Below are 57671 nucleotides of genomic sequence, written 5' to 3' on the forward strand. Positions count from 1 at the left end.
TTCGTCGCCCAGGCCAACACCGGCACCTATGGCCAGTTCTCCATCGGCACTGACGGTGCCTGGAGCTATGTCGCCGATAGTGCGCACAACGAGTTCGTCGCCGGCACCACCTACACCGACACCTTCGCCGTGAGCAGTGCCGACGGCACCGTCACCTCGGTCACCGTGCATATCCTCGGCAGCAACGATGCCGCCGTGTTGTCCGCCGATGTTGCCAACCTGACCGAAACCAATGCGCCGCTGAACACCAATGGCAGCCTGACCATCAGCGACGTCGACAGCCCGGAAACCTTCCAGGCCCAATCCGGCACCGACGGCACCAACGGGACCTTCGCCATCAATACCGCGGGTAACTGGAGCTATACCGCCAACTCAGCCTTCGACACACTGAATGTCGGCGACAGCCTGACCGACACCTTCACGGTACTCAGTGCCGACGGCACCGCGACCGCGGTGACGGTCACTATCAACGGCAGCAACGACGCCGCCGTGCTGTCCTCGGCCAGCGTCACGCTGACCGAAACCAATGCCCCGCTGACCACGGCTGGCACCCTCACCATCAGCGACGTCGACAGCGCCGCAACCTTCCAGGCCCAATCCGGTACCGCCGGCGCCAACGGAACCTTCGCCATCGATGCCGCGGGCAACTGGAGCTATACCGCCAACTCGGCCTTCGACGCGCTTAATGTCGGCGACAGCCTGACCGACACCTTCACGGTACTCAGTGCCGACGGCACCGCGACTGCGGTAACGACGACCATCAACGGCAGCAACGACTCGCCGACAATCACCTCCAACGGCGGTGGTGCGACGGCTTCGGTCAGCGTGGCGGAGAACACCACGGTGGTCACGACAGTGGCGGCGACCGATGCCGATCTGCCAGCGCAAACCCTGAGCTACAGCATCGTTGGCGGAGCGGATGCCGCGAAGTTCTCGATCGTTTCAGGCACAGGCGCGCTGAGCTTTGTTTCTGCGCCCAACTTTGAGGCGCCAACTGATTCAGGAACGAACAACGTCTATGACGTCATCGTGCGGGCATCGGACGGCACGCTGTTTGACGACCAGACGATTGCAGTGACCGTGACGGGAGTCAACGACAACACCCCGACAATCACCTCCAACGGCGGTGGTGCGACCGCTTCGGTCAGCGTGGCGGAGAACACCACGACAGTCACGACCGTGGCGGCGACCGATGCCGATCTTCCGGCGCAAACCCTGAGCTACAGCATCGTCGGCGGAGCGGATGCCGCGAAGTTCTCGATCGTTTCAGGCACGGGCGCATTGAGCTTTATCTCTGCACCCAATTTCGAGGCCCCGACCGATTCGGGAACGAACAACGTCTATGACGTGATTGTGCGGGCATCGGACGGCACGCTGTTTGACGACCAGGCGCTCGCGGTGAGCGTGACGGGCGTCAATGACAACAGCCCGGTGATCACCTCCAACGGTGGTGGTGCGACGGCTTCGGTCAACGTGGCGGAGAACACCACGGCGGTCACGACAGTGACGGCGACCGACGCTGATCTTCCGGCGCAAACCCTGAGCTACTCGATCCTGAATACGGCGGGGACGGACTTCAGCAAGTTCTCGATCAGTTCAAGCGGGGTGCTGACGTTCAATTCGGCGCCGGATTACGAGAATGCCCAGGATGTCGGTGGTGCTGACGGTGACAACGCCTATGTTGTGGACGTTCTGGTGGCGGACGGCAATGGCGGAACCGACACCCAGACAATTACGGTGAATGTGCAGAACGTAGTTGAAACTCCGGTTGATACCGTGGCACCGACGGTGACAGTGACGGGGACTGCCTTAGGGGGTTCGAACGGTTCAACGTCTACGGTCACATTCCAGTTCAGTGAGGTTGTGAGCGGTTTCAACCTTTCGGACGTCACGGTAACTACAACGAGCGGAACGCCCCGCGGAACCTGGAGTAACTTCACGCAGGTAGACGGCGATACCTACACGGCGACGCTGACTAGAACACAATCCGGTGGCGTGAAAATCGATGTTACCGCAAACAGCTACACCGACCTGGCAGGTAATCCTGGTGCTGCCGGGAGCAGCGCAATCCTTCCAGCAGGCGTTGCCGGCGAACCCATCCATCTAGCCCTCAATACTCCATCGGCCGATATTAGCGGCCCGATAACCGTGTCAATCAGCGGTGTTCCCTCGGGATGGATATTCAATGCGGGAACCGACAACGGCGACGGCACCTGGACCGTGCAGACCAGCGATCCTGGCGCATTGACTGTGACAACCCCAAGCGACTTCGCGGGAGCGTTGGTGCTTGATGTCAACATGTACTGGAGCAACAGCGACGGCAGCGACGGTAGCGCCTATGTGTTCAACAACATCGAAGTCTATGCACCCGGCGCGCCGATCTTCGCCTTGTCCGCTGACGACAACCTGACTGGCTCGTCCGGTGCCGATACTTTCGTCTTCGCCCAGCCGATCGGCAACAACCAGATCCACAGTTTCGATATCACGGCAGACAAGATCGACTTGATCGGCTTCACGGGCATCAACGGTTTTGCTGATTTGAGTATCACTAACGACGCCAACGGCAATGCGCTGGTCAGCATCGGCTCCGGCCAGTCGGTCACCCTTAAAGGTGTCGATGCGGCGGACTTGAGTGAAGCGAACTTCCAGTTCGATGCGGACCCGGTCATGACCAATACCGGTACCCTCACCATTGCCGACGGCGCGATCATGCCGTTCGGTGGCAGCATTCATAACAGCGGCACCATCGAACTCGGCTCCACCGGGAGCGAGACCAATCTCGAGATTCTGTTCCGTGGCGCGACCTTGACCGGTGGCGGCCAGGTACTGCTATCCGACAGCGCGCAAAATGTGATTTTCGGCGGCAGCGCCGACACCGTGCTGACCAACGTCGACAACCGCATTTCCGGCGCCGGCCAGTTGGGCGCCGGGCAGCTGGTACTGGTCAATGCGGGGCTGATCCTGGCCAGCGGGCTGAACAGCCTGGTGCTCGACACCGGCAGCCACACCATCACCAACAGCGGGGTGCTGGAGTCCACGGGTGAAGGTGGCATGACGGTCGCCAGTGCGGTCGACAACTCCGGCCACTTATGGGCCAACGGTGGCGACCTGCGCCTGCTGGCCGACGTGATGGGCGACGGCAGCGCCACCATCGACGGCGACGCGACACTGACCTTTTCCGGCGCAGCACACGGGTCTGTCGCCTTCCACGGCGAAGGCGCGGGCACGCTGGTGATCGCACAAGCAGAAGCGGCGGGCTCTCTGGTCGGCATTCTCGGTCTGGAAAGCGATGACATGCTGACCTTCGGCGATCTCGCCTTCGGGGCCAACACCCAGCTCAGCTACAGCGCCAACGCCTCTGGCGCCGGCGGCCTGCTGACGGTGGACGACGGCGTACACCGGGCCGAGGTGAACCTGCTGGGGCACTACACTGTGGATGACTTCCAGGCCACCGACGGCGGCGAGGCCGGTACTACTGTCAGTTACAACGGCGAATCCAGCGGCACACTGGTGGGTAGCATGGAGGCGGACGTACTCAGTGGTAGTGATGGCAACGACATCATCGTGGGTCGTGGCGGGGAGGACACGCTCAGCGGTGGCGCGGGAGCCGATGTGTTCGCCTACCTCAACGTGAATGAAGGCGGCGACCATATTCTCGACTACAGCTTCGCCGAAGGTGACACCGTCGACCTCTCCGCACTGCTCAACGCCAACTTCGTTAGCGGCAGTAGCCAAGTGTCCGACTTTGTCCAACTGGCGCAGTCCGGCAGCGACATCACCGTGAAGGTGGATGCCGATGGCGCAGCCAATGGTACGAACTTCGCCGATGTGGCGGTCCTTGCCAACACGGGCACGAGCGGTACCGATCTGGTGCGTACCTGGTTCGGGGAGGCGGACCATACGCTGACGGCGTGATGTTGGGCTGGAGTTGAATCCACCGCTGCAGACAGCCACAAAAAAGCCCCACCAGATCACTCTGCGTGGGGCTTTCAACTATATGGTGTCCCAGGGCAGGTTCGAACTGCCAACCTTCCCCTTAGGAGGGGGATGCTCTATCCAATTGAGCTACTGAGACACAAGTCACCCGCAAAGGAATGCGGTGCGATAGACGGCGTGCATGTTAACGGGCAGGCCCGCTTTTGTCATGTCGTCCGTAGGGCTTTTTAAGTGTAGGCAGACGCCTCACGGTAGCGTGGCTTTGTTTACCGTGCAAATTGCATCACTGCAAAATGCCATCATTGCAAAATGCAATGCGGGCATTTTGCAAAAATATCTTAATTCATTGTTTTTAAAGAATTTAATAGCCGTTAAACTTTTGGCATGCGGGCTGCTTGGGCTGTTCTCACTGAACACAGGAGGTCAGCCCCATGAACAGCGCTCTGTTAGTCGCAAATGCGGTCGCTTTGGCGGTTCTGATGGGTTTTCATTTCTTCCCCGAAAACGACGTGGCGACGATTGCTCAACGCATCCCCCATTACCTGCAACTGCAAAAAACGCCGCAGTTGGCAGTCGTGAGCGATCAACGCGGTTTTGTCAGCCAAGAGGTGAGCCAGGAGACTATTCAGCTGCGCACACAGTCTTTCGAACGCTTGGTATTTTGAATCACCCCATCAGGAGCACAGCATGTCCAAATCAGCCGCAGGATTTTTCATCCTCGCTTTACTGAGTGGCATCCTTCATCTGTCATTGGTCCAGGACACGGTCGTCACCCTGCCCCTGATTGCTTGCGGCGTGTTCGGTGCGCTGTTCATGCTGGCGCTGATCGCCGGGCGCAAAATCAAGTTCGATCCGGTATTGCGCTGAGGCTCAGCAGCTTCAGAAGATTGGCAACGGTGCCGGCAAGGTCGCCGGAGTTATCGAGTCGGCGGATCTGCATATCACCGATTGAATCATCAGCCGTAAACAGCGCATTACGGTGCAGTCTTGCTTCAATTTCTGCCGGGCTCTCACGCCCCCGCCGTAGCAGACGCTCGCGCAGGGCTTCATCCTTCACCGTCAACAGCACCGGCAATAGCGTGGGATAACGCTGTTGCGCTTCTGCCAGGTGCCCGCGAGAACCGTTGATCAAAACATCGCGACCCTCCGCGAGCCATTGGTCTATGCGCACTGGAATACCGTAATTCAGCCCATTGGCTTGCCACGACAGCGCAAAATCTCCTTTGGCTCTGCGTCGCTCGAACTCTTCGCGGGAAACCTCAATGGCGTCTTCACCCACGGACTCTGCCGAGCGCGTGATAACGCGGCGCACGACTTCACAATTGCCTGCGCGCAACGGCTCGCGAGCGGCTTCGATGAGGCTGTCCTTGCCGGCCCCCGAAGGCCCCATTAAATAAATCAGCCTGCCATCCATCCTTAAATCATCCCGCGCCACGTGCACACACTAGTAAATCGGCCATTTGCCACTATCCTGTATAAGGTAAGGAACAAGGATCGAATCCGCATAGCATGCACCTTCAGGCGTCTTCGGGCATCACCTGTCGGGCAAGAGGACGCGGTCAGCGATACGGACTCATGGATTATTTTCAAACCAGTCCGCATTTCTGGTAAGAGGTGCTGGCATTAAGCCTTTACCCAGATCAATATTTGTCACAGAATTGGCGCCAATGATCTGGCTAATTTGAGGCATGATGCGCGCCTCTATCAATTCAGGTTGAACATTTGGTCGGAGTGCTTGTCCTATCTGACATCCTGCGGCCTATCCCGAGAACCGCTCCCCTGAACTAACCGGTTAAATATATGCGCCCATTGAAACAGGCAATTTATTCCAGCCGTACGGCTGACAAGTTCGTCGTACGTCTGCCAGACGGAATGCGTGAACGCATTGCCGAAGTGGCTCGCAATCATCATCGCAGCATGAACTCCGAAATCATCGCGCGCCTTGAGCAGAGCCTTATTCAGGAAGGCGCGTTGGGTGAAGAATTGAGCATGCGCCTGGACAGCCCCGAGCTGTCATTGCATGAACGCGAACTGCTGCAACGCTTCCGCCAACTCTCCCACCGTCAGCAAAACGCTCTGGTTTCGCTGATTGCCCATGACGCCGAAATGGCCGCAGACGCTTCCTGATTCATCCCGAAAGCTCAAGCCAGCGTAATTGCTGGCTTTTTTTTGCCTGAAATTTGGCTAAAAAAAACCCGCCGATCAGGCGGGTTGTTTTTTGAAGCAGGATGTTAAAGCAGGAAAATCGTCGCCAGCCCGAGGAAGATGAAAAAGCCACCGCTGTCGGTCATGGCAGTGATCATCACACTGGCACCCATTGCCGGGTCGCGTCCAAGCCGCGCCAGGGTCATCGGAATCAAGACCCCCATCAATGCCGCAAGCAACAGGTTAAGCGTCATGGCGGCGGTCATCACCACGCCCAGTGACCAACTGCCATAAAGCAGATAGGCCACCACACCAATTACGCCGCCCCAGACCAGACCATTGATCAAGCCGACCGCCAACTCCTTGCGCATCAGCCGCGACGTATTGCCGGTACTGACCTGGTCCAGCGCCATGGCCCGAACGATCATGGTGATCGTCTGGTTACCCGAGTTGCCACCGATACCGGCAACAATCGGCATCAATGCCGCAAGTGCTACCAGTTTCTCGATAGAGCCTTCGAACAGGCCGATCACCCGCGATGCAATGAACGCAGTGATCAGGTTCACCGCCAGCCAGGCCCAACGGTTGCGCAGGGATTTCCAGACTGACGCGAAAATATCTTCTTCTTCACGCAGACCCGCCATGTTGAGAACTTCGTTTTCGCTCTCTTCACGAATCAGGTCGACCATTTCATCGATGGTCAGACGGCCGATCAGCTTGCCGTTCTTGTCGACCACTGGGGCCGAGATCAAGTCGTAACGTTCGAATGCTTGAGCGGCCTCGTAAGCGTCTTCGTCCGGATGAAAACTCACCGGGTCGCTGGCCATGACTTCCGACACTTGCTTTTCCGGGTCGTTGACCAGCAGACGCTTGATCGGCAACACGCCCTTGAGCACGCCATCGTAATCGACCACGAACAGTTTGTCAGTGTGGCCCGGCAGCTCCTTGAGACGGCGCAGGTAACGCAAAACCACTTCGAGACTGACATCCTCACGGATGGTCACCATCTCGAAGTCCATCAGCGCACCGACCTGATCCTCGTCATAGGACAACGCGGAGCGGACGCGCTCACGCTGTTGTCCATCGAGGGTTTCCATCAGCTCGTGGACGACATCTCGCGGCAGCTCGGAGGCCAGGTCAGCGAGTTCGTCGGCATCCATATCCTTGGCCGCCGCCAGGAGCTCGTGATCATCCATGTCGGCGATCAGGGTTTCACGAACCGAATCAGATACTTCGAGCAGAATGTCGCCGTCGCGATCGGCCTTGACCAATTGCCAGACCGTCAGGCGATCGTCCAGCGGCAAGGCTTCAAGGATGTAGGCAACGTCGGCGGAGTGCAGATCATCGAGCTTGCGTTGCAACTCGACGAGATTTTGCCGGTGAACCAGGTTCTCGACCCGGTCGTGATGCGGACCTTCCTGGCGATGAGTCAGGTCTTCGACCACCCGCTGGCGCTGCAGCAGCTCAACGACTTGAGCGAGGCGGTCCTGCAAGCTTTCCTGCGTTTTCTTTACTTCAACTTCAGACATAGGCGAACTCCACTCCCAGCAGCGGGGCACGCCGGAAGGATCAATCAGTCAATTCATGATTGTAGAAACGGGGTACTGAGTAACTACTGGGTAAGTCCATGGAGGTATTCCACAAGCCCCGGCGGGGCTGACGGGCGCAATGATAACACCGCCTGACGGTTTTAAACGTTAAAAAATCGCGGCTGAAACAAGTGCTTGCGAGACAAAGTTGAGCACCATCCTGATCCATGAAACTGCGACGACTTATCCTGAAAAGAAAACACACTGCCGCCTGAAAATGTAATGACTACCCTTGATGGAGACCATCATGGAGGACGTCGAATGCCATCGATTGCTCGTTATTTACTTGCCGCCCTGCTCTGCCTGCCGTCTCAGGTGCTCGCCACGACCGTTCACCGGTGCGAAGCCACCAATGGGCACATCACCTTCACGACCTTGAGCTGCACGGCCGGAGAAAGCCTCTCACTTCAGGACGTACGCACGTTTTTGCCGGGCAGCGCGACACCCCTGATACCAGAAGCCGAGCTGCGCGAAACACCTGGTACGAAATACCAAAGGAGAGAGCCGACGATCGTTGGTCAGTCCGAGGGCAAATGTGGAAATCTGCTCAGCGCGAAGGAACGCCGCATAGCAATCATCAACCAGCGGGTCGTTGCCGGCATGAGTCAGCAGGACGTCGAAAGCGCTCTGGGCAAACCCGACAAGATCAGCACCCGCAATTCAGCCACAAGCTACCGCTACGACAACAAGCGAGGGCGCAGTGCTCATATCGAGTTCGACGAGAAAGGTTGTACCAAAGGAAAAGCCAAATCGCAGACGGCAAAAAGCCCGCGTTAAACGCGGGCTTTTTGGTGTTTGGTGCACTCGACAGGATTCGAACCTGTGACCGCTCGGTTCGTAGCCGAGTACTCTATCCAGCTGAGCTACGAGTGCATTTGTGTTTTTATACCAGATCACAACTGGTTGAAGCCAAGTTATTCACATTACTGCAAACAACTCTTAAATGGTGCACTCGACAGGATTCGAACCTGTGACCGCTCGGTTCGTAGCCGAGTACTCTATCCAGCTGAGCTACGAGTGCATTTGTTGCCGCGCATTATAGGCCGTTGAATCTTTTTGTAAAGCACTTTTTCTAGTAATTTCAACAACTTACCGAAGAAGCCAGATTACAACGTACTACGCAAATAATGGCGGAGAACGGGGGATTCGAACCCCCGACACCCTTTTGAGGTGTACTCCCTTAGCAGGGGAGCGCCTTCGGCCACTCGGCCAGCTCTCCGCAACACGGGGCGTATCTTAACCAACCTTTTCCCCGTTTGCAAACATAAAAAACGATAAAAATTAATGGCTTGGTTCTTCGTCCTTCTCTTTCTTTATACGCAGGTAAATTTCTTCACGATGCACAGCAACCTCTTTCGGGGCGTTGACACCGATACGCACTTGATTTCCTTTAACGCCGAGCACGGTCACAGTGATTTCGCCATCACCAATAATCAGGCTTTCTGCGCACCGACGAGTCAGAATCAGCATACCTTTCTCCTCACGCATTTCATTTCAGGGACAACAGTCTGCAAAAAAAAGGCATTCGACCTACAACCAGAACGATCGCAGCCCTACATGCCTGAGTATTGACTAGCGCGGGCAAAAGAACAGCTTTGGGCCGCGCCATTCAAAAAAACAAAGGGCGCGGTCAGACCGCGCCCTTCGGGAAACGCATTACTCGCCCTGGCGGGCCGGCGCATCCAGTTCGAAAGCCGTGTGCAGAGCGCGCACAGCCAGTTCCAGGTACTTCTCTTCGATCACCACGGACACCTTGATTTCCGACGTCGAGATCATCTGGATGTTGATGCTCTCTTTCGCCAGGGATTCGAACATACGGCTGGCCACACCTGCATGGGAGCGCATGCCGACGCCGACGATCGAGACCTTGGCAATCTTGGTGTCGCCAACGACTTCACGGGCACCGATCTCGCGAGCGGTGTTTTCCAGCACGGTTTGCGCCGCCTGGTAGTCATTGCGATGCACGGTGAAGGTGAAGTCGGTGGTGTTATCGTGCGCAACGTTCTGCACGATCATGTCGACTTCGATGTTCGCGGCACTGATCGGGCCGAGAATCTTGAACGCCACGCCCGGGGTGTCTGGCACGCCACGGATGGTCAGCTTGGCTTCATCGCGATTGAAAGCGATGCCGGAAATGATCGGCTGTTCCATGGTTTCCTCTTCATCAATAGTAATGAGGGTGCCCGGACCCTCCTTGAAGCTGTGCAGTACGCGCAGCGGAACGTTGTACTTGCCGGCGAATTCCACCGCACGGATCTGCAACACCTTGGAACCGAGGCTGGCCATTTCCAGCATCTCTTCAAAGGTGATCTTGTCCAGGCGCTGAGCCACGGACACCACACGCGGGTCGGTGGTGTAGACGCCGTCGACGTCGGTGTAGATCTGGCATTCGTCAGCCTTCAGGGCTGCCGCCAGCGCCACGCCGGTGGTATCGGAACCGCCACGACCGAGCGTGGTGATATTGCCGTGCTCGTCGACGCCCTGGAAACCGGCGACAACCACCACGCGACCGGCCTTCAGGTCACCGCGAATCTTCTGGTCATCAATCTGCAAGATACGCGCTTTATTGTGTGCGCTATCCGTCAGAATCCGTACCTGATTGCCGGTGTACGACACCGCAGGCACGCCGCGCTTGATCAGCGCCATGGCCAACAGTGCAATCGTCACCTGCTCACCGGTGGAAACGATCACATCCAGTTCGCGGGGAACCGGCTGACCGTCGCCACTGATTTGCTTGGCCAGATCGATCAGACGGTTGGTTTCGCCGCTCATTGCAGACAGCACAACCACCAGGTCATCGCCCGCATCGCGGAATTTCTTAACCTTGTCGGCGACCTGCTCGATTCTCTCGACAGTGCCGACTGAGGTGCCTCCAAATTTCTGTACGATCAAAGCCATTTCAAAGCCGCCTCTGCCCATGAAGGGCGCCCAATAATCACTCAAACAGCGTTCTGGCCCGCCACTAGACCGCGGGCCAGACACACTGCCTTATAAACCCTGCTCTACAAATGGCACAGTCAGGGCCAATGCGGCATCCAGTGCGCCAGCGTCAGTACCACCGCCCTGCGCCATGTCTGGACGACCACCGCCCTTCCCGCCCACTGCCGCAGCAGCCTGCTTCATCAAATCACCGGCTTTGAGTTGGCCAGTCAGGTCTTTGGTCACGCCTGCAACCAGAACGACCTTTTCCTCATGGACACTGCCGAGCAGGATCACTGCGCGGCCGAGTTTGTTTTTCAGCTGATCGACCAGCGCCAGCAGCGCCTTGCCATCCTGCCCGTCCAGACGCACGGCCAGCACTTTCACGCCTTTGACGTCCAGGGCAGAAGCCGACAGATCGTCGCCCGCCGCGCTGGCCGCCTTGGCCTGCAACTGCTCGAGTTGCTTCTCCAGCAGACGGTTGCGCTCCAGCACAGCCGACAGCTTGTCGATCAGGTTATCGCGGCTGCCCTTGACCAGGTTGGCCGCTTCCTTGAGTTGTTCTTCAGCCGCATTCAAGTAGGCCAGCGCTGCTGCGCCGGTCACGGCTTCGATACGACGCACACCGGAAGCGACACCGCCTTCGCTGATGATTTTCAGCAGGCCAATGTCGCCGGTACGGTTGGCGTGAATACCGCCGCACAGCTCGACGGAGAAATCGCCGCCCATGCTCAGCACGCGAACACTGTCGCCGTACTTCTCGCCGAACAGCGCCATGGCGCCTTTCTGCTTGGCGGTTTCGATGTCGGTTTCTTCGGTTTCAACCAGGGAATTCTTGCGAATCTCAGCGTTGACGATGTCTTCCAGTGCCTTCAACTGCTCAGGCTTGATCGCTTCGAAGTGGCTGAAGTCAAAGCGTAGACGCTGACTGTCGACCAACGAGCCTTTCTGCTGAACGTGCTCGCCCAGTACCTGGCGCAATGCGGCGTGCAGCAAGTGAGTGGCGGAGTGGTTCAGCGAAGTCGCGTGACGCACTTCGGCATCGACATGAGCCTCCACCGGAGCACCCACGATCAGGCTGCCCGATGCCAACACACCGTGATGCAGGAACGCGCCGCCGGTCTTGGTGGTGTCGCGCACGTCAAAGCGCGAAGCACCGGCTTGCAGGAAGCCGCAGTCGCCAATCTGACCGCCCGATTCAGCATAGAACGGGGTCTGATTGAGAACGACCACGCCCTCTTCGCCTTCACTTAATACGTCGACCGATTGCCCTTCTTTATAGAGGGCCACAACTTTGGCCGAACCTTTAGTCGCTTCATAGCCGGTGAATTCGGTGGCCACATCAACCTTGACCAGGCTGTTGTAGTCCATGCCGAAGGAACTGGCGGAGCGGGCACGGACGCGCTGGGCTTCCATTTCGCGCTCGAAGCCTTCTTCGTCGATGGTCAGGCTGCGCTCGCGAGCGATGTCGCCGGTCAGGTCCATCGGGAAACCGTAAGTGTCGTAAAGCTTGAACACCACGTCGCCCGGCACCACGTCGCCTTTGAGTTCGGCCAGATCCTGCTCGAGGATCTTCAGGCCCTGCTCCAGGGTCTTGGCGAATTGCTCTTCTTCAGCTTTCAGGACGCGCTCGATGTGCGCCTGTTGGGATTTCAGCTCAGGGAACGCTTCGCCCATCTCGGCGACCAGGGCCGCAACGATCTGGTAGAAGAAGCTGCCCTTGGCGCCCAGTTTGTTGCCGTGACGGCAAGCGCGACGAATGATCCGGCGCAGCACATAACCGCGACCTTCGTTGGACGGCAGCACGCCATCGGCAACCAGGAAGCCGCACGAACGAATGTGGTCAGCCACGACTTTCAGCGACGCCTGAGCGTCGTTGGTGCAACCGATGGCTTTGGCCGATGCGGTCAGCAGGCTCTGGAACAGGTCGATTTCATAGTTCGAGTGAACGTGCTGCAGCACGGCACTGATCCGCTCCAGCCCCATGCCGGTGTCCACCGACGGCGCTGGCAACGGGTGCAACACGCCATCGGCGGTGCGGTTGAACTGCATGAACACGTTGTTCCAGATCTCGATGTAACGGTCGCCGTCTTCTTCCGGCGAGCCCGGTGGGCCACCCCAGATGTCGGCGCCGTGATCATAGAAAATCTCGGTGCAAGGACCGCACGGGCCGGTATCGCCCATGGTCCAGAAGTTATCGGACGCGTACGGCGCGCCTTTGTTGTCGCCGATGCGAACCATGCGCTCGGCTGGCACGCCGATGTCTTTGGTCCAGATGTCGTACGCCTCGTCATCGCTGGCGTAGACGGTGACCCAGAGCTTTTCTTTTGGCAGGTTCAGCCACTTCTCGGAGGTCAGGAAGTTCCAGGCGTAGGTGATGGCGTCACGCTTGAAATAATCACCGAAGCTGAAGTTACCCAGCATTTCGAAGAAGGTATGGTGACGGGCGGTATAACCGACGTTTTCCAGGTCGTTGTGCTTGCCGCCGGCGCGCACGCATTTCTGGCTGCTTACAGCGCGGGTGTACGCGCGCTTTTCCTGGCCCAGAAAGCAGTCCTTGAACTGGTTCATCCCCGCGTTAGTGAACAGCAGGGTTGGGTCGTTGCCCGGAATCAAAGAGCTGGAGGCTACACGGGTGTGGCCTTGCTCTTCGAAGAAGCGAAGGAAGGCTTCACGGATTTCTGCGCTTTTCATTAGGTTCTTCCACGGAGGCTGCGGCCAAAGGCCTGTGCGAAACGTCAACAGACGAAGCGACGGCAAAGGGCCGCATTATATCGGCGTTAGTGACTAGGTACAGTGTGTTTGTACGTTACAAGCCGTCAATTGGACGGCTAACACGGTCAGTTGTGAGAAAAGTCGGCAAATGTGGCGACGACTTGCTCGATTTGCGCACGACTGACGTCCATGTGCGTAACCATTCGCAGACGACCGGCAGCGCTGAGTTTGATCCCGCGTGTCGCGGCAAAGGCCTTGATCGCTTCAGCCTTGTCGCCCATCTGCACATAAACCATGTTGGTCTGCACCGGCTCGACCTCATAGCCCGCCGCCCGCAGGCCTTCGGCCAGCTTTTCCGCGTTGGCATGGTCATCGCCCAAGCGCTGAATATTGTTATCCAGCGCATAGAGCCCCGCCGCGGCAAGAATCCCGGCCTGGCGCATGCCGCCGCCGACCATCTTGCGCAGACGTTGCGCCTTGGCAATCAACTCGACCGAGCCGCATAGCACCGAACCAATCGGTGCGCCCAGGCCTTTGGACAGACAGACCGAAACCGAATCGAAATGCTGAGTGATCTCCCGGGCGTCGACACCCAACTTGACCGCCGCGTTGTAAAGCCGCGCACCATCCAGATGCAGCGCCAGGCCGTTTTCACGAGTGAAGCGGCGTGCCCGGGCCAGATACTCCAGCGGCAAAACCTTGCCCTGCATGGTGTTTTCCAGCGCCAGCAAACGGGTGCGGGCGAAGTGGAAGTCATCCGGTTTGATTGCAGCGGCGACCTGCGTCAGGTCCAGCGAACCATCGGCCTGCACTTCCAGCGGCTGCGGCTGGATCGAGCCGAGCACTGCCGCGCCACCACCTTCGTACTTATAGGTGTGAGCCTGTTGTCCGACAATGTATTCATCACCGCGATCGCAGTGGGCCATCAGGCCCAGCAAGTTGCTCATGGTGCCCGTCGGGACAAACAGGGCCTCGGCAAAACCCAACTGATTTGCAAGCTCGGCTTCCAGTCGGTTGACCGTCGGATCTTCGCCATAAACGTCGTCACCGGTGGCCGCATTGGCCATCGCGTCGAGCATCCCTGCGGTCGGTTGGGTGACGGTGTCGCTGCGAAGATCGATAACACTCATGAATCTGGCCTCGGTAAGCAGGGAAAATCCCTTTCAGGATGGAATTACTGCGGTCATGTCGGCGAATAATCAAGCCTTGAACGAGGAAAAGGCGCTTTATGCCTTCGAAAATACTCAATCCCTGTGGGAGCGAGCCTGCTCGCGATGACGGCGGATCAGCCAGCATCAATGCTGAATGTACCGCCGTCATCGCGAGCAGGCTCGCTCCCACAAGTTGCGTACCTTGACTGATCGGTATTGGCCATGCACGCCCCGGAAATATGTGTTAAAAACGCTTCGCCGCCAAACAACCTGGCGGCAAAACGTTCTCAGGGCGGGGTGTAACTCCCCACCGGCGGTAATTGCGCGCAATGCGCATAGCCCGCGAGCGCTTGGCGGCAGGCACGGCAATGGCTGTGATGGCGGCAAGGTCAGCAGACCCGGTGTGATCCCGGGGCCGACGGTCATAGTCCGGATGAAGAGAGAACGGGATTGGCGCCGCCTAGGCTCTGTACCAGAGCGCCGTCCGTAGGCACTTGTGCCTGCGTACCCTTAAATCCCATTCGATCCATAACGCCCTGTTTTTCACACAAACAGGAGTCAGAACATGCAACCCACCGCAATCGATAGCAAAAGCAAAAACCATCAGGGCGAGCGCGTCGCGTTCATCCAGGCCTGCTGGCACAAGGAAATCGTTGATCAGAGCCGTAAAGGCTTCGTCGCCGAAATGATTGCTCAGGGTTATCAAGAGTCGGACATCGATTTCTTCGAAGTCGGCGGCGCCTTTGAAATTCCGCTGCACGCCAAGTTGCTGGCCAAGTCCGGTCGTTATGCCGGCATCGTCGCGGCGGGCCTGGTGGTCGACGGCGGCATCTATCGCCACGAATTCGTTGCCCAGTCTGTGATCAGCGGCCTGATGCAGGTTCAGCTGGAAACTGAAGTGCCGGTGTTCTCGGTGGTTTTGACCCCGCACCACTTCCATGCCGGCGAAGAGCATCAGAAGTTCTTCTTCGAACATTTCGTACATAAAGGTCAGGAAGCGGCGAAGACTTGTGCGGATACATTGCACAAGATGCGGGCGTTGCGTCGTAGTGAGCCACGCGCGGTAGCGGTTTAAATACAAAACCTGTGGCATGGGTGAGGTCTTTGGCTTCACCCAAATCAACTGTGGGAGCGAGCCTGCTCGCGATGGCGGACTGTTAGTCGACGACTAGGTTGACGGACACACCGCTATCGCGAGCAGGCTCGCTCTCACATGGGTTTTATGTCTGACCTGAGATCGCGGTCAGGCGAGGTTTTCGGCGGTGGTCGGCACGATCAGGATGCCGGCGCGCAGGCCGTTCTTGACCCTGGGGTTCGGGAAGATGATCCGGGCGCCCTTCTCTTCGATGATCCAGCGGGTATTGGCGATATCCTCGGCCAGCACATAACCCACTTTCAACTCCGAAAAGTTTTCGATATCCGCCGGCAGGTTCAGGCGGAAGCTATCGCTGTGCTTGATAATTTCCCGTGCGACGCTGAACAGCTGCAAGCCATCCAGCCCTTCGTCGGTCATTGGCGGCTCGGTGCCTTCGATGATCTGCTTCAGGCGGGTTTCAAGAAGGCTGACGTTGACCCCGTCGTTCTGCCCGAAAGGCCGGGCCTTGCCCAATTCCAGGGTGAAGGACTCGGCATCGAGCTTGTCGTAGGTGTAGGAGCTGAAGACGATGGAAGGCTTGTTCTGCAACAGCACCGCCTCCATGCCGGCGGCGCGCAGGCGAGCCAGTTCCAGGCGTGAATGCTGACGACCTTCTTTCCAGGGGTACAGGGCGAACTGCTCGATTTTCGAGCCACGGATCGCCGTGTGCAGGTCGTAATGCAGGCGATTGCGGTCCGGTAGGCTGAAGAAAGTCGCCGCCAGCCGTTCCAGCTCACAAGCGCGCAAGGCCTCGGAACCGCTGGTTTGTTCGTGACGGCCGTTGAACAGCCGATTGACGTCCTGCTCGATAAAACGCTCGCCGCGGCGGATAGCCTCGGGGTTGCCGAACAGGAACAGAATACGTGCGCGCGGCTTCAAGTCACCGCGGGCGATGTCATGCAACAGGCGATCGAGCAGCTCGATCGGCGCTGTTTCGTTGCCATGGATGCCGGCCGAGAGCAGCAGGTCCAGGCCATTGTCGCGGGCTTCAGGTGGCCGGACTTCCAGCGCACCTTCGCTCAACCAGCGCATCCGCACGCCTTCGACAGTCAGTTGAGTCTTCTCCGCCGGTTCGCGGCCGGCGAGGGTCAGTTCAAGCAGTTTGCCGAGGGCGAGCATAGAGCGGTTTCCTTAGTGGTCGTGATTGCAATCCGGGCCGTGTACGTGGTCCTCATCATCACCGACTTCAGCCGGTTCCATCTCCAGTTGCAGACTTACCAGATTAGTCGCCAATGGGCGCAGCAGCAGGTTGGCGTATTCCGCGTCACCTTCTTCGACGTCTACGCCGATCAGCAACTGGCCGCGGCCGTCCTGCTGGATCCACAGCTCTTTGCCTTGCCACATGACCGCGACGCGGGTGCAGGAAGTTTCCAGTTGCGTGCCGTCGGTGTCTTCAAGGATCAGCTGCAGGGTATCGCTCATGTTTTACGCTCTCGTCTGGAGATAGCGCGGCGCATTCAATTCATGCGCCGACTTTCAATTGATCTGGAATGGATAAACCGCGCCCAGTTTAAGGATTTGCGTCAGTTCATCCAGTGCCGTCCGGCACTCAAGCAGCAATTGCGGGTCCGCGAGATCGTTTTCGGTCATGCGGTCGCGGTAGTGCTTGTCGACCCATTCGGTCAACGTGCCGTACAACGGTGCCGTCATGATAACTCCTTGGTTGACGGCCGCCAGTTCGGTTTCGTTAAGTGCGACGCGTAACCGCAGGCAAGCCGGGCCACCGCCGTTCTGCATGCTCTGCTTGAGATCGAAAACTTTTACTTCGCGGATCAGGCCGCCAGAGCTGGTCAGGCCTTGCAGGTACTGCCAGACACGCTCGTTGCCACGGCATTCTTCCGGCACGATCAACAGCATGGAGCCGTCAGGACGCGACAGCAGCTGGCTATTGAACAGGTAGGAACGAACGGCGTCTTCTACGGTGACCGCGGAACGCGGTACGCAGATCGACTGAAATTTCCCACCGGTTTTTGCGAGTTTGCCGTGCAGTTCAGCGAGCATCTGCTCGGTGTCGAGGAAGGCGTCCTCGTGATAGAACAACACCTCGCCGTTACCCACTGCGATCACATCGTTGTGGAACACACCCTGATCGATCACCGAAGGGTTCTGCTGGGCATAGACCACGCCGTCATCGCTCAGACCGTGCAGACGCGCGACAGCCTGGGACGCTTCGAGCGTCTGGCGTGCCGGGTACTTCTGCGGATTCGGGTAACGGGTGTCGAACGCGCTGCGACCGAACACGAAAAACTCGACGCCAGCTTCACCATAGTCACGGCAGAAACGGGTGTGGTTGGCCGCGCCTTCGTCACCGAACTGCGCCACGGCCGGCAACGCGGCGTGGTGAGCAAAGTGCTTCTGATCGGCGAACATCGCCCCCAGTACGCGACTGGTGGTCGGGTGTTCGATGCTGCGGTGGTATTTGCAGTTCAGGTTGGCGGCGGTGAAATGCACGCGGCCATCCGCGGTGTCGGCGCTCGGGCTGACCGTGGCGGCGTTGGCCACCCACATGCTTGACGCCGAGCAACTGGCAACCAGTAGTGGCATGGCCTCTTTGGCGGCGCGCTCGATCACCTGAGCATCGGTACCGCTGAAACCCAGGCGGCGCAGTGCGGCTACGTCCGGACGCTCTTGGGGCGCCAAAACGCCTTGCTGAAAGCCCATTTCCATCAGCGCTTTCATCTTCGCCAGACCTTGCAGCGCGGCTTCCTTCGGGTTCGAAGACTGCTGGCTGTTGCTCTGGGACGCGACGTTGCCGTAGGACAGGCCGCCGTAGTTATGGGTCGGCCCCACTAGACCGTCAAAATTGACTTCATAGGATTTCATCAGCGAGGCTCCACGAGAATCTGTTTTTTTAGGCTTCTGGTAACTGTTCTTTTAGACCGAGTCGCGGCCATCGCGAGCAGGCTCGCTCCCACAGGTTTTGCGCAATCCTTGTGGGAGCGAGCCTGCTCGCGATTGGGCCTTACGACATCCGCACGCCTGGGGTCAGCGCCGTCGGCAAGGTCAGGTTCGGGGTTTCCAGCGAGGCCACCGGGTACGCGCAGTAATCTGCGGCGTAGTAGGCGCTGGCGCGATGGTTACCCGATGCGCCGACACCACCGAATGGTGCGCTGCTCGCCGCACCGGTCAGCTGCTTGTTCCAGTTGACGATACCGGCGCGGCTTTCCAGCCAGAACTGCTGATAACGCGCTTCGGAATCCGACAGCAGACCGGCCGCCAGGCCATAGTCGGTGTCGTTGGCTTCGGCGATCGCCGCTTCAAAATCAGCGTAGCGGATCACTTGCAGCAGCGGACCGAACAGCTCTTCGTCCGGGCGATCGGCAACCGCCGTCACGTCCAGAATGCCAGGGGTCAGCAAGGCTGCCTGAGCTTGAGGCTGAGTCATTTCCAAAAGCGCCACCGCGCCGTTGGCCAGCAGATGCTCTTGCGCATCCATCAGCGCTTTCGCAGCACCGAGGGAAATCACCGAGCCCATGAACGGCGCTGGTTGCTGATCGAACGCACCGACTTCAATCGTCGAGCTGACCGCCACCAGACGCACCAGCAGCGTGTCGCCCCAGGCGCCTTGCGGCACCAGCAAGCGGCGGGCACAGGTGCAACGCTGACCGGCAGAAATGAATGCAGACTGAATGATGGTGTAAACAGCGGCATCGAGGTCCGCGACCTGATCCACCACCAATGGGTTGTTGCCGCCCATTTCCAGCGCGAGGATCTTGTCCGGACGACCGGCAAACTGCTGGTGCAGATGATTGCCGGTACGGCTGGAACCGGTGAAGAACAGACCGTCGATGCCCGGGTTCGCCGCCAGGGCGATACCGGTTTCGCGAGCGCCTTGCAGCAGGTTCAGCACGCCGGCCGGCAGACCGGCTTCGATCCAGCACTTGACCGTCAGCTCGGCAACTTTCGGGGTCAGCTCGCTCGGCTTGAACAGCACGCTGTTACCGGCCAACAACGCCGGCACGATGTGACCGTTCGGCAAGTGGCCGGGGAAGTTGTAAGGACCGAACACCGCCACCACACCGTGTGGTTTGTGGCGCAACACCGCAGTGGCGTCGCCCAGCGGGCCGCTCTTCTCGCCGGTACGTTCGCGGTAGCTCTGCACCGAGATCGCAATCTTGTTGACCATGCTGGTGACTTCAGTCGCCGCTTCCCACAGGGGTTTGCCGGTTTCTTCGCCGATGGTGCGAGCCAGCTCGTCAGCATGATTCTTCAGCGCAGCGGCAAAGGCCTCCAGTACGCTGATGCGTTCTTCCAGGGTCCGACGGGCCCAGCCCGGAAACGCCTGACGCGCAGCTTGCACAGCCGACTCGACCTGACCGACCGTGGCGCCTTCACCCGCCCACAGCACTTGCTGGGTCACCGGGTTTACCGATTGAAAGTTTTCACCCTGACCGGCCAGCCATTCACCGGCGATGTATAGCGAATTCATTATTTCGACTCCCGAGCAGCGGACAACGGAACGGCGCGCACTTGATCGCCGGCGTTGAGTTGAAGACGTTTGGCGGTCAGCGGATCGACCACCAAAGTGCCGGCGGCGAAGCGTGCTGGCGCGGCAGTGATCCGGCAGTCTTCGCGCTTGCGGTTATGAATCAGGAACGGCGTGGCATCGTCACCCGGGGTGCCGATGGCCAGCACCAGCGCCTGGCTGTCGCGCACTGCGCGGATCTTGGTGGTTTCGCATTCCACCGCAGGACCGGCATCGAAGATGTCGACGTAGCCTTGGTAGCTGAAACCTTCGCTCTTGAGCATCGACAGGGCCGGCTCGGTGTCCGGGTGAACCTGGCCGATCACGTTGCGCGCATCTGGCGACAGGAAGCAGGTGTACAGCGGGAATTTCGGCATCAGTTCGGCGATGAACGCCTTGTTGCCCACGCCGGTGAGGTAATCGGCCTGGCTGAATTCCATCTTGAAGAAGTGCCGACCCAGGCTTTCCCAGAACGGCGAACGCCCGGCGTCATCGGACACACCGCGCATTTCGGCGATGATCTTGTTGCCGAACAGTTGCGGGAACTCGGCGATGAACAACATCCGGGCCTTGGCCAGCATGCGGCCGTTGAGGCCGTTGCGGAAATCTGCATGCAGGAACAGCGAGCACAGTTCCGAGTTGCCGGTCAGGTCATTGGCCAGGAACAGCGTCGGAATTTCGCGATAGATGTTCAGCTCTTGCGAGGCGCTGACGGTCAGACCGACACGGAAGTTGTACCAGGGCTCACGCAGGCCGACGGCGCCGGCAATGGCGGAAATACCCACTACACGGCCATTGTCGTCTTCGAGCACAAACAGATAGTCCGCGTCACCCCGCCCGGCTTCGCCGCGGAAGGTCTTCTCGGCCCAGCCGACCCGATGGGCCAGACGCTCTTCGTTGGCCGGCAAGGTGGTCAGGCCGGTACCGGTGCTGCGGGCCAGGTCGATCAGAGCGGGTAAATCGCTGCTGCGTACGGGACGAACGATCATGCTATCTCCTCAAACGGGCCACTTACGCCACCCGTGAAACTCGCTGCTTTACTAAGCATTCATTCTTTATAGGCATAGCAGCAGGCGTTAAACCGCCACCAGGCGCACGCTGGCACCTTCGCCGACGCCCAGGGCTTCGGCGGCTTCCAGATCCAGGGTCACGGGTTTGCCCGGCGCGTAATCGAGCTCAAGCAACACAGCGCGGTAATCCTGCAACTGGGCGTTGGCCACCAGGTATTGACGACCGGCCCCCTTGACCGGCTCACCGATTTTCACCGGGACTACACGGCTCTGGGCGATCGAACGGATCCCCGAGACGCGGGCATGCAGAGTCGGGCCACCGTCGAAAATGTCGATGTAGTGATCGGTCTCGAAGCCTTCGCGCATCAGGATGTCGAAAGTGATTTGCGCCCGTGGATGCACCTGGCCCATCGCCTCTTGGGCGGAGTCCGGCAGCAATGGCACGTAGATCGGGTAATGCGGCATCAGCTCGGCCAGGAACGTGCGGCTTTTCAGGCCACACAGACGCTCGGCAGCGGCGTAGTTGAGGTCGAAGAAGTTGCGGCCGATGGCATCCCAGAACGGCGAGTCACCGTTTTCGTCGCTGTAACCGACGATCTCGGTCACCACCGAATCGGCAAAGCGTTCCGGGTGACTGGCCACGAACAGCAAACGACCACGGGAATTGAGCTCCGCCCAAGGCGAACCCACCAACTCCGGCTTCACGTAGAAACTGGTCAGCAAGCTGTTGCCGGTCAGGTCGTGGCACTGGGAGAGCACGTGGATCTTGTTGTGAATCTTCAGCTCGCGGGAGGCATGCACGAACGTTTCGTTGCGAAAGCTGTAGAACGGCTCGGAATAACCGGCCGAGGCAACGATGGCCGAACAGCCGACCAGCTTGCCGGTGGCCATGTCTTCAAGGACGAAGAAATAGCTCTCTTCACCGTTAAAGCTGACTTCGGCGGCGAACGAGGCTTCGCTCGCTGCGATCTTGTCGCTCAGGCGTTCAACGTCATCCGGCAAGGAAGTGACACCAATCGGGCTGTCCGCAGCCAGACGCTGTACCTCGCCCAGATCAGCCATTTGCGCGGGGCGCATCACCAGCATGGTGTCACTCCTTTCTCGAAAAAATTCACAGAGGAAAAATAATCCAGGCCGAGCATTGAGACACTGTGGGAGCGAGCCTGCTCGCGATTGCGCCCGGTCAGGCAACAAGGATGTTGGCTGTCAGACCCTCATCGCGAGCAGGCTCGCTCCCACAGTTGATCAAGCCTGGAACAAAAATCAGGTTCGACGCCTGAATAATCAGGCGTCGAAGGGACTATCAGGCTTGCGTCAGTTTCGCCGCAGCGCGTTCGAAACGGTCCAGGCCAGCGTCGATATCGGCGTCTTCAACCACCAGGCTTGGCGCGAAACGAATCACATCGGGGCCGGCTTGCAGAATCATCAGGCCTTCACGCTCAGCGGCGTTGAAGATGTCTTTGGCCTTGCCTTTCCACGCATCGCTCAGCACGCAACCGAGCAGCAGGCCCAGACCGCGGACTTCAGTGAAGAGGCCGTACTTCTCGCCGATCTGCTCAAGACGGGTCTTGAACTTGTCGTGCTTGGCGTTGACGCCGTTCAGCACTTCAGGCGTGTTGATCACATCGATCACCGCTTCAGCGACAGCGCACGCCAGCGGGTTGCCGCCATACGTGGTGCCGTGGGTGCCGACGACCAGGTGCTTGGCCAGGTCTTCAGTGGTCAGCATCGCTGCAATCGGGAAACCGCCGCCCAGGCTCTTGGCGCTGGTCAGGATGTCCGGGGTCACACCGTAATGCTGATAGGCGAACAGCTTGCCACTGCGGCCCATGCCGGTCTGAACTTCGTCGAAAACCAGCAGCGCGTTATGCGCGTCGCACAGTTCACGAGCACCTTGCAGGTAAGACAGCTCGGCTGGCAGTACGCCGCCTTCGCCCTGGATCGGCTCCAGAACCACCGCGCACGTCTTGTCGGAAACAGCGGCTTTCAGCGCGGCCAGATCGTTGTAAGGCACGTGGGTGATGCCGGTGATCTTCGGACCGAAGCCGTCGGAGTACTTCGACTGGCCACCGACGTTCACGGTGAACAGGGTACGGCCGTGGAAGCTGTTGAGCGCGGCAACGATTTCGTACTTCTCGGTACCGAAACGGTCATGGGCCACGCGACGGGCCAGCTTGAAGGCGGCCTCGTTGGCTTCGGCGCCAGAGTTGCAGAAGAACACGCGCTCGGCAAACGTGGCGTCGACCAGCTTGTGGGCCAGGCGCAAGGCCGGCTCATTGGTGAACACGTTGGACACGTGCCACAGCTTGTTCGCTTGCTCGGTCAATGCAGCGACCAACGCCGGATGCGCATGGCCCAATACGTTAACGGCAATCCCGCCGGCGAAGTCGATCAGCTCGCGGCCAGACTGGTCCCAAACATGGGAACCGGCACCACGCACAGGAATGAAAGCGGCTGGCGCGTAGTTGGGAACCATTACCTGGTCGAAATCGGCGCGTTCTACCGCAGCGTGCTCAACGGACATCGGAGTCTCCTGAAGAGAAACGCTCGCCTGAAACTGGCGAGCTTGGTGAGGATTGTAAGGACAGTTTTCAGCCCGGCCTTGCCGCCAAGCGACAACTTCTTATAGCGCAAACACAGGTTTTGCCCGGGTTTACGGCAATGCGACAAATAGGGTCGCAAAGGCGCAGTTTAAACTGCCTGCGGGGTTTGCGGCAGGTTGCGAGGATCCTGATCATCCGGATTTTACGGTGGAGGTATATATGTACCGCACCTCGCTGGCGCTCATGGTGTTTTCTGAGGTCTTCTTGACACCCTCGGCAACCTTCATGAGCCTTACCAACGAAAATCCGGACACTGTCCATCTCGATCCGATGCCCCCCTTCAACAGGGACACCCATTACCAGCATCTGATAAGCGTCCTCCCCCGCTGGCTGACGCAGGCGACCCCGCAAAAGCGCGAAGACTTGAGCAAGACCAAGCCTCGTCTGCCGGCCGGGCTCAATAACGCGCCGCCTGGCGAGCACACCGAATTACGCACACTCAATGCCTTGCACTGGCAAGCACAGAACCGCGTCGATCAGGCCCTGGCCAAGGTAAAAAATGCCAGCGACTTTGCCGAACCGTTGCTGGTTGCCGCGCTGAAGAAGCGCTTCGGTCTGGAGCTGGACGTTCACCAAACCTTTTTGCGTCTTTATATTCCCACTCATATCCCGTGGCTGCGGCTGAAGTCGGGCGCGGCACGCATCTGGACCGTGTCGCTGCTGGACGCCGCCCTGCACAACTTCGAAAGCAGCGAGACCGAGAACGACGCCTTTGAGCCCGCCTCGACCTACATCAGTGCGCCGTCCCCTGCGGGGCACTTCAATGAACTGCCGCACGTCCTGCTAAAAATGCCCATCACGGCATTCACTCAACTGTGCCGGAAACTGGATATTGGCGAACACTACAAAACGTACCTTGAAGAAAATCTGGGCATCAGCAACCCGGTGGTCGCGGCGATACTGCAACCCAAAGTCCGCGATAGCCAGAAAGCGGCCCTCAGCACCGCCCTGCAAATGGCCTACATGCAAAACAAGCTTGACGGCGATGTCCATCGCCTCATCCTTGGCTTAATCGACGGCCTGCAACATTTACGTCTGCGCGGACAGGCATGGGGCTGCCATGAACTGACTATCATGAACGCACGCCTGACCGGCATCGTGCTGTTTGCCCCGGATCTGGAGCATGCGCGTGAAGTGGCCCGAGTGGTGGTTTATATCCCCGACGACCCCGAACAGCCGATCAAGGAATATGTCTCCACCGGTGCATTCGCCCAGGAGCTGACCCAGCGTTTGCGCAGTCATGACTATCAACTGTTCTTTAGCCGCTTTATCGATCATGAGGATCGCGGGCATTTCTTCGCTCAGTTGAATGACCGCCTCGCCCCCATTACCTGGCAACCGGTTCAACCTGACGACCCACGCCCCACCTGGAGAGAAAAACCAAACCAGCGCGCCGACCTGCAAATGACGACAATGCAGATCAGAGGCGACCTGTGGGTCCATCTCTACCAACGCAAACTCGACAAGATCCTCAACGATGCCCGAGTCATCGCGGTATCCACGGCGACGGTCGATCAGAAAACCCGCTGGGCATTATGGGACTCCTTCACGGAAATCGCCTCGGCACTGCTAAACATCGCAGCCTTTGTCGTCCTGCCGTTCGTGCCGTTCCTCGGCGAAATAATGCTGGCTTACATGGCGTACCAACTCCTCGACGAAACCTTCGAAAGCATCGTCGACTGGGCAGAAGGTTTGACGACCGAAGCCTTCGAGCATTTCATGGGCGTGGTTGAATCGGTCGTGCAACTGGGCACCTTTGCTGCCGGCGGCGTCGTGGCAGCGAACGAGTTTCGCGCAGTATTGCCGCGCGAAATCGTTCAGTTCTTCGACCGGTTTCATTCGGTCAAAACGCCCCAGGGTGAAAACCGCTACTGGAAGCCGGATTTGCGCACCTACGAACAGCTCCGCGCACTGCCCGATGACGCCAGACCCGATAAGCTCGGGTTGTATCGCCATGACGGCAAAACCCTGTTGTCACTGGACAACAAATCCTACGCCGTCAGCCAGGACTCCGTGACGGGTGAGCACCGCATCGATCACCCGAACCGCCCTGAAGCCTATAAGCCCGTACTCAAACACAATGGTGCCGGTGCCTGGCAGACTGAAATCGACCAGCCGTTGAGCTGGGATCAAGCCACCGTGCTACGCCGCCTCGGCCCTGACATGGAACAATTCGCACCCTCGGTGCGTGAACGAATGCTCCAGATCAGCGGCTGCCACGAGAATGCCTTGCGCAAGATGCATGTGAATACCCGACAGATGCCTGCGCTGCTCGCCGACACACTGAAGCGTTTCAAGATCGACCAGGACATCCAGACCTTCATCGAGCTGATCGGCAGCGAACAACCGACCGACTACCTGAAAGCCGACCCCATCACGCAACTGGAATTGCTCTGCGACAATGGCTACTGGCCTGCCGACAAAGGACTGCGACTGGTCGACAGCAAAGCACAAACCCTCTGGGAGCGCGGAGCCGACGGCCAACCTGTGGTGCAGATCAGTCAGGCACCCCCCAGCAACGGCAATCTGATCAAAACGCTATTGCTGAGCCTGAGGGAAACCGAAACCAGAACATTGATGGGTGAGTCTTTTGGCGCCCCCTCTCCCAGTCTGGATACCCGTGCCCGCACATTGCGCCGAACCCTGGCAACGCTCGCCCAGAGCAAGCGAGAAACCCTGTTCGATAATCGATACCGTCAACTCGATCGCGCCCCCTCCGGGCTGGCGCAAAAACTCATCGACGCCGAACACGGATTACCGAGCAGCGCGGCAGAAGCTCTATTGCAGACCGCCAGCGATCATGAGCTGCAACAACTTGATCGTGGCATCTTGTCCAAACGCCTCCGGCAGCTCACCCGTGAAGCCCGATTGCAAGTCAGGATTACCCGGGCTTACGAAGGCCTGGAGATCCGCTCAAGCGCCAATAACCCCGACACCGATCGACTGGCCCTGCACACCTTGCAGCAACTGCCTGGGTGGTCGGGGCAAGTACGCCTGGAAATCCGCGAATACGCCCATGGCGGACGCCTGCTGGACAGTGTCGGCAATGTCGATGTGCCGAGTCGCAAAGTGCTCGTTCTAAATGCGGATGGCAGTTATCAGGCCTTTGACGATAAAGGCCTTGAGCTCAGCGGCGCGAACACGTTTTACCTGAGTCTGTTGCAGGCGCTGCCAGACAGCGAGCGCACGGCACTGAATATCAACATTGGCGAGGGTGAAAAACTCAGACAGCTGATTCGCATGCACGCCCTCGACCGTGACGAACTGGGCGCGGTTCTGGCGCAACATCCAATCCTCAAGCCCTCCTATGATCCGACCGTCATGCGCTTGCTCGGTGGCACGGATGGCTACCATCGCGCAGTGTCCGGTACGCCCACCTTACAGGACCGTGCCCATGCGCTATTTCCCCAGTTATCGCGCGAGGAACTGCAGGCCTTTGTCGAACACCTGCAACGGCACCCCACCGGCCCACGGGCAGAGCTGAGCCGACTCATGGTCGAACACGCCCGACTCAACCACGACCTGCACCTGTGGCGTAACCAAATCCCGCTGTTCATACCGGATACCCAGACCAGAATCACCCCCGAACAATTCAACATTCAGCAGCGAAATCGCCGAAACCTGGCAGACGAATTACTCGACTGCTGGCGCCAACAAGCCTCACCGCCCCGTGGTGAGGCCCCTGTGGTCGAATTCAGTTTTTCCCAACCGATACTGGGTGAATTTCCGGTGCTCGGCGAGGGCTTCAGTCATGTGACAAGCCTGTCGCTGGATGGCCATGCCGCCACACGCGGGATGCCTGATTTTTTGCGAGCATTTTCGAATTTGCAGCGCCTGGCCTTGCGCGACTTCAGGCTGAATCACCTTCCGCAAGCCATTGTGCAATCGCCGAACCTCACCGAACTGATTCTCAGCGACTGCGCCATCACCCTCACACCACAGAGCCATGCCACCCTGTCGGCCTTGAACAAACTGGTGACGCTAGACCTGTACAAAAACCCGCTGGGGTTCAGCATCACCGTCGAGAACATGCCGCAATTGAGTTACATCGACGTATCGAACACTGGCATTTCCAGCTTTCCACCCGGCTTGCTGAGCCGCTTACACCTTCGAACGGCTCTGCTCAATGACAATCATCTCCAGGAACTGCCCATCGCGCTCTTCGATCTCCCCACCACCGTCAAAGATGGTTTCGATCTGGGCGGCAACCCGTTTTCGGCCGCCACTCGCGAACGCATAAAAAGCCATTTCAGGCACACGCGTCAGGACTTCGGGGTATTTGCCGAACAGGTCGACATCCATCGCGTGCAAGCGCTATACCCGCGTCTGGATCAGGAAGAAGCCAGCGAGTTTGTGTATTTGCTACCCGGCACACTGGCCGAGGGCAGAGTGGAGATCACGCGCCTGGAAACCGAACTCAGCACCCTCAGCAACGAGCTGTCAGCCTGGACGGCGGATGTCCCTGCGGTACACCCGGCGAGCGGCGCCCCATTTACCGCTCAGCAATTGCTTGAGGAACACTCGATCCGGGACGAATTCAAACAAATTGTGGAACGTTGCTGGCGCCGACAATCCGATCTGGACGATTTCAATCAGCAACTTCAGCCCAGCTATGAACTGACCCTGCCTACCATCATTGCCGGCGACCTGCCGGCCATGCGGGCAGACTTCAGTCACGTTTCGCTCCTGTATTTACACAGCGATGATGGACTGACCTCAGGGGCCGGGCGTTTTCTGGAGAGTTTTCCCCGCCTCAAGGGGCTGACCATCCGCAACTACCGAGAGCAGAACCTCCCCGAGCCGATCTTCAGAATGGGCCATCTGACGGCATTGTCCCTGACCGACTGCCAACTCACCCTGACCGTGCAAAGTGCATCGGAACTGGCACAAATGGAGCGGCTTGATTATCTGGACCTGAGCGACAACCCGCTGGGTGCCACACCCGACGTGAGCCAGATGCCCCATCTCACGACCCTGTTGCTGAACAACACCGGCATTAGCGAATTGCCGCCTGGCCTGTTGCGACTCAAATCCCTGGAAACTGTGGATCTGAGTGAAAACGCGATCACCCACATACCCGCCGATATTCTGGAATTGCCGCGGGACGTCGGCGAGAGCATTAATCTGAGAAGCAATCCGCTGTCAGAGGAAAGCGTACAAATGCTGATCAGTTATTTCAGGCAGACAGGCGTCGATTTCGGCGTCGATGCGGTCATTGATCAAGCGGAAATGGAGGTGTCGTCGTCCGGAGACGACGACGTCGATGAGTGATCGACGCCAGACTTAACGACGGATCAACCGCGTTCCGATGGTACCGACGACAACTCGAACGGACTGCTGCTGCGCCGCTGGTTGCGATCTTCCCGCGGCGTGGCGCCGAAGAAGTTGCGGTAGGCGCTGGAGAAATGCGGCCCCGAAGAGAAGCCACACGACAGGCCGATCTGGATGATCGACTTGCTGGTTTGCATCAACATCTGCCGCGCCTTGTTCAGGCGCAATTCCAGGTAGTACTGGCTCGGTACACGGTTGAGGTATTGCTTGAAGATCCGCTCCAGCTGCCGACGCGATACGCACACATGCTGGGCGATTTCGTCGGTGGTCAGCGGCTCTTCGATGTTGGCTTCCATCAGCAACACCGCTTGGGTGAGCTTCGGATGGCTGGAACCCAAGCGGTTCTGCAACGGAATGCGTTGGCGCTCGCCGCCTTCACGGATGCGCTCGACGACGAGTTCTTCCGACACCGCACCGGCCAGTTCGGCGCCATGGTCACGGGCCAGCACTGCCAGCAGCAAATCGAGCACCGACATGCCGCCGCACGCGGTCAAGCGATCACGATCCCAGTCGAACAGATGACTGGTGGCAATCACCTTCGGGAAACGCTCGGCGAAATCGTCCTGCCAGCGCCAATGCACGGCAGCACGGTAACCGTCGAGCAAACCCAACTGCGCCAACGGATAAACACCGGCCGATAAACCGCCGATCACACACCCGGCTCGCACCAGTTGTTTCAGGCCACTGCTGAGCGCTGGCGCAAGTGAGGTCGGCGGCTCGTCGGCGAGCAGGAACAGCTTCTGGAAGTTTTCGAGCTTGCCGGCCCACGGCTCACCCGGCAATTGCCAGGCGCCTTCGGTCGGCGGTTCGGCCTGCAAAAACGACAGTTCGTAAACAACGTCCGGATGCACACGCTGGGCAACACGCAAGGCCTCCTCAGCCAGCGCAAGCGTCAGAGCTTTAGTGCTGGGCCAAATCAGGAAACCAATTCGATGGGCAGTCATGGCGGGCAATCCGAAACGAAAACAGTGATGAAGGCATGGGCCAATGCTAGCCCGTAAATGAACGCAAATTTCAAAACCGACAAAAATCAAATGTGGGAGCTGGCTTGCCGCCCCCCCTGTAGGAGCTGTCGAGTGAAACGAGGCTGCGATCTTTTGATCTTGAAAATCAAAGTCAAAAGATCGCAGCCTTCGGCAGCTCCTACAGGGAATCGGAGCCAGCCTTTAGGTTGCGAAGCATGCACTATCCCGGTGCGCAACGGGAGTTCGGTTTACTTCAGGCTGCCCGAGAGGAATTGTTGCAAACGTTCAGACTGCGGATTGACCAGCACTTCGCGCGGGTTGCCGCTTTCTTCGACGACGCCTTTGTGCAGGAACACCAGCTGGTTCGACACTTCACGGGCAAAGCCCATTTCGTGCGTCACCACCACCATGGTCCGGCCTTCCTGCGCCAGGGCCTGCATGACTTTCAGCACGTCACCGACCAATTCAGGGTCCAGAGCCGAGGTCGGTTCGTCGAACAGCATCACCTCAGGCTCCATCGCCAGCGCACGGGCAATCGCCACACGCTGCTGCTCGCCGCCGGACATGTGGCCAGGGTAAGCATCTTTACGATGCGCCACGCCAACCTTGTTCAGGTAGTGCTCGGCCTTCTCGCGGGCTTCGCTCTTGGACATGCCGAGCACGTGGACCGGCGCTTCCATGATGTTTTCCATCGCGGTCATGTGCGACCACAAGTTGAAATGCTGGAACACCATCGACAGGCGCGAACGCATGCGTTGCAGCTGTTTCGGGTCGGCGGCTTTCAGCGCGCCGTCCTTGTTGGCGACCAGTTTCAGCTCTTCATTGTTGAGCAGAATCTTGCCCGCATGCGGCTGCTCAAGCAGGTTGATGCAGCGCAGAAAAGTACTTTTGCCGGAGCCACTGGAGCCGATGATGCTGATCACATCGCCAGCCGCCGCTTTCAGGGACACGCCCTTGAGCACTTCGTGACTGCCATAGCGTTTATGCAGGTCTTGGACTTCAAGTTTGTACATGCGGTCGATTCTCACAAAAACAGTCAGTCAGTCGTTGAGCAAGCGCCCGTGACGCAGCGCATCGCGCCCCGCCACCTTGGCCAGCCAGAAACCGGGTTGGGCATAACGCAGCCGTTCAATGGCAAACAGCACCCCGGACGTACCAGCACACACCGTGCTGACCCGATCCGATAACGGATCGATCACTTCAAAAATCTCGTCGCCTGCTTCAACCCACTCACCGGGTTTACGCAGGAAACTCACTACGCCAGGATGCGGCGCGAACAGCAATTCGGTGCCTTCGAACGGCATGCCTTCGCAAGCCTCTTGCGCAGGCTTTGGCCACTCACCGCTGATCAAGCCTTGTTCAGCGAGGAACGCCAGAATGCCTTCGGCGTAAGCCTGCGCCTCTGGGCGACCGGTATCGGATTGGCCGCCCAACTCGATGGTCGTCGCCAGACAGGCCAGTGGAATCCGGGCATCCGGAAACAGACGCGACAGACGCAGCCATGGCAGCGAACACGCTTCATCAAAGGAGCTGCCGCCGGAATCTTCCGCCAGCAGACCGACCTTGACGTTCAAGTGTGCAGCCAGTGAACGCCAATGCGGCCAGTGTTGCGGCAAGGCATACATGTGCAGCGCCGCTTCGCAATCGCAGTGCAGATCCAGCACCACATCGGCGGTGCAGGCATGGCTGAGCAAAATGCGCTGCATGCCTTGCAACTGACTCTCGGCAGGCGGCAAGGCAGCCAGCACGTCGCTCATGGTTTCACGGATCAAACGGATATTGGCGTGCGGATCGTCACCCAGATGCCCTTGCAGCTCAGCGGCCACCGGCTCGCTCAGCTCGACGAAATCCCGGTTGAAGTTCTTGCCGCTACCCGCCTCGAAACGCCCTTGATGGTTACCCTGAAGCAGCTGACCGAGGCCCAGTGGATTGGCCACCGGCACCAGTTCGATCACACCGTTCAGCAAGCCTTGGGCTTCGAGTTCGGTCAGGCGCTTTTTCAGCTCCCAGGCCGTGCGCATCCCCGGCAGTTCATCGGCGTGCAGGCTGGCCTGGATGTAGGCTTTGCGCTCGCCAGCGCCGAAGCGGAACACCGAAATCCGGCGTTCGCTGCCCAGGTGACTCCACGGCAAAGCATGATCGATGCGTTCCATATCAGTGCTTCCGCGGGGCCAGATAGCCCAGCCAGCGGTGCTCGGCCATTTTGAACAGGCGCACCAGAATGAACGTCAGGCACAGGTAGAACACGCCGGCGGTGATGTAGGCTTCGAACGGCAAGTAGAACTGCGCGTTGACCGTGCGCGCGGCACCGGTGATGTCGATCAGGGTCACGATGGACGCCAGACTGGTGGTCTGCAGCATCATGATCACTTCGTTGCTGTACTGCGGCAGAGCCCGGCGCAGGGCCGACGGCAGCAGGATCCGCTTGTACATTTTGAAGCGCGACATGCCCATGGCCTTGGCCGCTTCGATCTCGCCGTTCGGCGTGGCGCGCAGGCTGCCGGCGATGATTTCGGCGGTGTAGGCGCTGGTGTTGATGGCGAAGGCCAGGCACGCACAGAACGTGGCGCTGGACAGCCATGGCCAGAGGAAGCTTTCACGTACCGCTTCGAATTGCGCCAGACCGTAGTAGATCAAAAACAGCTGCACCAGCATCGGCGTGCCGCGGATCACATAGGTGAACAGCCAGGCACTCATGTTGACGACCGGCTGCTTGGAGACGCGCATCAACCCCAGCGGCAGTGCCGCCAGCAGACCGAAAAGCAGCGACAGCGCGAGCAATTTAAGGGTGGTCACCAAGCCGCCGAAGTACAGCGGCAAGGCCTCCCAAATGACGTTGTAGTCGAAGATCATAGATCAGCCGCCCTTACGCCTACCGAGTAGCGCTTCTCAAGGTGACGCAATGCCAGCAACGAGACGCTGGTAATCACCAGGTACATCGCCGCCACTGCGAGGAAGAAGGTGAAAGGCTCGCGGGTAGCGTCTGCCGCCTGCTTGGCCTTGAACATCATGTCTTGCAGACCGACCACCGAAATCAGCGCGGTCGCCTTGGTCAATACCAGCCAGTTGTTGGTGAAACCCGGAATCGCCAGACGAATCATCTGCGGCACCAACACCCGGAAGAACACCTGAAAACTGCTCATGCCGTACGCCATGCCGGCTTCTGCCTGGCCCTTCGGGATTGCCATGAAGGCGCCACGGAAGGTTTCCGACAGGTACGCACCGAAGATGAAGCCCAGGGTGCCGATACCGGCGGCCAACGGGTTCAGGTCGATGTAGTCGTCATAGCCGAGCATCGGCGCGACGCGGTTGAGCAAGTCCTGGCCGCCGTAGAAAATCAGCAGGATCAGCACCAGATCGGGAATACCGCGGATCACCGTGGAATACAGGTCGCCCAGCCTGGCCAGCCAGCGCACCGGCGATAGACGCAGCGCAACGCCGATCAGCCCCAGAACGATGGCCAGGGCCATGGACGACAAGGCGAGCTGAAGCGTCAGCCATGCGCCATCGAGGATGACAGCCCCGTAGCCTTTCAACATGATTCAGGTCCTCGAAAGTTGGGATGAAAAAATGGCGCAAACCTCAGAGATCCTGTTGCTTGCGCCATTTCGGACGTGTTGCGGGGACGATTACTTGCCGTAGATATCGAAGGCGAAGTACTTGTCCTGGATTTGCTTGTACTTGCCGTTCTCGCGAATGGCTGCGATCGCGGTATTGATCTTGTCTTTCAGCGCGTCGCCCTTGCGAACCGCGATACCCACGCCGTCGCCGAAGTATTTGACGTCGGTGAAGGCCGGGCCCACGAAGGCGAAGCCCTTGCCGGCGTCGGTTTTCAGGAAGCCGTCATCCAGCAAGGTCGCGTCTGCCACGGTGCCGTCGAGGCGACCGGCGGCCACGTCGAGGTAGATCTCGTTCTGCGAACCGTAAGGCTTGATCTCGGCACCCAGCGGGGCCAGGACTTCGCGGGCGAAACGCTCGTGGATCGAACCACGTTGCACGCCGATGTTCTTGCCCTTCAACTCAGCCAGGCTGTCGCTGACTGGAGTGCCGGCCTTCATGACCAAGCGAGCCGGGGTGTTGTAGTACTTGTTGGTGAAGTCCACGGACTTCTTGCGGTCTTCAGTGATCGACATGGACGACAGAATCGCGTCGATCTTGCGCACTTTGAGTGCCGGGATCAGGCCGTCGAACTCTTGCTCGACCCATACGCACTTGACCTTCATCTCTTCGCACAGGGCGTTGCCGATGTCGTAGTCGAAACCCACGATGCTGCCGTCCGGCGCCTTGGAGGCGAACGGCGGGTAAGCTGCTTCGATACCGATTTTTACGGGCTTGTCATCGGCGAAGGTCGGCAGGGACAGCACGGACAGTGCCAGGGCGCCAAGCAGCACAAGTTTCTTCATCTTGGGACTCCATCGGTAAAGGGCAAAAACGGCAGAGTGAGCGACAGCCCAATATGCGAATGGGTTAAACAGCTAAGCGGTGCTGCGTCCTGGGAACCGTGCGCTGATTTCAACGCAGGCAACGACGAGCGAGTGATCGGCATTCTAACGACAGGCCCGAAGCCGATATTTCTTCAATGCGACAACAAATTACAGATGCACCGAGAAAGCCGCTTGAGCGCGTTGACAGCCTTGCAATTTCATGCAAGAGCAAAAGACAGTGAACCGATCTATATTGCAAATTGCGGGCCTATTATTGGCAAACCCTTCTAATCCAGCAAGCGCAGCGTGGTGTCTTATTTTTCATGGCCAATTGAGAGGCCCTGAGACTGGGCTTTGCGTTTCCCAATGCCTCGTATCGGAGCGTGCGGTTACACATTCAGTTACTTGAAGGGTGATGGGTAACAGTGGGAATTGGCCTACAGGGGAAGCCGATAATTATTGGGCGTTGTTGATATGGCGTCTGACAGACCGCCTTCGCGAGCAGGCTCGCTCCCACAGGGAAACGCATTCCAAATGTGGGAGCGAGCCTGCTCGCGATGAGGCCCGAACGACCAACACAAAACCATCAGCCAATAAAAAGCCCCACCAGGCTCAACACCTGGCGGGGCTTCGATGACTCAAGAACCGCTGTTAAGCGACGTTCATGGTCTTGTGCGTATCAATCAAATGCTGCACTACACCCGGATCGGCCAAGGTGGAGATATCCCCCAACCCATCGTATTCCGCTGTCGCAATCTTGCGCAGAATCCGGCGCATGATCTTGCCCGAACGGGTTTTCGGCAGCCCCGGCGCCCACTGAATCACATCCGGCGAAGCAATCGGGCCGATCTCTTTACGCACCCAGTTTTTCAGCTCCAGACGCAGTTGCTCGCTCGGCTCTTCGCCACCGATCAACGTGACATAGACATAAATGCCCTGCCCCTTGATGTCGTGCGGCACACCGACCACCGCCGCTTCGGCGACTTTCGGGTGAGCGACCATCGCGCTTTCGATCTCGGCGGTACCCATGCGGTGACCGGAAACGTTAAGCACGTCATCCACACGCCCGGTGATCCAGTAGTAACCGTCCTCGTCACGACGCGCACCGTCACCGGTGAAGTACATGCCACGGAAGGTCTTGAAGTAAGTGTCGACGAAGCGGTCATGATCGCCATACAGCGTGCGCGCCTGGCCTGGCCACGAATCGAGAATCACCAGGTTGCCCTCGGCCACGCCCTCGATGATGTTACCGAGGTTGTCCACCAGCGCTGGCACCACGCCGAAGAACGGACGTGACGCCGAACCCGGCTTGAGCGCGTGAGCGCCCGGCAGCGGGCTCATCATGTTGCCGCCGGTCTCAGTCTGCCACCAGGTATCGACGATCGGGCAACGGGATTGGCCGACATTCTTGTAGTACCAATCCCACGCTTCCGGGTTAATCGGCTCACCGACCGAACCCAACAGACGCAGGCTGCTGCCATCAGCGCCTTCTACAGCGGCGGTGCCCGACGCCATCATCGCGCGAATCGCGGTAGGCGCGGTGTAGAGGATGTTGACCTTGTGCTTGTCGACGATCTTCGCCACCCGGGTGATGTCCGGATAGTTCGGCACGCCTTCGAACAGCAGCGTGGTCGCGCCATTGGCCAACGGGCCGTAGACGATATAAGTGTGGCCGGTGACCCAACCGACGTCGGCGGTACACCAGTAGATTTCGCCCGGACGGTAGTCGAACACACGCTCGTGGGTCATCGCCGCATACAGCAGATAACCGCCGGTGGTGTGCTGCACGCCCTTCGGCTTGCCGGTGGAACCGGAGGTATAAAGGATGAACAGCGCTTCTTCGGCGCCCATCTCTTTCGGCGCGCACACACTGCCCGCCACTTTCATCAGGTCTTCGTACCAGATGTCGCGATGCTGGTTCCACTTGATGTCGCCGCCGGTGCGCTTGCACACGATGACTTTCTGAATGCTGCTGGTTTCCGGGTTGGTCAGCGCATCATCGACGTTGGTCTTCAGCGGGATTTTCTTGCCGGCACGAATGCCTTCGTCAGCGGTGATCACCACTTTCGAGCGGCAGTCGATGATGCGACCGGCCAGGGCTTCCGGCGAGAAACCGCCGAACACTACCGAGTGAATCGCGCCGATCCGGGTGCAGGCCAGCATGGCGACCACGGCTTCGGGGATCATCGGCATATAGATCGTCACCACATCGCCGCGGTGTACATCCTGGCCGCGCAAGGCGTTGGCGAACTTGCAGACTTGTTCGTGCAGCTCGCGGTAGGTGATGTTGCGGCTTTCGGCAGGGTCATCCCCTTCCCAGATAATCGCGATTTGATCGCCGCGCTCGGCCAGATGACGGTCGAGGCAGTTGTAGGAAACGTTCAGCGTGCCGTCGGCGAACCATTTGATGTCGACATGGTGATCGTCGAAGGACGTCTGCTTCACCGTGGTGAAAGGCTTGATCCAGTCGAGGCGCTTGGCTTGTTCGCGCCAGAAGCCGTCCGGGTTGACGACCGACTGCTGGTACATGGCCTTATAGGTGGCCTCGTCAGTCAGCGTATTGGCTGCTACCTCGGGACGAACGGGATACAAAGAAGCCGCACTCATCTTTCTTACCTCGGTGGAATAGTTGTTTTTGTATGACCCCAGTTGTAGCCGGGCCGGGCCTATAGAACCATTCGACGATGGTAGTAACAAGCCCCTACAAAATGTGGCTATACCGCAACGGGGCCCTCAAACCCGGCTATTCACGGTTACCGTAGGAGCTGGCGAAGCCTGCGATCTTTTGATCTGCGCTCTTTTGAAGTCAAAAGATCGCAGGCTTCGCCAGCTCCTACAGGGATTGTTACCAAATCTGCCAAAGGTGTTTATCAAAAGCATGACTATATGCACGCCACCCCCAGGCCTAAAATCGGTCTCGCCAACAAGGCAACGTGATTAACCCAGTTGCAGCCCCCACGAAGGCAGTTAATCCAAAACTCTTTATTAAAGCTCCACACGCGATCCCAAAAAGATTGCGTGACCCCCTTCGACTTCAGAAAGGTAAATTTGAAATGAAAGCTTTATTGGTTCTGGCCCTCAGCAGTCTGTGCGCAACCGCCATGGCGGATGAGGTCCCGACTGATGTCGCACAGCAACAACCCGCCATTGAGGAATACACCTACTCCACCCACCTGGACATCGCCAAAGTCATATCGATGAGCGAAATCCCGAATGTCTGCGAAGTGGTTCCGGCGACAATGGAATACGACGACTCCAAAGGTCAGCGGCACATTCTGCGCTACAGCGTCATGGGCAACGGCTGCTCTAACGGCTGATCCGCCCGCTCTTACTTATCAAGGCTCGACCCATCCACCCGCCTTAAAGGCAGATGAAGCGCCGAGCTTTAAATCGATAAATTCGATTGTTTTAAGCGTTTATTTGCGCTTTTTAATCAAAAACATTGGCGCAATATGAATTCCACACCCAAGGCACAAAACGCCAACGAACCTGGAGCCACTACCATGAAAACCAAACTGATCCTCGCCCTGACCCTCTCCGTCCTGGCCGCTAACACCTTCGCCGCCGATGGTTACGACCACACTGGTTCGGCTTCTTTCGCTTCTGATGGTTTTGATCACACCGGTGCAGCCAAATTCGCTGCTGATGGTGCTGACCGCGTAGGCGCAGCTCACTTCAGCTGAAAATCGAAAGCGACCTCACAGCCCGACTTCGGTCGGGCTTAGTCATCTCCAGTTGGAACAACCTGACGAAATACGTTTTAGTGCCTCTCCTACCTTCAGGCCTAGCACACGCTAGCCTCGCGTCATTTCTCTCTCGCCCCTCCCTGCAGGTGCGACAATCTGATAGAAAAAAAAAGCGGTCCGAAACCTCTTCAAAAGCTATACTCCCCGCCGTTGATTTGGCCGTAAAATATTCTTCTACAGGCCTCAACCCTCGGTAAGCAAAGCCCCATGCGGCTGGTAGGCAATCCGCCCTACCACAACGCGACTAGTCGGCTTGCTCCGTACAGAATCCATTTGCGTGCGTATAAGTTTTACTACTGCAAGCAACATTCCTTTAGATCCAACGCGGCCAGAAACGGCTGTGTGAAAAACCAACCTATCAGTTTTCACACGGGCAATCTGGCCCTCACGCAGGAGACGACACGTCATGCTGAGCTGGGACGAATTCGACAAAGAAGATGACGGCGAAGTCGCTGTAAAAGGCGCCAACGCCGGCCACGCTTCTGAAGCCAACATGGACCGCCTCGACAGCGCCGGTGGTGCCGCCGCTCAAGAGGCCCGCGCCGTGACCGCGACGGACTCCGCCGCGATCGCCCGCGCCAAGGCTGCCCTGGATTCCCTCGACGTCGCCGAAGGCCTCGCCGAACTGGAAGGCGCCTCTGCCCGTGTAGCTGTCGATGAAAAGCGCATGATCAACTGCCGCGCCGACCTCAACCAGCTCGTCCCATTCAAATACGACTGGGCATGGCAGAAGTACCTGGACGGCTGCGCAAACCACTGGATGCCGCAAGAAGTCAACATGACCGCCGACATCGCCCTCTGGAAAAACCCGGAAGGCCTGACCGACGACGAGCGCCGCATCGTGATGCGCAACCTAGGCTTCTTCTCCACCGCCGACTCCCTGGTTGCCAACAACCTGGTCCTGGCCGTGTACCGCCTGATCACCAACCCGGAATGCCGCCAGTACATCCTGCGCCAGGCCTTCGAAGAGGCGATCCACACCCACGCCTACCAGTACTGCATCGAATCGTTGGCCATGGATGAAGGCGAGATCTTCAACATGTACCACGAGATCCCATCGGTCGCGAAAAAAGCCACCTGGGGCCTGAAATACACCCGTTCGATCTCCGATCCGAAGTTCGAAACCGGCACCGTCGAAACCGACAAAGAGTTGCTGCGCAACCTGATCGCCTACTACTGCGTTCTGGAAGGCATCTTCTTCTACTGCGGCTTCACCCAAATCCTCTCCATGGGCCGCCGCAACAAAATGACCGGCGTCGCCGAGCAGTTCCAGTACATCCTGCGCGACGAATCCATGCACCTGAACTTCGGCATCGACGTGATCAATCAGATCAAAATCGAAAACCCGCATTTGTGGGATGCTGAGATGAAGGAAGAAGCGAGCCAGATGATTCTGCAGGGGACTCAGCTGGAGATTGAATACGCTCGGGATACCATGCCTCGTGGGGTGTTGGGGATGAATGCGGCGATGATGGAGGATTACCTGAAGTTCATCGCTAACCGTCGTTTGTCGCAGATTGGTTTGAAGGAAGAGTACCCAGGTACTACTAACCCGTTCCCTTGGATGAGCGAGATTATGGACTTGAAGAAAGAGAAGAACTTCTTTGAGACTCGGGTTATTGAGTATCAGACTGGTGGGGCGTTGAGCTGGGATTGATTTCCGAACTCGCCGTGATTTGACGATGTAAATCGAAAAATCGATTTGCAAGAGGCCCCGATCTGATCGGGGCCTTTTTATTGGGTAAGAAAATTCTCACTAATTTCGACCTTCGCTACTAAAACTCCTACAACAATTCCAGCACCGTCCGCATTGATGTCGTTTCAGAGCATCTCTAAGCTCTATAGCAGGTGCCTAAGAAACGCCCAACGTAGAAGCTGACGTCCTCACGCAGAACCAAGTGCAGTCCCAAAGACATGCGCAATTCTGTGTTTGAAGAAAGCTGCTTGTTGGGATTTCTTACGTCCCTCTACGTCGGGTTCTGGCCTTCCAAAACTCATGCGTAGAGGTAATGGTTATGCCTACAAAAAATCCACTCCGTTCTCCCTCCGTTTCGGAGAGCGATTATGTCTGACCCCTTCGTTCCAACCATTTTCACCCGCCAAAAAATCTACCTTCACGCCCTCCTTCTGGAAAACCAGCCATGGTTCTGCGCCCGCGATTTTGGTCGCTTAATGGGGTTTCATCTGAATGATCGTGTGGTCAGCAAGCTGGATGAAGATCAGCGGCATACGCTGTTGATTGAGTACCACGGCCAACCGGAGAAGAGGCTAATGCTCAGCGAATCCGGTGTATATGCATTGTTGGTGTATCACTACGCTCCGGGGAATCGGTTATTGCGTGAGTGGTTGACTCATCAGGTGGTACCGGCTTTACGCGATGCGGGGCAAGAGAAAAAAGCGGATCGGCCGATGTTGAGTTTGTTGGATTGGCCGGAGATGTCGTTGAGTCTGTTGCATTGGCAGGATGAAGGCTGGATTCGGCTGCGGGACATGCCTTATCTGTTGCTCAATCGCACGCGGCGGCGGGTGCCGGTGGTTAAGCCTTGGTGGCGGAAGGTTGTGGAGGTGTTTGAGTCTTCGAAGCATTCGGTGGGTTAGAGCGACGGTGTTTTTGTAGGATCGCTTGAGCGATACGTCGGTCTTTTCTGTAGGAATTTTCGTAGACAGGTGTAATGGCCACTCAGTATCGTCCGAGGGTTTTCAACCCTCGGCGATTGTATGAGCGAAAAAAAGAAAGACAGCGACTGGAGCGTTTCGGAGATTAAGGCGGCGGTGGATGCCTATCTGAAGATGCTCGCCCTAGAGCTAAGCGGCCAGAAATTCGTTAAGACCGATCAGAATCTTGCTCTGCGCGAAACGGCCTTACCAACCCGCACCAAAGGCTCTGTCGAATTCCGAATGCAGAACATCTCTACGGTTCTGATGAAGATGGATAGGGAATTCATCAAGGGGTACAAGCCTGCCAAAAACGTTGGTTCGAATGTTGAGCGATTAATTCGAGCAGCGCTAACTGAAAGAGGCATTCAGCCTGGTGACCCCACCGCTCCGACAGCCGATGAAGAAACGCTAGAACGCCGCGCGGCTGCGCTTCAGAAGCAAAAGAGAAAGGAACCGCCGGAGGGCATTCTGAAACCGAAGCGAGCACCAAGCTCAAGCACGGCATATGTTCGTGATCCAGAAGTCAGAGCCTGGGTTCGAAATGACGCCGAAGGTCGTTGCGAAGGTTGTGGTGAGCCAGCTCCGTTTCAAAAACTTGGTTTGCCTTTTCTGGAAGTTCACCACGTAAAGCCACTTGCCGAAAAAGGTTCGGACCGCATCACCAACGCTGTAGCGTTGTGCCCGAACTGTCATCGGAGCTGCCACCATTCCGACAAAAAAACTGAGCTCACAGCGTTACTTTATAAGCAGGTCGCGCGGCTAATTCCCGAGTAACCAGATTGAACGCTGTCCGTGGCGAGGAAGCTTGCTCCCGTTCGGCTGCGCAGCAGTCGCCAAGCGAACAACTCGTTATGCCAGACCTGCCGCGCTTGCCGGTTTTAGCCCCCCCAGGACATCATCGATGGTTTTGTCGAGCTGAGCGTCTGGCGTCTCAAGTTTCTACCCTGCGGATTTTGCGCCATCACTCATTCGGCCGCCCCCTTATCGCCATCCTTGGTCTTCGTTGTGGCTCGCAACGTAGCCACTCTATTAAGCTGTCCTGCGGACTTGCGTTTAGGATTGGCGCCGCGAACGGGCGCTTTGGAAACCGGCTTTTGCTGCCCAAGCGGCGGCGTGTAAAGGGTTGTGGCAGCCATGGTCAGCCCCAGGCGCAACCCGAATTTCCTCAAGATTGAGTCGATGGTGCTAATGGTCGGATTACCCTTGTCCTTCTCGATCTGGTACAGGGCCTTGGTCGACATGTTGCACATGGCAGCAAAGGTTTCCTGATCCAGACCGGTCACCTCAAGCCGTAGCCGGCGAATAGCGGTTCCCAAGGTTTCGATCCCCGTCACATGCTGCATGACGATGTCGTCAATGAGTTCCCTGCGCCGTTCGTTGGTGTTCTCTTTCATCGCAGCCCCCATTCAACCAGGCGCTGATCCAAATTGTTCATTGGAATAGACTGGGCGCGCCTCACTTCCTCTGGAAGATCGACCAGCAGATCCGGCAAAGCTCTAAATGTCTCAGCTGCTTCGAGCAGACGCTCGAAGAGCACGTCAGGGCTCACCACGTCCTGGAAGTATCCGCAGATCGTTCTCCAGTCAGGACTTCCCATATGCTCGGGCTTCCACTTGGTGACTCGAGTAACGCCCTCCGGATCGAGCACCATCGGTGCAAGGTCGTATATCGGCGCCAGCTCGAATTTGCCCCGATACCTGAAAATGGCCGTGTTGCGCCCATGGTTATCCGAATTCCCCAGGATACGGTTCAGCAGGTCACGGCGCAGGTATTCAAATACCAGTTCCTCAAGCTCTCCCTCCTGCCCATTCGTACGCCACAGGTGGATCAGGCGGCTGAGCACATCCTCATGATTCATCCTCGAACCAGGCTCGGTGTTCCCACACACTGAATAAATCGACTCGACCGGAATCCTCTCCACCACGCCGCTGGCGACTCGCCGATCAAAGCGCGGCATCCACAGACTTGGCTTAGCGGCTTCCTCAAGCACCAGTTCATCTGTGGATATCGTGTTCAAACCGAGCTGGGATATCGCTTTGTAGTAGTGGTACTCGGCCCGCAGGATGTTCTTGTCGCGCTCAGTAGCTTGGTTGCGAGCAAACTTCACCAACCAATGGCGACGCGCAAGCTCGTCAGAAAGCATCGCATCGGCATGAAGCGCTCCATCCTCATCCTCAACCATAATCAGCTTTGGAGCTTCCCCCTGAGCGCCCGTAGCACCGCCTAGCGCAGCGCCAGATTCATAGGCGTATTCGAGGAAGTCATTTGTTCTGTCTACGACTTCTTTGCGCGCAAAGGCCTCCTTGCGAGTCTGATCGATATGCTCGAAAGACTCCTTCACGCGCAAGTGCCCAATGGGCGAGGGCGTGCAGCGACTCAGGAGGAAAAAGCTCATGTCCATGCCATCAGGCTTTTCCCCACCGAATCGCTTCTGCAACGATTTACGAGCAGCGCCGGCCGGTATGATGTCGTAGATAAATGGGGGATAGCCTTTGCTATCGACAGGGTTCCAGCTCAGCGGAAGGTTCACGCTGATGGCGGGCTCGAACGGCGTCTCTAGTTTATCGATGAAATCGACCAAGTAATGCTGGTCGTAAGATGCGCTGCATCGCGACTCATCAACCTTCTGAACGTTCGACACAGAAAGCGTCATTGCATCGCGCCAATGGCCTTCAATGAAAGTCTGGATCGTGAGTTTTCCTAACATGGTGCGCCATACAATCGGAACTATGATGCCGACCACTGTGGCTCAACCCTTCTTTTTCAGCAATATAATTCTGATTACCTAGGAAACCCAACTCATAATCGGCATTGTAATGCCGACTACATCGGGCTTGGTGGCTGCGTTGGTTATGGGAATCGCGAGCAGGCTCGCACAGATTTTGCACCGCGTCGAAAACAGTCAGTGCAACCCGCCCCGCCTCCCGCTATTAATACCCTTCCCCACTCAAGGACCCGAGCCCTCCATGAAATTCGACCTCGCCTACTGCCTCAGCCTCGACGACAAGCTGTCGATCTATGACGTGCGCGATTTGAATTTCGACGAGACGATGGAGTTCGATTCCGCCAAGGAACACTTCCAATGCCCCAACGATGCCTGCCGTTCGGCGTTTGATGCGACCAACGTGTTGGGGACGTTCAACGCCAAAAATGTGAATTACGTACGCACGCCGCACTTCAAGAACATACCCAGCACGCGGCATGTCGAGGGTTGTCCTTATGTCAGCCTGAAGACGCCGGCCTCAGGGTTGGAGGCGGATGGTGCGGAATCGGATAACGGTCGGGAGGAGCATTTTCCGTCGGAGTTGTTGCTGACTCGGCGTGAGTATGTGCGTAAGCCGTCCAACCCGGCGGTGGCGGCGGATGTTGTGCGCGATGAGCCGCGAGTGCCTTCAGCAGCCAGTAACGTCGAGCATCCGAGCCGGGAGTCGGCGCCGGACAAGACCAGTGTCTTCGCCCACCCGGTTGAGTGTTTTGTGTCGAACTTCGAGGACAAGGAGCTGCTCAAGCGCATGCCGTTGAAGATTGGCGAGCACACGGCGCCTTATGGGTCGTTCTTCAAGAGGATCGAATACCTGCAGGACAACAAGGGGCTGATTTACTGGGGCAAGATCAAGGAGATCAAGGATTACACCCAGAGCTTTCGCATCGATTTCGAACAGAAGGTCTGGTTCAAGCAACCGGACGAGGCGAAGAAGAAGCCTTATTCGGTGAATGTTTACCTGAGCAAGAAGCTGATCGACAACTACCGCAAGCGCAAAGCGTTTCTGGAAGAGATCAAGCACGCCATCGACAGTGAGGCGCAGTTGTATTGCTTCTTTTATGGGGTGACGCCGGAGTTGAAGCAGGTGCCGAGCAAGAAAAACCCCGAGCAAACGTTCGGGGTGTTCAGTGCCAATATCGAGAACCTGGATCACTTCATTATTCGTGAAGCGCCGGGGTTGGCGGCAGGCTAGGGATTAGTCCTTGGGCAGTTCGAGTTTGACCGCGCCGGGATGTTGCTTGACCACGGCGTACGGCAACACTGACCAGCCCGGATCATCGCAATTGCGTTGCACGCGGGCGAAGTACGGTCCCAGGTACAGGCCTTTTGCGGTGAAGTACCAGTTGGAATAACCCCAAACGCTTTCGTCGGTGTAGTCGCAGTCGTTCTCGTCCGTCGGTTTCTGCATTTCGCCGGGGTAGAGCGTGGTGAATTGCTTGATCAGCCACGGTACGAACTCTTCGCGCTGATAGGTGAATCGCGCGTTGTTCTCTTCCTCGGTCAAGGATGTGTCGCCCGCACTGTTGCGATCGGCGTGCAGCAGCGGCTTGCCTTTGCCAACCCACAACACGTCTTCCAGCGACAGGCTATGACCGGTGTGGACGTCGAGGTTGATCGGCGAATTGCCAAAATCCGGGTGAGCGCCGCCGCAGCTGTAGCCGGTGGAGATGTTCAGGCTGACCACATCGGGCGATAGGAATTGGGGCGCGACACCTTGATCGAACTCGGCAAATTCCCCGCCTTGCAGCAAACAACCGTGATAGCTGATGACTTCGCTCCAGAGCCGCTCCAACAATTGCTGATTGACCCGCTGCTGGTCGGCTTTGGGGTAGCCGGACTCGATGCTGAACATGGAGAGAGTGGACTCGGGCTGGGTCCACCATTGCAGGTCGTAACCCATGAAGGACTCTTTCTTGCCCGGTTTGAGCTTCAAGCCTTGCAGGCGAAGATATTCATAAGGATCGCTTTTCGGCAGCGCGGCGATGAAGGGCAAGGCGTCCGCCGCCGGTGCCGGGAGCTTGGCCTCGGTCAACTGCATTTGCAGGATTTTGCCCTTGGGGCTTTTCCATTCGCCCTGCCAGCCGTTGGCCGTTTCTTGCAGCGTCAGGGTCGGCAGGGGTTTTTCGTCGCCGTAGCGGTTGTTGCCTTCGACTAGCGTCAGGGTCTTTTCTTGCAGCGAGCCGCTCAGTTCCAGGTCGCGATGGTATCTCTCATAGAAGTAGCGGCCGGTGACTTCGTCAGGCTGAAAGAGGTTCATTTCCAGCACGATCGGCATCTTGCCCAACGTACCGGTGAACACTCGTCTCCCATCCTCGGCATGAGCCGTGGAACACAACATGAATAACAACGCGGCGACTGGTGCCAGACGTAACAATCCTTTGAGCATGAATCGATCCCTGAATGAGTCGGAAGCAGCGCCGGGCAGGTTGAAGGCGGCGCAGGTTGAACGAGGACGGATTATGGCGAGGTTGCAGGAGGGAATCGAGCCTCATTGCGCACTTCACTTCATCGCCATACTCAGCATCACCAAAACCAGCAAACCAATATAAACCCGCGCATGCACCCGATCCGGTATCCGCCCGATCCACGGCGTCGCCAGCCGAATCCCCACCAGCGACCCAGCCGTCAGCACCGCAAACGCCAGCACATCCACATAACCGACAAACCACGGCCCCAGATCAAACTCGGTAAATCCCGCCATCGCCATGTAAGTCAGCGTCCCGGCCACTGCAACCGGCAAACTCAACGGATTGGCCATCGACGTTGCCTTAGACATGCTCAGCCCACAACGCCGCAGCAACGGCACGGTCATGACGCTGCCGCCCACGCCAAGAAACGTGGCGATGGTGCCGATGCCTACACCGCCGCCCGACACTTCTGCCCTGCCCAATCGCCGTGGGATTACGGCGTCAGACTGTATGAGAAAACCGCGTCGGAACAAGCAGTCCAGAATGGTCACTCCGAGGTAGGCGATGAAGGCAAAACGGATCAGTTCGCCACTTGCCCACATCGCGGCAACGGCTCCGACGATAGCGCCCAGGCCGATGAATCCGCCCAACGGCCACACGTAATGGCGAATGAGATTACCGGCGCGGTGATGTTTTGCGGTGGCGATCAGAGCGTTGACGATCATCACGCAGATCGAGGTGGCCACGGCGATGTGCATCGCCGACTGATTGATGGGATCGTCGGCGCCGTGACTGGCCGTGAGCATGCGGTACAACAAGGGCACGACGACGAATCCGCCGCCGAAGCCGAACAGCACGGCGGTGACGCCGGTCATGCAGCCAAAGAGTGCCAGCAAGAGGTAGAAGAACATCGCGCATCGTCCGTTGGCTGAGAGTGAAAGAACAATCCATGTGGGAGCGGGCTTGCTCGCGAAAGCGGCGTATCAGGCGACATCAATGTTGACTGTGCCGCCGTCTTCGCGAGCAAGCCTGCTCCCACATGGATTGCTCTTAACTTACTGGTATTAGGGCTTGGCCTGCTTCAGCAAGTCAGCCAATAATGTTTGCATTTACGCCAACCGCTGGATGCCGCTCGATGCGCAATGTTTCGATTGATCTGCTGGACGCTACACCACGGTTGGTGGTGGCCATCGGCACGGATTACCCCGACGGTCGTCTGTTGCCGCGCCATACCCACCGGCGGGCGCAGTTGTTGTACGGCGCCACGGGGGTGATGCAGGTGAGCACGCACGACGGCAATTGGGTGGTGCCGCCGCAGCGGGCGGTATGGATTCCGCCGGGGGTGGCGCATGAGGTGTTGATGCTGGGGGTGAGCACGCGCAGTTTGTACATCGAGCCGGGGGCGGTCGATCTGGGCAACCGCTGTCAGGTGATCAGTGTTTCGCCATTGATGCGGCATTTGCTGATGGAGGCGGTGGAGATTGCGCTGGAGTACGACGAGGCCGGGCGCGACGGTGCGCTGATCGACTTACTGCTGCATGAATTGGCCCGTAGTGCTCACTTGCCGTTGCACATTCCGTTGCCTATGGATTCGCGGCTGCTTGGGTTGTGTCAGACGTTTCTCCAGCATCCGAACGCTCATCAATCGCCGCAGCAATGGGCTGATCAGTTGCATATCAGTTTGCGTACTTTCAATCGTTTGTTCCGCCAACAGACCGGTCTGAGTTTCAGCCAATGGCGGCAGCGGGCTTGCGTGGTACTGGCCTTGGCGCGGCTGGCGATGGGCACGCCGGTGACGCGGATTGCGCTGGATTTTGGTTATGACAGCCCGGCGGCATTCTCGACGATGTTTCGTCGGGTGCTGGGGCAGGCGCCGTCCGTTTGGTTGGAGGGGGCGAAATAGAGAGGGCACAGCCGTCAATATCAGCCGGTCAAGCGCAATCCATGTGAGAGCGAGCCTGCTCGCGATAGCGGTGGGTCAGCCAACATTGATGCTGAACGTACCGCCGTCATCGCGAGCAGGCTCGCTCCCACAAGTTGCGCACCTTAACTGACAGGCATTAGCGCTTGCCCCTCGCCACAAATGCCCGCCTGACCAAAGATCTACGTTAACTGACTGGTCTTAGCCACTGCCTTGTTCTGACAGCAACTCAAAACTCTGCTCCTTCACATCCTGGGAATCCAGACCGATTTGCACCCGGAACTCGCCCGGCTCTGCGACGTATTCCAGCTGGGTGTTGAAGAACTTCAAGTCGTTCTCATCAATGCTGAAATGGACTGCTTTCTCCTCTCCGGCCTTGAGCATGATTTTTTGAAAGTTCTTCAGTTCTTTGACCGGACGGCTGACGGAGCCAACGACATCGCGGATATACAGCTGAACCACCGTTTCGCCATCGCGCTGGCCGATATTCTTCACCATGACGCTGGCGACGAGATTGTCGGTCTTGTTCAGTGTGGTCGAAGACAGGGCCATGTCGGTCAGGCTGAAATCGGTATAACTCAGCCCATAGCCGAAGGGATAAAGCGGACCATAGGATTGATCGAAATATTGAGAGGTGTAGTTGCGAAGCGCACCCGCTATGTAGGGACGACCGGTGTTCAAGTGGCTGTAGTAATTGGGGATCTGCCCCACGGAGCGTGGAAAGGTGATGGGTAATTTGCCGGAGGGGTTGTAGTCCCCAAACAACACATCGGCAACGGCGTTGCCTCCCTCGGAGCCGCTGTACCAGGTTTCCAGAATCGCGTCGGCCTGTTTCTGCTCCTTGCCGATGGACAGTGGCCGGCCGTTCATCAATACCAGTACCAGCGGCTTGCCGGTGCCTTTCAGGGCGGTGATCAATTCACTCTGGCGCCCAGGCAGATCAAGACTGGTTCGACTGGCCGCTTCATGAGACATGCTGCGGGGCTCGCCCACCACGGCAATCACAACATCGGCTTGCTGCGCAGCCTTGACCGCTTCATCAATCATTTCTGCTGCCGGACGAGGGTCGTTCGCGATTTCGGACACGCCCTGGTATTCCAGGTATTTAACGACCTCCTGATCCTCCTCGAGATTGGCGCCTCGGGCATAGATCAGCGAGCCCTGGTTCATCGCGTTTTTCAGCCCGTCGTAGATCGTCACCGATTGCGCGGCCACGCCGCTTGCAGACCAACTGCCCATGATGTCGACGGTACTTTTTGCCAATGGGCCTATGAGTGCGATCACGCCCTCTTTTTTTAGCGGCAAGAGCCCGTTTTCATTCTTCAGCAGCACCAATGTCTTGCGTGCCACCTCACGGGCCTGCGCTCTGTGCAGACGGTTTTCGGCGTTGTTATCAGCGGGGTCTTCACTGGCAATGCCGATGCGCCGGTAAGGGTCTTCGAACAGCCCCATGTCGTACTTGGCACCCAGCACTTCCCGCACCGCGTTATCAATATTGCTCTGGGAAATAGCGCCAGACTCAAGCAGCCCCTGTAGCTCCGGACCATAGGAGAAATCGTTCATGCTCATATCAACGCCGGCCTTGATCGCGAGCCTGGCCGCGTCGCGGGGATTCTTCGCAACACCATGCTGGACCAGATCGTTTATCCCGTTATGATCGCTGATGATCAGGCCCTTGAAACCCCATGCCTTGCGAAGCAGGTCTTGCATCAACCAGGCATTGGAAGCGGCTGGCACGCCATTTATCGAGTTAAGCGCCACCATCATCGCCCCCGCGCCACCTTCAATCGCCGAACGATAAGGTGGCAGGTAGTCCTGATACATCCTGGCCAGGCCCATGTCGACGCTGTTGTAGTCGCGTCCACCCTCGACAGCCCCATACAACGCAAAGTGTTTGGCGCTGGCCATGATGCTGTCGGGTGCATTCGGGCTTGCGCCCTGGTAGGCCTGAACCATCGCTTTGGCAATGCGCGAAACCAGATAGGTGTCTTCGCCGAAGCCTTCGGAGGTACGCCCCCAGCGAGGATCCCGGGCGATATCTATCATCGGGGCGAAGGTCAAATCGATACCGTCGGCACTGGCTTCTTTCGCTGCTGTTCGACCGCTCAACTCGATAGCGCCAATATCCCAGCTAGAGGCTAACGCCAGGCCAATGGGAAAAATGGTTCGATGGCCGTGTATCACGTCCCAGCCGAAAAACATCGGTATTTTCAGGCGGCTTTGTTGAGCCGCGTCCTGCATGGGTCGGTTTACGTAGCGGCTCACAGAGCCGTAGGTACCACCGATTCGCCCGGCGGCGATCTCTTCGCGTATCTTTTCGGGCGTCATCTTTTCATCAATAGCGATCAGCCGCAGTTGGCCGATTTTTTCCTCCAGGGTCATCTGATTTATCAGGTTGCTGACAAAGGCCTCTTTACTTAACGATGCCATATCAGCCACGACGGGCAGACTTGTAAAACCAATCAGGGCACATAGCAGACGTAGTCTTTTCATGATTCCCTTCCCTGCATAACACTGTGACGCACTGCGTCATAAACGCCACTTTCCTTGTATTGAAAATCAGAAAGCTGACGTTCAATCATTGCTGCTGACGGGAGTTGAAAGCCCATTGAGCGTTCAGGAGCCCGCATAGAAATAGCGTAGTCGGTCCCACGCTCCTGCCTGAGCGAAAAAATAGAATCAATCAAAAAAATGAGGTTGATCCGGACTCAAAACAACTGTACAAAAACACAGTATATTTTAAATCAGCACTCTCGAGCCCGGAGAACACCATGGCCACTCTTGCGATGAAAATCACCCTGGAACGTATCGCCCTCTTTCAGTTCACCCCCGCCCACTGCGCCCAGGCCCGAGCGATGCTGGGCTGGAGTGTTGAAGAGTTATCCGAGGAATCCGGGGTTTCCGTTGACGCGATTCAACGTTTCGAGGCTGAACGCGATGTGCTGGATGTCACCCGGCTGGCGTTGGCGTATCGGTTTGAGTCGCAAGGTCTGGTGTTCTTCCCGGGGTTTGCGCCGGGCAGAGGGATGAATGTGAAAGGGTCGACGCCGGATCCGGTGGGGCGGGCGGATTATGCGATGGTTGAGTGAGATGTCAGTACGGGCCGCTTCCACAGCAAGCGGCCCGGCAGCACAACATCAAGCGTTCTGAGCCGTCACCTGATCGCTTACACTTTCCACCCCCTGCCACCACGCGCTACCTCGTTGCGGATACATCACGTTGAACGCTTCGCCCATTTGCGGCGTAGTGATCGACACGTTCCGCTCCCAGGCCAACGCTAAAATGCGGTCGAAGGGTTCGTACCAGGCGTGCATTGACAGGTCGAAGGTGCCGTTGTGGATTGGCAGCAACCAGCGCCCATTAAGGTCTATGTGCGCTTGCAGGGTTTGCTCGGGCTGCATGTGAACGTGCGGCCACTCGACGTTGTAGGCACCGGTTTCCATGAGCGTGAGGTCGAACGGACCGTACTGTTCGCCGATGCGTTTGAAGCCGTCGAAGTAGCCGCTGTCGCCACTGAAGAAGATCCGCGTGTCGCCGTCGATCATCACCCACGACGCCCAAAGGGTGCTGTTGCCGTCGAACAGGCCCCGACCGGAAAAGTGCTGCGAAGGTGTGGCGACGAATTGAACGCCATCGACCTCGGTGCCCTGCCACCAATCCAGTTGGCGCACTTTGCTGGCATTGATACCCCATTTGATCAGGGTGTCGCCCACACCCAGCGGTGTGAGGAAGAATCGGGTCTTGTCCGCCAGCTTGAGGACGGCCTGATAATCGAGGTGGTCGTAGTGATCGTGGGACAGGATCACCGCTTCAATCGGCGGCAAGTCTTCGAGGCTGATCGGCGGTTGGTGGAAACGCTTCGGGCCGGCCCATTGCACCGGAGAGGCGCGCTCGGCGAAGACCGGGTCGGTGATCCAGAATTTGTCTCGCAGTTTCAGCAGAACCGTAGAATGGCCGAGGCGATAGACACTGTGGTTGGGCGCGGCGATCAACGCAGCCTGGGTCAGTGTTTGCACCGGGACGGGAGTGGACGGCCGGGTGTCCCGTGGTTTGTGGAAGATCATGTTCCAAATGATGCGCACGGTTTTGCGAAAGCCTTCGCGCTGCACCGGCACATGGTTTCGGTACTGCCCTTGAGCCTGTCGTGAAGCTTCCGGCGTTGAGGCGTTATCCGCTGGAGAAGTTGAAGTGGCCATGACTGAATGACTCCAGAAAAACCGCACGATTGACGATTTTCCGCTTGGGACGATAAATGGCCAAGGCACGCACGCATCAGCCGGAGATTCTTTTGTCGCTGCGCAGGATTAACAAAACATTACACTGCACAGTGTAGTTTCAAGGTTGCATCAAAGCTGATCGCAAGTAAACTACCAAGTGTAGTTCTCCACTTCTTCCTGCCAAAGCGTATTTATGACAGCTCCACAGCGCCTTACTGACCGTAAACGCGAAGCCATCATCCAGGCGGCGATTGCCGAATTCCGTGCCAACGGTTTCGACATCACCAGCATGGACAAGATCGCCGCCACCGCTGGCGTGTCGAAGCGCACCGTGTACAACCACTTCCCGAGCAAGGAAGAGTTGTTCGCCGAAATCCTCAATCAATTGTGGGTGCGGGTAACGGCTGAACAGGAAGCGGCCTACCGCCCTGACTTGCCCCTGCGCGATCAGTTGCGCCTGATGTTGCAGGCAAAACTGCAGATGCTGGCCGATGACAACTTTCTCGACCTGGCGCGGGTGGCGATCGCCGCCACCATCCATTCTCCCGAGCGCGCGCAGGACATGGTCGCCCGTATGGGTGAGCGCGAAGAAGGCCTGACCGTGTGGATTCGCGCGGCCCAGGCCGATGGCCTGTTGAAACCGGTCGCACCCGAGTTCGCCGCGCAACAGGTTCAGGGATTGCTCAAGTCGTTTGCGTTCTGGCCTCAGATATCCATGGGCCAGCCAGGCTTGTCGCCCGAGATGCAGCACACCGTTGTGGAGTCGGCGCTGGACATGTTCCTGGCCTGTTATGAGCTCTGAATCGAGCTGCAAAAAATGACAATATCCGGGGCTTTATCGCCGATCGGTCGCTCTGAGTAGAAACACCGAAATGTGTTTCAGAATGAAACTGGTGCGGGAGCTATAGTGAGCCTCAGTCCCAGCGCCATGCAGAGAGCACCATGAGCACCCCGACCCGCGAAACCGAAACCGAACTCACCGGCCCCGTCGATCACCTGCGCTTCCATCGCCCTCACGCTCACCTGGCACCTACTTTCGGTACCGACCGTTTTGCCCTGCGCGCCGAGGCCTTTGCGCGATTCTTCGGCACGCCGACTTTTCTCGGCGCCCAGACCCTGATTGTGGTGGTCTGGATTTTCCTGAACCTGTCCGGCGTGACCGATTTTGATCTGTACCCGTTCATCCTGCTTAACCTGGCGTTCAGCCTGCAAGCGGCCTATGCCGCACCGCTGATTCTGCTGGCCCAGACGCGCCAGGCGGCGCGAGACAAAGCCCAGTCAGACGCCGATGCGCGACATCGTGAAGCCTTGGCCGTGGCCAACAGCGATCGTCAGGCCCAAGCCGCGCGACACACCGCGCAACTGTTGGAGCTGCTGGAGCAAAACACCCGGCTCACCGAAATCACCAAGACCCTGACCGAGCGTATCGAAAGCCTGACGTCGGAAATGCATCAGCACTTCGTAGGCAAAGAGCCGCCGAAGGCGTGATCCGACTCAAGGCCACTTAAGCGCCCGCCCCAACTCATCGAACAACGTCACCACCGAGCGCAATGCGCGGCAGTCTGGGCGAGTGAGTAACCACAGTGCGGTGTCGTAACCGTGCAAGGGCTCGGTCAACGGTTGCAGTCCGTCACCGATGAGGAAGTCCGGCAACGCCGCGACACCCAGCCCGGCCCGCACCAACTCGGTCACCGACAACATGCCGTTGCAGCGATAGCTTGGTGTCACGCCAGGCAATTGTTGACGTCGCCAGGCGACGGTGGGGTGATCGGGCAGGAAGTCGTCCGGAGCGATCCAGGTCAATGCAGCCAGGTCGTGGGAATCCACCGATTGCAGATAGGCTGCGCTGGCACAGACCCGGTAGGAAATATCCGCCAACCTCCGACCCACCAAATGCTCAGGCGGTGTGCGGGTCAACCGCAAGGCGATATCGGCGTCGCGGCGGCTGAGGTTGGCGAAGTCGTTGGAGGTGCACAGTTCAATGGTCAACGCCGGGTAAGACGGCATGAACCGCGCCAGTGCCGGCAACAACAAACTTTGCAGGACCGAATCGGTGCAGGTCAGGCGCACGGTACCGCTGATGACTTCACCGCCCTGCTCCACGCCAATGCGCGCCGCCTCCAGCGCTTGTTCGGCGCGCTCAGCCTGCTCGGCCAGGCTCTGCGCCAGCGTGGTCGGCAGGTAACCGGCGCGACTCTTTTCGAACAGTTGCTGGCCCAACGCGGCTTCCAGTCGGCGGACGGCGCGAAACACCGTCGAGACATCGACTTTCAACAACGCCGACGCCCGGGCCAGAGAGCCGCCGCGCACCAGGGCGAGGATCAGGGACAGATCCGGGTAGTCCAGTCGATAGTGCGTCGGTGCATTGATCACTTGGGATAACGCCAATATTGATTGCGTGAACGCCAATCTATAGTGGGTGCCAGAAATCAACAAGCGTCGAGATCACTCATGGAAACCAACGCCATCCGCATCGCCCTGATCGGCGATTACGACCCTCAGGTCACCGCCCACCAAGCCATTCCCGTCGCCCTCGGCATGGCCGCCGAACACTCAGGCAAGAACATACAGTTTCAATGGTTGGCCACCGACAGCATCGACGCCGATACGCCACTGAATGACTTCGATGGTTTCTGGTGCGTGCCCGCCAGCCCTTATCGCGACATGGACGGTGCGTTACGGGCGATCCGTTTTGCCCGCGAGCAGCAGCGACCTTTCCTCGGCACTTGCGGCGGTTTTCAGCACGCGGCGCTCGAATTCGCCCGTAACGTTCTGGGCTGGAGCGATGCCGAACACGGCGAGACCTCGCCCGACGCGAGGCGGGCGTTGCTGACGCCGCTGACGTGTTCGCTGGTGGATGCCGTCGACAGCATTCATTTGGTTGAAGGCTCGTTGATCGCCAAGGCGTACGAAAGGGCTGAGATTCGCGAGGGATATCACTGCCGTTATGGTGTGAATCCTGAGTTTGAACGGGAGCTACTGAAACAACAGTTGCACGCGGTTGGCCACGATTCGATGGGGGATCTGCGGGCGGTGGAGCTAAAAGATCATCCGTTCTTCGTCGCGACGTTGTTCCAACCGGAACGCGCCGCGCTCAAAGGCAATCTGCCGCCGTTGGTTCGCGCGTTGATCGAGGCCTGCGCGAGGCAACAATCATGATCGCCCAGACACCTGCAACGCCTTACTACGCAGTGATTTTCACCTCGCTGCGCACCGACGGCGATCTCGGTTATGAACAGGCCGCCGAACGCATGGTGGAACTGGCCCGGGAGCAACCCGGCTTCGTTGGCGTGGAATCGGCCCGGGGTGCGGATGGGCTTGGGATTACGGTGTCCTACTGGGCCAGTGAAGCGGCGATCCTGGCCTGGAAACACCATCCCGAGCACAGCCCAATTCGCGAACGCGGGCGATCGACTTGGTATTCGGCGTGTCATACGCGGGTGTGCAGGGTTGAGCGGGCGTATTTGTTTGAGCAGTAACAGTTGCGGTGTTCTTTAGGCCGCCATCGCGAGCAGGCTCGCTCCCACATTGGTTTTGTGATCGACACCTAATCAATGTGGGAGCGAGCCTGCTCGCGATAGGGCCAGCCAAGTCATCGCAATATTCACCCCCGCACCAAACTCCTCACCGCCGTAATCTGCGGCACTTCCCGCCGATCCATATACACCCGCAACGGTTCGGTGATGTTGATCCGGTCGTCGATGTTCTGGTCCAGCAACAACTGGATCAGTTCGCGCTTGAGCGTCATGGTCTGTTCGGGGCCGAGCGCCCAGACGAATTCACTGGAGGGGATGATGCCGTCATCAGCCACGTCCATGCCGAACGAGTCTTCGCTGAAACGAACGATGTATTGGCCGGTCTTGCGATTGAGGCCGACGAAGCCTTTGAGTTGGTCGGCGGCCTGGCAAATGAGCTGGGAAGTGATGCGCATGATAAACCTCACAAAAGGTCGCAAAGGACCGGTGATCGATGGTTTACACGCAGGACAAGCGAACGGGTTTCCCTCTGCCGGGGAAATGGCCGGGGCCAAGAGTACTGCAAAGAACCGCACAAAAGCGCAGAAAAAATCTGCTTTAAACACGTTTATGTCGGTCTTGCGATAGCGCAAGCGGCGTTCAGTTGTTAAAAGATACGTCTTTGAAAATCTATCGCAAAAGGACTTCGACCATGCCTGTCACCTTCACCAAGAGCGCCCTGCTGCTGAGCCTGATGCTCGGACTCGGCCAGGCACAGGCCGCCAACGAGCCAAGCCCCACCGCACTGGCGACGCGTCTGGGCATTCCGCACCCGGCGGTGATCGCCCACCGTGGCGCGTCTTTCGATGCACCGGAATCCACCGCCGCGGCTTACAAACTGGCTCGCGATCTGGGCGCCGACTATCTGGAAATGGACCTGCAGCGCAGCAAGGATGGCGTGCTGTTCGCCCTGCACGATAACAACTTGCAACGCACCACCGACGTCGCCACCAAATTCCCTGAGCGCAAGGACAGCCAGGCCAACGAGTTCACTATCGCCGAACTCAAAACCCTGGATGCCGGCAGCTGGTTCAACAGTGCTTACCCTGATCGCGCGCGTCCGTCCTACGCGGGTCTGAAGATCCTGACTCTGGACGAAATCATCGACATCGCCCAGGGCAACCCGCTGCACAAGCCGGGCCTGTACATCGAAACCAAAGAGCCGAAGCAGTTTCCCGGTATCGAGCGCGACCTCAAGGAGAAACTCCAGGATCGCGGTTGGCTAAGCCCGGTCGGTTCGAAACTGGCGAAGAGCGAACTGGCGGTCGGTCAGGGCAAAGGCAAAGTCGTGCTGCAAACCTTCGAGAAGAGCAGCCTCGAACTGCTCGAGAAGGAAATGCCGCAAGTGCCGAAAATCCTGCTGCTGTGGGTGGGCGAAGGCAGCATCGAGCCGAAATCCAAAGTGACGTTCGCCGAGTCCGGTGACAAGGATAAAGCGACCTACTACGCCAAGCAGGAACCGAAAGACAAAGCCGAATTCCAGCAATGGGTCGAGTACGCCAAGGCCCAGGGCGCCATCGGCACCGGGCCTTCGGCTGCGCTGACCAAGGGTGGCGATCAGAGCTATTCGGACCTGGTGAAACCGTGGATGAACCAGTACACCCATGATCAGGGCCTGCTGGTACACGTCTACACCATCGACGATGCCGTGGATTATCAGAAAGTGGCGGATGCCGGGGTCGATGGCATCTTCACCAACCGCGCCAGCGAACTGCTGAATTTCTATAAGCGTCCGGCAGCGGCGAGCGTTGCGCAGTTGTTGCAGAACAACGGGTATTGATTCGAGACCGTGGCGCCTGTTTCGCGGGCAAGCCACGCTCCCACAAGGTCTGCGCAAAACCTGTGGGAGCGTGGCTTGCCCGCGATTGCTTTCTGACTGGCCTGCTTATCTGTTGAGGTCGCCGCGAGCAATTAAGGGTGAATTAAGTCGCGCTGTTTAGCCTGATCCCACTTAAACAGCTCATCCAAGGAAAGAACTTCATGAAAACCTTAACTGCCCTGTTCACCGCTGCTGCCCTGACCCTCACTGCTGGCCTGGCCCAGGCCGACGTTCG

General features: G+C 58.1%; 49 protein-coding genes, 4 tRNA genes and 1 riboswitch (1 of these 54 only partly in view). Of the genes, 21 read left to right on the plus strand and 32 right to left on the minus strand.

Annotated features, from left to right (window positions below; all coding sequences use genetic code 11):
* The coding region (locus BK662_RS28625) for a VCBS domain-containing protein (RefSeq protein WP_123360323.1) at window positions 1–3915 on the plus strand (3915 nt) is incomplete at its 5' end.
* 83 nt (window positions 3916–3998) lie between these two features.
* On the opposite strand, the gene BK662_RS28630 is transcribed toward BK662_RS28625, so the two are convergent.
* Window positions 3999–4075: transfer RNA gene (locus tag BK662_RS28630), tRNA-Arg, on the minus strand.
* A 292-nt stretch (window positions 4076–4367) separates the two neighbouring features.
* Between BK662_RS28630 and BK662_RS28640 the strand changes: the two genes are divergently transcribed.
* Window positions 4368–4601 carry a hypothetical protein gene (locus BK662_RS28640; RefSeq protein ID WP_123360324.1) on the plus strand — a complete coding sequence of 78 codons (234 nt, stop codon included), beginning with the start codon at window positions 4368–4370 and terminating at the stop codon, window positions 4599–4601.
* A 22-nt stretch (window positions 4602–4623) separates the two neighbouring features.
* Window positions 4624–4803: a PA3371 family protein gene (locus BK662_RS28645; RefSeq protein ID WP_123360325.1), complete on the plus strand. Its 180-nt coding sequence runs from the start codon at window positions 4624–4626 to the stop codon at window positions 4801–4803.
* On the opposite strand, the gene phnN is transcribed toward BK662_RS28645, so the two are convergent.
* Window positions 4778–5350 carry a phosphonate metabolism protein/1,5-bisphosphokinase (PRPP-forming) PhnN gene (gene phnN / locus BK662_RS28650; RefSeq protein ID WP_123360326.1) on the minus strand — a complete coding sequence of 191 codons (573 nt, stop codon included), beginning with the start codon at window positions 5348–5350 and terminating at the stop codon, window positions 4778–4780. The two genes, BK662_RS28645 and phnN, sit on opposite strands and share 26 nt — an antisense overlap.
* Window positions 5351–5736: 386 nt before the next feature.
* Between phnN and BK662_RS28655 the strand changes: the two genes are divergently transcribed.
* Window positions 5737–6063: an Arc family DNA-binding protein gene (locus BK662_RS28655; RefSeq protein WP_003178899.1), complete on the plus strand. Its 327-nt coding sequence runs from the start codon at window positions 5737–5739 to the stop codon at window positions 6061–6063.
* Window positions 6064–6167: 104 nt separating this feature from the next.
* Here the strand turns inward: BK662_RS28655 and mgtE are convergent, their stop codons facing one another.
* Window positions 6168–7610 (minus strand): magnesium transporter, encoded by a 1443-nt coding sequence (gene mgtE / locus BK662_RS28660; protein ID WP_123360327.1) that lies wholly within the window; start codon window positions 7608–7610, stop codon window positions 6168–6170.
* Window positions 7611–7931: 321 nt separating this feature from the next.
* Between mgtE and BK662_RS28665 the strand changes: the two genes are divergently transcribed.
* Window positions 7932–8447 (plus strand): cell envelope protein SmpA, encoded by a 516-nt coding sequence (locus BK662_RS28665; RefSeq protein WP_123360328.1) that lies wholly within the window; start codon window positions 7932–7934, stop codon window positions 8445–8447.
* Between the two features lie 19 nt (window positions 8448–8466).
* On the opposite strand, the gene BK662_RS28670 is transcribed toward BK662_RS28665, so the two are convergent.
* From BK662_RS28670 to ltaE, 7 genes are all read right to left on the minus strand, one after another.
* A tRNA-Arg gene (locus BK662_RS28670) sits at window positions 8467–8543 on the minus strand.
* A gap of 71 nt (window positions 8544–8614) precedes the next feature.
* A tRNA-Arg gene (locus tag BK662_RS28675) sits at window positions 8615–8691 on the minus strand.
* Window positions 8692–8798: 107 nt separating this feature from the next.
* Window positions 8799–8889, minus strand: a tRNA-Ser gene (locus BK662_RS28680).
* A gap of 62 nt (window positions 8890–8951) precedes the next feature.
* Window positions 8952–9140, minus strand: a complete 189-nt coding sequence (gene csrA / locus BK662_RS28685; RefSeq protein WP_002554426.1) for a carbon storage regulator CsrA — start codon at window positions 9138–9140, stop codon at window positions 8952–8954.
* Between the two features lie 186 nt (window positions 9141–9326).
* On the minus strand, window positions 9327–10568 hold the full coding sequence (locus BK662_RS28690) for an aspartate kinase (RefSeq protein WP_105346344.1): 1242 nt from the start codon (window positions 10566–10568) through the stop codon (window positions 9327–9329).
* A 90-nt stretch (window positions 10569–10658) separates the two neighbouring features.
* Window positions 10659–13283: an alanine--tRNA ligase gene (gene alaS, locus BK662_RS28695; protein WP_123360329.1), complete on the minus strand. Its 2625-nt coding sequence runs from the start codon at window positions 13281–13283 to the stop codon at window positions 10659–10661.
* 146 nt (window positions 13284–13429) lie between these two features.
* The gene (gene ltaE / locus BK662_RS28700; protein WP_123360330.1) at window positions 13430–14434 is read right to left on the minus strand and encodes a low-specificity L-threonine aldolase; all 1005 of its coding nucleotides are present in this window, start codon (window positions 14432–14434) and stop codon (window positions 13430–13432) included.
* Between the two features lie 300 nt (window positions 14435–14734).
* Window positions 14735–14905: riboswitch (FMN riboswitch) on the plus strand.
* Window positions 14906–15020: 115 nt separating this feature from the next.
* On the opposite strand from ltaE, the gene BK662_RS28705 reads away from it, so the two are divergent.
* Window positions 15021–15530, plus strand: a complete 510-nt coding sequence (locus BK662_RS28705) for a 6,7-dimethyl-8-ribityllumazine synthase (protein WP_008071834.1) — start codon at window positions 15021–15023, stop codon at window positions 15528–15530.
* Window positions 15531–15698: 168 nt separating this feature from the next.
* On the opposite strand, the gene astE is transcribed toward BK662_RS28705, so the two are convergent.
* The 7 genes from astE to BK662_RS28740 all read right to left on the minus strand — a co-directional run bounded on the left by astE (window position 15699) and on the right by BK662_RS28740 (window position 23589).
* The gene (gene astE, locus BK662_RS28710) at window positions 15699–16709 is read right to left on the minus strand and encodes a succinylglutamate desuccinylase (RefSeq protein ID WP_123360331.1); all 1011 of its coding nucleotides are present in this window, start codon (window positions 16707–16709) and stop codon (window positions 15699–15701) included.
* 12 nt (window positions 16710–16721) lie between these two features.
* Window positions 16722–17012, minus strand: a complete 291-nt coding sequence (locus BK662_RS28715) for a hypothetical protein (protein ID WP_030131779.1) — start codon at window positions 17010–17012, stop codon at window positions 16722–16724.
* A 54-nt stretch (window positions 17013–17066) separates the two neighbouring features.
* Entirely contained in the window at window positions 17067–18413 is a 1347-nt protein-coding gene (astB, locus tag BK662_RS28720) for an N-succinylarginine dihydrolase (RefSeq protein ID WP_123360332.1), read from the minus strand.
* 139 nt (window positions 18414–18552) lie between these two features.
* Window positions 18553–20022, minus strand: a complete 1470-nt coding sequence (astD, locus tag BK662_RS28725) for a succinylglutamate-semialdehyde dehydrogenase (RefSeq protein ID WP_185047208.1) — start codon at window positions 20020–20022, stop codon at window positions 18553–18555.
* The gene (locus BK662_RS28730; RefSeq protein ID WP_123360334.1) at window positions 20019–21044 is read right to left on the minus strand and encodes an arginine N-succinyltransferase subunit beta; all 1026 of its coding nucleotides are present in this window, start codon (window positions 21042–21044) and stop codon (window positions 20019–20021) included. The genes astD and BK662_RS28730 overlap by 4 nt, the downstream gene beginning before the upstream one ends.
* 87 nt (window positions 21045–21131) lie before the next feature.
* On the minus strand, window positions 21132–22151 hold the full coding sequence (gene aruF / locus BK662_RS28735) for an arginine/ornithine succinyltransferase subunit alpha (RefSeq protein ID WP_123360335.1): 1020 nt from the start codon (window positions 22149–22151) through the stop codon (window positions 21132–21134).
* A 217-nt stretch (window positions 22152–22368) separates the two neighbouring features.
* On the minus strand, window positions 22369–23589 hold the full coding sequence (locus BK662_RS28740; protein ID WP_123360336.1) for an aspartate aminotransferase family protein: 1221 nt from the start codon (window positions 23587–23589) through the stop codon (window positions 22369–22371).
* A gap of 304 nt (window positions 23590–23893) precedes the next feature.
* Between BK662_RS28740 and BK662_RS28745 the strand changes: the two genes are divergently transcribed.
* Window positions 23894–28939, plus strand: a complete 5046-nt coding sequence (locus BK662_RS28745; RefSeq protein WP_311196295.1) for a dermonecrotic toxin domain-containing protein — start codon at window positions 23894–23896, stop codon at window positions 28937–28939.
* Between the two features lie 23 nt (window positions 28940–28962).
* Here the strand turns inward: BK662_RS28745 and argR are convergent, their stop codons facing one another.
* The 7 genes from argR to acs all read right to left on the minus strand — a co-directional run bounded on the left by argR (window position 28963) and on the right by acs (window position 36995).
* Window positions 28963–29943, minus strand: a complete 981-nt coding sequence (argR, locus tag BK662_RS28750; RefSeq protein ID WP_008071845.1) for a transcriptional regulator ArgR — start codon at window positions 29941–29943, stop codon at window positions 28963–28965.
* A gap of 269 nt (window positions 29944–30212) precedes the next feature.
* Window positions 30213–30977 carry an ABC transporter ATP-binding protein gene (locus tag BK662_RS28755; RefSeq protein WP_123360338.1) on the minus strand — a complete coding sequence of 255 codons (765 nt, stop codon included), beginning with the start codon at window positions 30975–30977 and terminating at the stop codon, window positions 30213–30215.
* Between the two features lie 27 nt (window positions 30978–31004).
* Entirely contained in the window at window positions 31005–32117 is a 1113-nt protein-coding gene (locus BK662_RS28760) for a M14 family metallopeptidase (RefSeq protein WP_123360339.1), read from the minus strand.
* Window position 32118: 1 nt separating this feature from the next.
* Window positions 32119–32817, minus strand: a complete 699-nt coding sequence (locus BK662_RS28765) for an ABC transporter permease (protein ID WP_123360340.1) — start codon at window positions 32815–32817, stop codon at window positions 32119–32121.
* Window positions 32814–33503, minus strand: a complete 690-nt coding sequence (locus BK662_RS28770; protein ID WP_123360341.1) for an ABC transporter permease — start codon at window positions 33501–33503, stop codon at window positions 32814–32816. Before BK662_RS28770 ends, BK662_RS28765 begins: the two co-directional genes overlap by 4 nt.
* 90 nt (window positions 33504–33593) lie before the next feature.
* Window positions 33594–34367: an L-arginine-binding protein AotJ gene (aotJ, locus tag BK662_RS28775; RefSeq protein ID WP_038979417.1), complete on the minus strand. Its 774-nt coding sequence runs from the start codon at window positions 34365–34367 to the stop codon at window positions 33594–33596.
* Window positions 34368–35039: 672 nt separating this feature from the next.
* Window positions 35040–36995, minus strand: a complete 1956-nt coding sequence (gene acs / locus BK662_RS28780) for an acetate--CoA ligase (protein ID WP_123360342.1) — start codon at window positions 36993–36995, stop codon at window positions 35040–35042.
* 446 nt (window positions 36996–37441) lie between these two features.
* Here acs and BK662_RS28785 point away from each other — a divergent pair, with 446 nt between their 5' ends.
* From BK662_RS28785 to BK662_RS28805, 5 genes are all read left to right on the plus strand, one after another.
* Window positions 37442–37705, plus strand: coding sequence for a DUF2790 domain-containing protein (locus BK662_RS28785; protein ID WP_123360343.1), 264 nt, complete (start codon window positions 37442–37444; stop codon window positions 37703–37705).
* 186 nt (window positions 37706–37891) lie between these two features.
* Window positions 37892–38071 carry a hypothetical protein gene (locus BK662_RS28790; protein ID WP_123360344.1) on the plus strand — a complete coding sequence of 60 codons (180 nt, stop codon included), beginning with the start codon at window positions 37892–37894 and terminating at the stop codon, window positions 38069–38071.
* A 469-nt stretch (window positions 38072–38540) separates the two neighbouring features.
* Window positions 38541–39791: a ribonucleotide-diphosphate reductase subunit beta gene (locus tag BK662_RS28795; RefSeq protein WP_007934889.1), complete on the plus strand. Its 1251-nt coding sequence runs from the start codon at window positions 38541–38543 to the stop codon at window positions 39789–39791.
* A 407-nt stretch (window positions 39792–40198) separates the two neighbouring features.
* The gene (locus BK662_RS28800) at window positions 40199–40732 is read left to right on the plus strand and encodes a BRO-N domain-containing protein (protein ID WP_123360345.1); all 534 of its coding nucleotides are present in this window, start codon (window positions 40199–40201) and stop codon (window positions 40730–40732) included.
* A 120-nt stretch (window positions 40733–40852) separates the two neighbouring features.
* Window positions 40853–41566, plus strand: a complete 714-nt coding sequence (locus BK662_RS28805; protein WP_123360346.1) for an HNH endonuclease — start codon at window positions 40853–40855, stop codon at window positions 41564–41566.
* Between the two features lie 191 nt (window positions 41567–41757).
* Here the strand turns inward: BK662_RS28805 and BK662_RS28810 are convergent, their stop codons facing one another.
* Complete coding sequence (locus BK662_RS28810; protein ID WP_259695966.1) at window positions 41758–42186, minus strand: helix-turn-helix domain-containing protein; 429 nt, start codon at window positions 42184–42186, stop codon at window positions 41758–41760.
* Complete coding sequence (locus tag BK662_RS28815) at window positions 42183–43499, minus strand: type II toxin-antitoxin system HipA family toxin (protein ID WP_123360348.1); 1317 nt, start codon at window positions 43497–43499, stop codon at window positions 42183–42185. Before BK662_RS28815 ends, BK662_RS28810 begins: the two co-directional genes overlap by 4 nt.
* Window positions 43500–43758: 259 nt before the next feature.
* On the opposite strand from BK662_RS28815, the gene BK662_RS28820 reads away from it, so the two are divergent.
* The gene (locus tag BK662_RS28820) at window positions 43759–44748 is read left to right on the plus strand and encodes a hypothetical protein (protein ID WP_123360349.1); all 990 of its coding nucleotides are present in this window, start codon (window positions 43759–43761) and stop codon (window positions 44746–44748) included.
* Window positions 44749–44751: 3 nt separating this feature from the next.
* On the opposite strand, the gene BK662_RS28825 is transcribed toward BK662_RS28820, so the two are convergent.
* Both BK662_RS28825 and BK662_RS28830 read right to left on the minus strand, forming a co-directional pair.
* Complete coding sequence (locus tag BK662_RS28825) at window positions 44752–45942, minus strand: hypothetical protein (RefSeq protein ID WP_123360350.1); 1191 nt, start codon at window positions 45940–45942, stop codon at window positions 44752–44754.
* A 114-nt stretch (window positions 45943–46056) separates the two neighbouring features.
* Window positions 46057–46875 carry a sulfite exporter TauE/SafE family protein gene (locus BK662_RS28830; RefSeq protein WP_123360351.1) on the minus strand — a complete coding sequence of 273 codons (819 nt, stop codon included), beginning with the start codon at window positions 46873–46875 and terminating at the stop codon, window positions 46057–46059.
* A gap of 224 nt (window positions 46876–47099) precedes the next feature.
* On the opposite strand from BK662_RS28830, the gene BK662_RS28835 reads away from it, so the two are divergent.
* The gene (locus BK662_RS28835) at window positions 47100–47867 is read left to right on the plus strand and encodes an AraC family transcriptional regulator (RefSeq protein ID WP_123360352.1); all 768 of its coding nucleotides are present in this window, start codon (window positions 47100–47102) and stop codon (window positions 47865–47867) included.
* A gap of 219 nt (window positions 47868–48086) precedes the next feature.
* Here the strand turns inward: BK662_RS28835 and bglX are convergent, their stop codons facing one another.
* Complete coding sequence (gene bglX, locus BK662_RS28840; protein ID WP_375539017.1) at window positions 48087–50315, minus strand: beta-glucosidase BglX; 2229 nt, start codon at window positions 50313–50315, stop codon at window positions 48087–48089.
* Window positions 50316–50656: 341 nt separating this feature from the next.
* Between bglX and BK662_RS28845 the strand changes: the two genes are divergently transcribed.
* Complete coding sequence (locus BK662_RS28845; protein WP_007898784.1) at window positions 50657–50974, plus strand: helix-turn-helix domain-containing protein; 318 nt, start codon at window positions 50657–50659, stop codon at window positions 50972–50974.
* A gap of 48 nt (window positions 50975–51022) precedes the next feature.
* On the opposite strand, the gene BK662_RS28850 is transcribed toward BK662_RS28845, so the two are convergent.
* Entirely contained in the window at window positions 51023–52081 is a 1059-nt protein-coding gene (locus BK662_RS28850) for an MBL fold metallo-hydrolase (protein ID WP_123360354.1), read from the minus strand.
* Between the two features lie 214 nt (window positions 52082–52295).
* Between BK662_RS28850 and BK662_RS28855 the strand changes: the two genes are divergently transcribed.
* Together BK662_RS28855 and BK662_RS28860 are read left to right on the plus strand one after the other, a co-directional pair.
* Complete coding sequence (locus tag BK662_RS28855) at window positions 52296–52904, plus strand: TetR/AcrR family transcriptional regulator (RefSeq protein WP_123360355.1); 609 nt, start codon at window positions 52296–52298, stop codon at window positions 52902–52904.
* A 140-nt stretch (window positions 52905–53044) separates the two neighbouring features.
* Window positions 53045–53590 (plus strand): DUF1003 domain-containing protein, encoded by a 546-nt coding sequence (locus tag BK662_RS28860; RefSeq protein WP_123360356.1) that lies wholly within the window; start codon window positions 53045–53047, stop codon window positions 53588–53590.
* A 6-nt stretch (window positions 53591–53596) separates the two neighbouring features.
* On the opposite strand, the gene BK662_RS28865 is transcribed toward BK662_RS28860, so the two are convergent.
* Window positions 53597–54538, minus strand: a complete 942-nt coding sequence (locus tag BK662_RS28865) for a LysR family transcriptional regulator (RefSeq protein WP_123360357.1) — start codon at window positions 54536–54538, stop codon at window positions 53597–53599.
* 15 nt (window positions 54539–54553) lie between these two features.
* Between BK662_RS28865 and BK662_RS28870 the strand changes: the two genes are divergently transcribed.
* Together BK662_RS28870 and BK662_RS28875 are read left to right on the plus strand one after the other, a co-directional pair.
* Window positions 54554–55261 (plus strand): CTP synthase C-terminal region-related (seleno)protein, encoded by a 708-nt coding sequence (locus BK662_RS28870; RefSeq protein WP_123360358.1) that lies wholly within the window; start codon window positions 54554–54556, stop codon window positions 55259–55261.
* Window positions 55258–55581 carry an antibiotic biosynthesis monooxygenase family protein gene (locus tag BK662_RS28875; protein ID WP_123360359.1) on the plus strand — a complete coding sequence of 108 codons (324 nt, stop codon included), beginning with the start codon at window positions 55258–55260 and terminating at the stop codon, window positions 55579–55581. Before BK662_RS28870 ends, BK662_RS28875 begins: the two co-directional genes overlap by 4 nt.
* Before the next feature lie 125 nt (window positions 55582–55706).
* Here BK662_RS28875 and BK662_RS28880 read toward each other — a convergent pair whose 3' ends face one another.
* Entirely contained in the window at window positions 55707–56033 is a 327-nt protein-coding gene (locus BK662_RS28880) for a DUF2025 family protein (protein ID WP_123360360.1), read from the minus strand.
* A gap of 236 nt (window positions 56034–56269) precedes the next feature.
* Between BK662_RS28880 and BK662_RS28890 the strand changes: the two genes are divergently transcribed.
* Together BK662_RS28890 and BK662_RS28895 are read left to right on the plus strand one after the other, a co-directional pair.
* Window positions 56270–57397, plus strand: a complete 1128-nt coding sequence (locus BK662_RS28890) for a glycerophosphodiester phosphodiesterase (protein ID WP_123360362.1) — start codon at window positions 56270–56272, stop codon at window positions 57395–57397.
* A 200-nt stretch (window positions 57398–57597) separates the two neighbouring features.
* Window positions 57598–57671 carry the start of a PepSY domain-containing protein gene (locus BK662_RS28895; protein WP_007898755.1) on the plus strand. The gene runs 232 nt beyond the window's last position, so the window shows 74 of its 306 coding nt (coding positions 1–74); the start codon lies at window positions 57598–57600; the stop codon falls past the right edge of the window.

The organism is Pseudomonas frederiksbergensis, assembly GCF_003732275.1.
Classification (GTDB): domain Bacteria; phylum Pseudomonadota; class Gammaproteobacteria; order Pseudomonadales; family Pseudomonadaceae; genus Aquipseudomonas; species Aquipseudomonas frederiksbergensis_H.

Coding starts and splice junctions, on each gene's coding strand:
- csrA (WP_002554426.1), bottom strand. CDS start 9,140: ATGCTGATTCTGACTCGTCGGTGCGCAGAAAGCCTGATTATTGGTGAT.
- BK662_RS28860 (WP_123360356.1), top strand. CDS start 53,045: ATGAGCACCCCGACCCGCGAAACCGAAACCGAACTCACCGGCCCCGTC.
- BK662_RS28770 (WP_123360341.1), bottom strand. CDS start 33,503: ATGTTGAAAGGCTACGGGGCTGTCATCCTCGATGGCGCATGGCTGACG.
- BK662_RS28765 (WP_123360340.1), bottom strand. CDS start 32,817: ATGATCTTCGACTACAACGTCATTTGGGAGGCCTTGCCGCTGTACTTC.
- astE (WP_123360331.1), bottom strand. CDS start 16,709: ATGCTCGCCCTCGGCAAACTGCTTGAACTGACCCTCGCCGGCCGCGAA.
- BK662_RS28845 (WP_007898784.1), top strand. CDS start 50,657: ATGGCCACTCTTGCGATGAAAATCACCCTGGAACGTATCGCCCTCTTT.
- ltaE (WP_123360330.1), bottom strand. CDS start 14,434: ATGAGTGTTATCGATCTTCGCAGCGACACCGTCACCCAACCGACCGCA.
- BK662_RS28875 (WP_123360359.1), top strand. CDS start 55,258: ATGATCGCCCAGACACCTGCAACGCCTTACTACGCAGTGATTTTCACC.
- aruF (WP_123360335.1), bottom strand. CDS start 22,151: ATGCTGGTGATGCGCCCCGCGCAAATGGCTGATCTGGGCGAGGTACAG.
- alaS (WP_123360329.1), bottom strand. CDS start 13,283: ATGAAAAGCGCAGAAATCCGTGAAGCCTTCCTTCGCTTCTTCGAAGAG.
- BK662_RS28690 (WP_105346344.1), bottom strand. CDS start 10,568: ATGGCTTTGATCGTACAGAAATTTGGAGGCACCTCAGTCGGCACTGTC.
- BK662_RS28825 (WP_123360350.1), bottom strand. CDS start 45,942: ATGCTCAAAGGATTGTTACGTCTGGCACCAGTCGCCGCGTTGTTATTC.
- BK662_RS28740 (WP_123360336.1), bottom strand. CDS start 23,589: ATGTCCGTTGAGCACGCTGCGGTAGAACGCGCCGATTTCGACCAGGTA.
- BK662_RS28880 (WP_123360360.1), bottom strand. CDS start 56,033: ATGCGCATCACTTCCCAGCTCATTTGCCAGGCCGCCGACCAACTCAAA.
- BK662_RS28830 (WP_123360351.1), bottom strand. CDS start 46,875: ATGTTCTTCTACCTCTTGCTGGCACTCTTTGGCTGCATGACCGGCGTC.
- BK662_RS28730 (WP_123360334.1), bottom strand. CDS start 21,044: ATGATCGTTCGTCCCGTACGCAGCAGCGATTTACCCGCTCTGATCGAC.
- BK662_RS28820 (WP_123360349.1), top strand. CDS start 43,759: ATGAAATTCGACCTCGCCTACTGCCTCAGCCTCGACGACAAGCTGTCG.
- BK662_RS28890 (WP_123360362.1), top strand. CDS start 56,270: ATGCCTGTCACCTTCACCAAGAGCGCCCTGCTGCTGAGCCTGATGCTC.
- BK662_RS28760 (WP_123360339.1), bottom strand. CDS start 32,117: ATGGAACGCATCGATCATGCTTTGCCGTGGAGTCACCTGGGCAGCGAA.
- BK662_RS28655 (WP_003178899.1), top strand. CDS start 5,737: ATGCGCCCATTGAAACAGGCAATTTATTCCAGCCGTACGGCTGACAAG.
- BK662_RS28790 (WP_123360344.1), top strand. CDS start 37,892: ATGAAAACCAAACTGATCCTCGCCCTGACCCTCTCCGTCCTGGCCGCT.
- bglX (WP_375539017.1), bottom strand. CDS start 50,315: ATGGCATCGTTAAGTAAAGAGGCCTTTGTCAGCAACCTGATAAATCAG.
- BK662_RS28715 (WP_030131779.1), bottom strand. CDS start 17,012: ATGAGCGATACCCTGCAGCTGATCCTTGAAGACACCGACGGCACGCAA.
- argR (WP_008071845.1), bottom strand. CDS start 29,943: ATGACTGCCCATCGAATTGGTTTCCTGATTTGGCCCAGCACTAAAGCT.
- BK662_RS28640 (WP_123360324.1), top strand. CDS start 4,368: ATGAACAGCGCTCTGTTAGTCGCAAATGCGGTCGCTTTGGCGGTTCTG.
- BK662_RS28805 (WP_123360346.1), top strand. CDS start 40,853: ATGAGCGAAAAAAAGAAAGACAGCGACTGGAGCGTTTCGGAGATTAAG.
- BK662_RS28810 (WP_259695966.1), bottom strand. CDS start 42,186: ATGAAAGAGAACACCAACGAACGGCGCAGGGAACTCATTGACGACATC.
- BK662_RS28815 (WP_123360348.1), bottom strand. CDS start 43,499: ATGTTAGGAAAACTCACGATCCAGACTTTCATTGAAGGCCATTGGCGC.
- aotJ (WP_038979417.1), bottom strand. CDS start 34,367: ATGAAGAAACTTGTGCTGCTTGGCGCCCTGGCACTGTCCGTGCTGTCC.
- acs (WP_123360342.1), bottom strand. CDS start 36,995: ATGAGTGCGGCTTCTTTGTATCCCGTTCGTCCCGAGGTAGCAGCCAAT.
- BK662_RS28835 (WP_123360352.1), top strand. CDS start 47,100: ATGCGCAATGTTTCGATTGATCTGCTGGACGCTACACCACGGTTGGTG.
- BK662_RS28645 (WP_123360325.1), top strand. CDS start 4,624: ATGTCCAAATCAGCCGCAGGATTTTTCATCCTCGCTTTACTGAGTGGC.
- BK662_RS28705 (WP_008071834.1), top strand. CDS start 15,021: ATGCAACCCACCGCAATCGATAGCAAAAGCAAAAACCATCAGGGCGAG.
- mgtE (WP_123360327.1), bottom strand. CDS start 7,610: ATGTCTGAAGTTGAAGTAAAGAAAACGCAGGAAAGCTTGCAGGACCGC.
- BK662_RS28855 (WP_123360355.1), top strand. CDS start 52,296: ATGACAGCTCCACAGCGCCTTACTGACCGTAAACGCGAAGCCATCATC.
- BK662_RS28870 (WP_123360358.1), top strand. CDS start 54,554: ATGGAAACCAACGCCATCCGCATCGCCCTGATCGGCGATTACGACCCT.
- astB (WP_123360332.1), bottom strand. CDS start 18,413: ATGAAATCCTATGAAGTCAATTTTGACGGTCTAGTGGGGCCGACCCAT.
- BK662_RS28755 (WP_123360338.1), bottom strand. CDS start 30,977: ATGTACAAACTTGAAGTCCAAGACCTGCATAAACGCTATGGCAGTCAC.
- BK662_RS28665 (WP_123360328.1), top strand. CDS start 7,932: ATGCCATCGATTGCTCGTTATTTACTTGCCGCCCTGCTCTGCCTGCCG.
- BK662_RS28745 (WP_311196295.1), top strand. CDS start 23,894: ATGAGCCTTACCAACGAAAATCCGGACACTGTCCATCTCGATCCGATG.
- BK662_RS28850 (WP_123360354.1), bottom strand. CDS start 52,081: ATGGCCACTTCAACTTCTCCAGCGGATAACGCCTCAACGCCGGAAGCT.
- BK662_RS28785 (WP_123360343.1), top strand. CDS start 37,442: ATGAAAGCTTTATTGGTTCTGGCCCTCAGCAGTCTGTGCGCAACCGCC.
- BK662_RS28800 (WP_123360345.1), top strand. CDS start 40,199: ATGTCTGACCCCTTCGTTCCAACCATTTTCACCCGCCAAAAAATCTAC.
- BK662_RS28795 (WP_007934889.1), top strand. CDS start 38,541: ATGCTGAGCTGGGACGAATTCGACAAAGAAGATGACGGCGAAGTCGCT.
- phnN (WP_123360326.1), bottom strand. CDS start 5,350: ATGGATGGCAGGCTGATTTATTTAATGGGGCCTTCGGGGGCCGGCAAG.